Genomic DNA, 55,645 nt, shown 5'->3' with positions numbered 1-55,645 from the left:
CTTGCCCGCGCCGCTCGGTCCCACCACGGCGACGGCGGCTCCGCCGGGCAGATCCAGGTTCACCCGGTCCAGCAGCAGTCTGTCGCCGGCCCGGACGACGACGTCGTCGAAGGTCAGCCGGCCGGGACCGGCCGGCAGCGAAAGGGTGCCGTAAGCAACAGGCGCCACTCCGGTCACCTCCGCGGCCCGGTTGATTCCGGCCCGGGCCCTGGCCAGCTCGCCCAGTACGCCGGTGAGGCTGCCCAGGCCCGCGCCGATGACGGCGTACTGGGCGGCGGCGAAATACTCGCCCGGCGTGATCCGGCCGTTCACCAGCTGGATGCCGCCGACGGCCAGGACGGCGATCAGCACCAGCGGCCCCGCCACGGCGGCCTGCGCTCCGGAGCGGGCCAGGACGCGCCACGTCCGCAGGCCTTGGTCGTGCAGTTGTGGCAGCGGTCTCAGGATCCGGCGCTCCTCGCGCAGCACGGTCCCGGCGGACACGATGGTCCGGATACCGGCCAGTGCCTCGGTGAGTGCTGCGGCAATCCGGCCCTGGGTTTTCTGATAGGCGAGGCTGATCTCGGCGGTCCGCCGAGTGAACGCCCACAGCACCACGCCGACGAGCAGGACCCCGGCCAGAAAAGCAGCAGCCAGCCACGGGTCGATCACCGCCAGCAGGACCAGACTGCCGACCGGTGGGACGGCCGCGGCGACCGCAGTCACCGTGGCAGGACCGGCCAGCGCCGCGTCGTGGGCGTTGCTCGACACCCGGGTGACCAGGTCTCCGGTGTCGAACTTGCTCGTTCCCTCGGGTCCGGACGCCAGGACGTGGCGGACCAGCCGGTTCCGCAGCCACGCTGTGGTGCCGGCGACACAGGCCGTGCCGGCAACCACCTCGACCAGGTCGCAGGCGACACCGATCGCGATCAGGCAGCAGGCAACCACCACCCAACGGCCGGCCGGCCCTTCGGTGACGACGGCATCGACGGCCCTCCCCAGCACCGTCGGCAAGGCCAGCACGGTCAGACTGCCCAGCAGCGCGGCAGCCCCGATCAGCGGAAGCCAACCCCGTCCGTGGCGCAGTACGGCGCCGAAGGTGGTCATGGGCGCAACCCGGTGTGGCAGGCAAGGAATGCCAGCAGGTCCGCAGCCAACCCGATGCCGCGGCTGACGCCCGCCGGAAGGTGCCCCGCGTCGTGCTCGTACCTGAGCAGGATCGGTCGTGAACCGGTGGTCGCGTGCTGCAGAGCCGCACACATCTTCCGTGCGTGCAGCGGATCCACCCGCGTGTCCGCCCCGAAGATCGTCAGCAGCACGGCCGGATAGTCCATCGCTGCGACCCGGTGGTACGGCGAGTAGGCAAGCAATGTCGCCAGTTGCGCCGGGTCGTCCGCGGAGCCGTACTCGCTGACCCAGGCCTGGCCGAGACCGGACCGCTGGTAGCGAACCATGTCGAGCACCGGCGCCGAGCAGACCGCCGCGGCGAACAGGTCCGGGCGCTGGGTGAGTGCCGCCCCGACCAGCAGTCCGCCGTTGGACTCGCCGCAGATACCGAGCCGGTCGGGCGTCGTCCAGCCGCCGGCGACCAGGGACTCGGCCGCGGCGAGGAAGTCGTCGATGACCGACTGCTTCCCGTCCAGGACACCGGCCCGGTGCCACGCGTCGCCCTGTTCGCCTCCGCCGCGCAGGTTCGCCGTGACGAACAGGCCGCCGGCTTCCACCCAGGCCAGGGCGAACGCCGAGTAGGTGGGGGTGAGCGACAACCCGAAGCCGCCGTACCCGTAGAGGACCGTGGGACGGGGTCGGCCGGCGCCTGGCCGGCCGGCCACCAGCATGCGGAGCGGCGTACCGTCACGGGAGTGGTACGTGACCTGACGCGCCTCGACGTCGGTCACCACCCGGGAGTCCGAGGTCCATGGCGTCACCAGGCCGCTGCGGGCGTCGTACCGATGGACGCCGGGCGGCGTGACGCTGTCGGTGTAGCTGAACCACGCTTCCTGGCCACCCTCCGGGCGGGTGCTGAGCTCGCCGAGCGTGCCGAGACCGGGAAGCGGTACCTCACGCAGGCACTCACCAGTCGACGGATCGTGGGCGAACAGCTCGCTCGCCGCGTGCCGCGTCCGGCCGACGAGCAGCACCCCGTCGAGCAGCGCCAGGTGGCTCAGCGGCGCCCCCGGCTGCTCGCCGACAAGCTCGGTCCAGTGCTCATGACCAGGCCGGTGGGGATCGGCGACGCAGATCCGGCCGGACGGTGCGCCGAGGGTGGTCACGACGTAGAGCCGGCCGTCGGGGCCGACGGCGGGCGCGCTGCGGGCGTCGACACCTCGCTGCACCACCACTGGAACGAAGTCGGGCCGGCTGACGTCGACGAGCCACACATCGTTGCGGTCGGCAACTGCGGCGGAGATGGTCAGCCACCTGCCGTCCGCACTCATCTCCAGCCCGTACGCCGCTTCCTCCGGCAGCACCTGCACGTCGTCCGCCCGGCCGATCCGGTGCAGCCACAGCCGGCGCGAGCGAACGAAGTAGAAGGCCTTGCTGTCCGGGAGCCACCCCACCGGGGAGTACCGGCACCGGTCGATCGGCTCGTCGACGACCTCGCCCGTGCCGACGTCCAGTACGTGCAGTACGGACTGCTCGTCGCCGCGTGACAGCTGGAAGGCGACCAGCCGCCCGTCCGGCGAAGGCTGCCAGCGATCGAGCGTGGTGTGGCCGGAGGAGTCGTGGCGGGTCGGGTCGATCAGCGACCGCTCGGGCTTACCGGGGTCGGCGACGTACAGGGCCGGATGCTCCTGACCGGGACTCCGGCGGACGAAGAACTGCCGTGTGCCGCGCCAGGTCGGCGTACTGGTGGTGCCGACGGCGCTCAGTGCGGCGACCCGGGCCCGGAAACGGTAGCGGCCCGGTAGCCCTGCGGCCTGGGTGAGCCAGAGCTCGTCCTGTGCCGCTTGCCAGGCCTGCGTCCGGGCATCCGTGGCGTCTTCCAGCCAGCGGTACGGATCCGCCACCGCGTGGCCGTGCAGGAACTCGGCGCCGGCCAGCCGCTCGGCGTCGGGATAGCTCAGATCGGGTTTCCGCACGGGACTCCTGGTTCCCGGTGGCGGCCGCAGTTCCGGGCGAGCTCAGGGGGCCTCGCCCGGAACCTACGCGCCTCAGTGACAGAGCAGAAGGCTGAGGTTGCTCGGCTTGGCGGAGCCACAGCCGAGAACGGTCAGCGTGCTGCCCCCACCGCCACCCCCGCCGCCCCCAGTGGGGGCTTCGAGGCCCTGCAGGTCGAGAAGTGCCATTGTCTACACCTCCTCTCGGCGCTGGTAGGAACCGAACCCGGGACCGGGCTCGAGAAACGGGAGGGCCGCCGGCTGCTCGTGCAGCGCGGCACCCAGGGCCAGCAGAACGCCGGCCGAACCGGTGGCGACATCCATCGACAACCGGAGCAACTGGTTGCCGGGAAAGGCCAGTCCGTCGCCGTAGGGCAGCGAGTGCCAGCCCAGTCCGGCGATCAGCTGCTCCGACGCGCTCGGCTCGAGCTGGGCCGCCGCGAGCAGAACGCCGGCGCGACCCATGAACAGACCGGGCTGAACGAAGTAGCCGCAGCGAGTGACCTTCCGCAGCGGCTCGAGAGCCGTCGCGAGTTCGTCGTCCGGCCGGTGGCGCAGATAGCGGTCCAGCACCAGCGCGATACCCGCCGAGCCCTCTTCCAGGTAGGGCAGCGTGCGCCACCCCTGATTGACCTGGAGCATGCCGTACTGGTCGGCGGTGCAGCGGCGTAGATCCTGCTGGAGCGCAATCTTGGCCAGATCGAGCAGGCCGGTGTCGCCGGAGCGCTCGTAGGCGTGCAGGAACAGCAGGGCCGGACCGGACGAGCCGAACATCAGGCCCGCACGCGGACGCCCGTCGCCGCTGAGCTCCGCGACGTCCTCGGGTCCACCGAGCCGGTCTGCCACCTCGTCCACGATCCGGGTGGCGGCGGCGAGGGCAGCCGGCTCGGCCCCGAAGTGCAGCAGGCTGAGCCCGATGCCGGCGAGCCCGGAGTACAAGCCCAGCTCCAGCACTTCGGCGGGCTGGGTGCGGCCACGGTCCAGGGCATCCAGCCCGTCCTGGTGGTGACCCAACTCGTGCAGAACCAGAGCGACTCCGTGCAGCCCGTTGTAGAGACCGGGCACAGCGGCGGAGTCCCGGGTCTGCCTGCGCAGCCAGTCCTCGTACTCCGGGAAGCGGCCGGCACCGCAGCGGTCCAGGGCGTACAGCACGCCTGCTGCCCCGTACGCCAGGTTGATCCCGCCCCCAGGCTCGAACTGTGCGATGTCTCCCGGGAACAGCCGGTCGTCCCGCTGCGGTGTCGCGGACGCCGCGATCGCCTTGGTGATGGCCGAGCGCAGGTCCTGCCAAGGTGCCTTGCCGGGCAGCGGCGGGTCGGCCTGCAGCGCCGGCCGGTCGCCGAGCACCGTGCCGGCCGCCGGCGCGATCGTTGCCCTCGGCACCTGGAAGGTCTCGCTGATCAGGTCGGCCAGCTGGTTCACCTTGGCCGGGTGGAGCCCGAGCAGCATGGTGGCCTGCGGTGCGAACAGTCCGAGCGTGAGGCAGGCCAGCGCATAGCGGTCCACGTCGACGCCGTGGCGGTCCGGCGGGGCGGCGAAACCCGGGTGCGCGAGCGCCGACCGGGCCTGCTCGGTGGCCAGCGTGGCCACCTCGAAGTCGATGAGCACCAACCGGTCGTCGGCGTCGATCAGGATGTTGTCGGGATGCAGGTCGTTGAAGACCACGCCGCGCTCGTGCAAGGCTGCGACTGCCTGCTCGATCCGGGCCAGCGTGCCCAAAGCCCACTCGGCGTACGCCGTCCGCTGCTCGGCGGAGGCATCCGGCCGGGTCAGCGGGTAGCGCCCGACGATCAGCCGTTGCAGCGAGTTCGAGTCGATGAACTCCTGTACCAGGAAGTGGTGGTCGCCCAGCTGGAAGTAGTCGCGGACGGCCGGCACGACGTCCAGCCCGGCCAGGCGCTGGAGGATGTCGCGCTCGTGGCCGACCCGGGCCACCGCGTCCCGGCCGAGAGCGTCCAGCCCGGCCAGCGGGCGGCCCTCCTTGAGCACCACCTTCTCCGCGGTGTCGCGGTGGTGGCCGAGGTAGACGCCGCCGCCGTTGGAGAACTGGATGACGTTCTCGATCACGTACGCCAACTCGTTGGTGGTGACGGCGTTCCGGGCCTCGAGGTGCGGCTCCAGGAAGGAGGGCAGGGTCACCCACGGCGGGATCGAGAAGGTGGCTCCGCGAACGTCCGGAACCAGCCGGCCCTCGCCGTTGGTCAACGCGTAGACCCGCTCGCCGCTGTCCGACAGGCAGTACCGGGTGACGAAGGCGCCGTACCGGACGAACAGCGGGCCGTCGGCGTACCGCAGGTCGCTGAGGATGTAGGGGCCCTGGACACCTTCGAGCAGGCCGTCGAGCTCCTTCAGGACCAGCTCGAGCTGCGCCTCGTCCGCCGGGTAGATGGTGACCAGCTTGCCGCTGGAGCCACGGAAGGCCGACTTCGAGTTGAACATCATCAGGACGGGCTTGCTGCGCAGGAACTTGAACGCCAGCCCGCGACCGACGCAGTAGTCCCAGACCGCCGCGATCGTCCGGTCGGCGTCGTCCAGCCCGGCCGAGACATGGATCTTCCAGCCCTGGGCCGGCAGGTCGGCGTCGGCCGGCGCGTAGTGCATCCAGACGTCACCGGCATCGTGCTGCCAGCCTGCCGGCACCGGACGGGCACAGGCCGCGAAGTCCGGCTCCTGCTCGCCACGGTTGGTCGGGGTGTCGTAGAACAGCCGATCGGCCAAGCAGTACAGCTCGTACTGTTCCACTTCGGCCTCCCCATGATCCGGTCTCGTCGTCACATGGTGTCGCCGTCCCAGGCCGCTGCGTAGTGCCGGGCGTCACCACCGCCGTGTGAATAACTCAGGCGCTACGCCTGGGTATCTCCGAACCGGCCGGTCAGTAGACGATTCGGCGAGTTGCCGACGATGTGGGCAGTGGAGAGCGTGGGCGGCGAATGAAGTAAGCGTTGGAACTGCGCCGAAACAAACGAATGCATGGTGGCGATCGTCGGGCGAATCAGGCCGGCTCGACCCCGAACCGCCTGCACTAGAACGAAGCGGGCGACAGCACGCGCACGCACAATGGCCGGGCGGATGGGAGCAGGCACCGAGCGAGCGACAGCGAGCAAGGCGCCCGCGCGGACTGGAACCAGCCGAAGTCAGCCGAGCGCGGCGAGTTGTTTGCGCTGGCCGGCTCGGGTGCTCTGGATGCTGCCGGCCAGCTTCTTGACCGCCGGTTCCTGACCGGCCGTGGCGACGCTCCTGGCGACCAGCGCGGACTGGTCCACGTGCTCCCGGAGGTTTTTCACCAGCAGCCGGTCGAAGGCGGCGCCCTTTGTGTTGCTCAGGGCAAGGATCTCCGGACCGGTCATCATGCCGGGCATGTCGTGGCCCGCGTGCACGTTGGTGCTCGGCGCTCCGGAGCGGTCGCGCAGGGCGATCAGCTGGGCTAGCTCGGCCCGGTGGGTCACGGTGATGCTCGCGGCCAGCCGGCGTACGGCGGGATCAGCGGCCTGCTTGTCGGCGAGTGCAAGGACGCGGAGCAGTTGCTCGTCCATCGGCACCATCAGCTGCAGCCACGCGCGATCGGTGGTGTTGAAGGCGGAGGAGACCGACGGCTCCGGCCGAGGCGGCTCCGTGGCGGCCGACGCCCCACAGCCGGTGAGCAGTCCAGCCAGCAACAGCGCAGTACCGAGAGCTCTCATGCTCGAACTCCTTCGTGACAGGCAGGTGCGGGGGCAGGTCTGGGACGAGACCTGCCCCCGCGGTTCACAGGGTCACGGGCGCCCGTCGGCGCCGCACTTGATGATGGGGCGGATGCAGTCGTTGACGCGGCGCTCCATCTCGGCCTGCGGCCAGGCGTTGAAGAAGTCGCCGTGCATGGTGAACCCGCCACCGGACGCGAGCCGCAGCCCGGCCGTCGAGCCGTTCACCGGGTAGCGCAGTACCTGGCGCAGCTTCGGCACCGGCACCGGGTGGGTGGACGGGCAGTCGCCGTTCACCGGGTACGCCATGTGGCTCTTGTGGTCCGGTGAGTCCAGGTCCCGCCCGTTCCAGCACTGCGGGAAGTCCAGGTAGGACTCCAGCATCGACCCGGTCGGGCAGGTGATGAAGTCGTGCCCGGAGCCGGCGTCCCCGGCGTGCAGGCAGGACCAGCGGGAGATGGTGTTGTCGTTCGGCCCGGTCGCCCGTGCGTTACCGGCCACGATGCGCAGCCCGAACGGCAGCGGCTGGATGCGGGCGATGACGTCGTCGCGAACGCCCTCCCCCAGGTAGTAGAAGGTGGTCCCGGTCGGTTCGACCGGCTGGTTGTCCTTGTACAGCGTCGGCACCCAGTACGACGACTTGTCCGTGGCCGGGTTGCAGGACGTCGGCGAGTTCACCAGGTCCTCGACGGTGGTGTGCGCGTTCGTCACGGTGGCACCGAAGAAGCTGTGCATGTGCGAAGCGCCCGGCAGGTTCGGGAACACGATCGGGTCGTCGGGCAGCCGGTGCGTGAACGGGCAGTCCGCGAGGAACTCGGCCACCCGGACGATCGGCCCGCCACTCGGCGTCCCGGCGTACACCTGGAACTCGAACAGCGAGGCTCCCCACTGGGTGGCCCGCTGGGTGACCAGCACCCGCACGTACCGGCCGGTGCCGGTGACGGTCAGGTTCTGCTCACCGCCGGTGCCGTTGGTGGTGGTGTGGATCGTGGTCCAGGTGCTCGCGTTCGCGGACGTCTGCAGCTGGAAGCCGCGCGCGTACGCCGCCTCCCAGCGCAGCACGACCCGGTTGAAGGTCTGGCTGGAGCCGAGGTCGACCTGCAGCCACTGGTTGTCGGAGAAGCCGCTGGCCCAACGGGTCCCGGCGTTGCCGTCGACGGCGGCCGACGCCGGGAAGGCGCCGCTCTCCACCGACGAGGCAACGGCCGGACGGCCCTGGGACAGCAGGGTTTCGGCGGCCTGCGCGGGCCTGCTGGTGCTGACCAGGTAGGCCCCGAGCAGCGCCAGCAGGGCGACGGTGAGCGTGCCGAGCCGGATGACGGTACGAGATGGTGCGTTCATCGGAGCTCCTCGCTTCACCGGTAGACGCGCACGTAGTCGACGAGCATGCGGGCCGGGAACGGCGTACCGGCGTTCGGCGGGCCGGGCCAGTCACCGCCGACGGCGAGGTTGAGGATGATGTAGAACGGGTGGTCGAAGACCCACGGACCCCGGGTCGCCTCCACCTGGGCTTTGTCCAGCGTCACGACGGGCCGGCCGTCGAGGCTGAAGACGATGCCCTTGCTGTCCCAGGCGGCCGCCCAGGTGTGGAAGTCGTCCGACAGATCGGCCCCGTCCGGCAACGTGTACGAGCCGCCGACTCCGCCGGCGCCGTTGTAGGCCGGGGCGTGCACGGTGGAGTACGAGGTCTTCACGTCCTTGCCGAGCACCTCGAGGATGTCGATCTCACCGTTGTACGGCCACGGACGGCCGGTCAGGAAGTCCGCGCCCATCATCCAGAACGCCGGCCACAGCCCGGCGCCCTTCGGCACCTTCACCCGGGCCTCGATCTTGCCGTAGGTGGTGGTGAACTTGCCGCTGGTGTTCATCCGGTGCGAGGTGTACTGGCAGGTGCCGCTGCCGGTCAGCGGGTCGGTCGGGCAGGCCGAGCCGGGCGTCGCCTCCTTGCGAGCCTCCATCACCAGGCTGCCGTTGCCGTCCATCGCGGCGTTGTTGTTGTTCGTGTAGTACTCCAGCTCGTTGTTCGGGCCGGTGCCGGGATCGATCGTCCACTTCGCCGGGTCGGGCTTGGACCCGGCCGCGCCGTTGAACTCGTCGGACCAGATCAGCTGCGGCGGGTTCGCCGGGTCACTGGGCGGGGCCGGCGGCGTGGTCGGCGCACCTCCGGTGCCGTAGACCTGGAACTCCCACAGCGAGTACCCGTACGGCGTGTTCCGCTGCGTGCCGTACATCCGGACGTACCGGCCGGTCCCGCTGACGGTCAGCGTCTGCTTGAAACCGGGGCCGGTGGTCGTCGAGTAGATGGTGGTCCAGTTGGTCGCGTCGTTCGAGACCTGCAGCTGGTACGCCTTCGCCGAGGCCGGGTCCCACTGCAGCACGACCTTGTCGATCTGCGCGGTCGCGCCGAGGTCGACGTAGATCCAGCCCGGGTCGACCCAGCCGGAGTCGGTCGCGGTGGCCCAGCGGCTGGCGGGGTCGAGGTCGAACGCACGGGCCGGCGTGCACTCCCAGCAGTTGCTGTCGTGCTGCTGCGTCGAGGCGACGCCCGGCTTGTTGTACGAGAGCAGCCGGCTGCCCGGATCGGGGCCGGGGCCACCACCAGTGGTCCCGAACACCTTGAACTCCCACAGCGAGTAGCCCCACTGGGTCGCCCGCTGAGTACCGAGCACCCGCACGTAACGGCCTGAGCCGGTGACGTTGAGAGTCTGGTTGCCACCGGCACCGGCGGTCGTGCTGTAGATCGAGCTCCAGTTGCTGCCGTCGGCAGAGGTCTGGATCTGGAATGCGGTCGCGTACGCCGACTCCCAGCTGAGCGCGACCTGGCTGATGGTGACGGACTGACCGAGGTCGACCTGCAGCCACTGCGGGTCGGCGAAGGAGCTTGACCACCGGGTGCCGGGGTCACCGTCGACGGCCGCGGACGCAGGGAAGGCGACGCTCTCGGACGAGGACGCGGTCACCGGCTTGCCTTGGGACAGCAGCGGGTCGGCGGCGTCCGCGGGCGGGGCGACCAGGAGGGCGAGCACGAAGCTCGTCGCGAGCGCGACCAGGGTTGCTGCTCTGAGGCGCGCGGAAGGGCGGGATCTACGCATGGGCATCTCCAGGGGGCGGGCAGGAAGAGTGCGAGGGAACGTTCCCTGAGTCTGAGAGTTGCCTGCTCCGGGAACGGTGTCAAGGGCTCGCCCGGAACCCGTCGCCGGGGGTGCGCCCGGCCGCGCGGTGCTTGACAAGGTTCCGGAACCGCCGGGATGCTCGTGCGTGGGGAACGCTCCCCTGTCACCGCCGAGGGGGTGCCCGTGAGACGACCGACGCTGCACGCGGTCGCGGCCCGGGCCGGCGTCTCCAAGTCGAGCGTGTCCCGGGTGATCAACGGCGAGCCGACGGTCGCGCCGGAGATCCGGCAGATCGTGATGGCCGCGGTCACCGAGCTCGGCTACGTGCCGAACGGCGCGGCCCGCAACCTGGTCACCCAGAAGACGAACACGATCGCGATCATCGTCTCCGACCCGCCGGCCGGGCTGGCCTCCGACGACCCGATGTTCGCGATGGTGGTTCGCGCCGCCAGCCGGCAGCTCGAGGCGGCCGGCAAGCAGGTCTCTCTCGTGCTCGCCGGGTCCGACGAGAGCCGCAAGCGCGTCGAGCAGTACCTCGCCGCCGGCCACGTCGACGGCGCGATGCTGGTCTCGATGGACGGCGCCGACCCGTTGCCCGCGGTGCTGGCCCGGACCGGGCTGCCGATCGTGTCGCACGGACGGCTGTCCACGCCGGGGCTGATGCCGTGGGTCGACAACGACAACCTCGGCGGGGCCCGGCTGGCCGTGCGGCACCTGCTGGACCAGGGACGGCAGCGGATCGCGACGATCTCCGGGCCGCTCGACATGACCGCCGCGCAGGACCGGCTGACGGCGTACCGGGAGACGCTGAAGGACACCGGGCGGCGATCGATCGTTGCCCTCGGCGACTTCACCCGGATCTCCGGGGCGGAGGCGATGCGGCAGCTGCTGGACGACGATCCCCAGCTGGACGCGGTGTTCGCCGCCAACGACCTGATGGCGATCGGCGCGCTGCGCACGCTGCGCGAGGCCGGCCGCCGGGTGCCCGACGACGTCGCGGTGATCGGGTTCGACGACATCGAGGCCGCGCTCTACACCGCACCGGCGCTGACCACGATCCACAGCCCGATGGGCGAGCAGGCGGCCCGAACGACCCGGCTGCTGCTCGACCTGATCACCCACGGCAGCGCGGACTCGGTCACCCTGCCGACCGAGATCGTCGTGCGCGAATCGGCGTAGGCAGTTGCTGGTAGCAACAGGTCAGGTGAGCTCTTCCAGGCCGTGCGCGACGATCCGCTGCCTGAGCCAGCTCAGCTCCGCGGCGATGCCCTCGGCCAGCTCCTGCTGGTTCGTCGGACCGTCGGGCAGGATCGACCAGGCGTAGGTTTCCGACTCCAGGTGGTGCGTCAGTGGATGGGGACCGCCGACCAGGTGGTTCAGGCAGTCCTCGAGTACGCCGGTCGTGCTGGTCAACGGCGCTCTGGGCGGCGCGTGGACCGGGACGTGGAAGTGCACCCGCCAGGCGGCATGGCCGGAGAGCTGGTCGGCCTGGTCGAGGTTGTCGACGCCCGGGCCGCCCCACTCGCGGGTCTGGTGCAGGAACTTGGGCTCGGCGAACTCGTTCAGCAACCGTTGCGCATCCTCATCGCGGGGATCGGGGACGTGCAGGGCGGCTGACAGCTGGCTTCGCACGATCTCCACCCCGGCGGCCTGCGCGACGGCGAAGCTCGCGGCCGGGTCCTCGAACTGGACCGCCAGGTGACAGGTGTCCAGGCAGAGCCCGATCAGCGCCGAACCGGCGTACGGGGTGAGCCAGTGGGTGGCCTGCGGAACCATCTCGAGCACGCAGCCGGGCTCGGGTTCGAGGGCGATCCGGATCCGCCGGCCGGCGTTCGTCCCGACCTGGGCGAGCCGGACCTGGAGCCGGTCGAACGCCTGCCGCGCGACCGCGTCCCGCCGGCGCGACCACGGGAAACGCCAGGCCAGCGGCGGCGTCGAGATCGACCCGTACGCCGCGTCGGTGGGCATCAGCTTGGCCAGCACCTCGATCAGGTCGAGGGTGTAGCGCAGACGCTCGGGCTGGGTCCAGTCCGGGAGGTACACCTGCTGGCCGACCACCTTGGCCCGGAAGTCGGCGTACGGGAGGCCGTTCAGCATCACGACCTCCAGGGCGTTCCGGCCGAGCGCTCGACGTAGGCGGTTCAGAGCGGCCGGGGAGTTCGCGAGCTGGTCGGCCAGTTCGTGCGCGAGCCACAGACCGATGCCGAGAACCGGGACGTCGAGTGCTTTGCGGACCAGCGACGAGCACCCGTCGAGCTGGGCGATCACGCCGTCGAGATCCTCGGCGGGATGCACGTGGGTGGAGTACGCGAGGTGAACGGTCGATCCGTCGGGATGCCGGAACCTCATGACCGGGCGCCCCGCAGCGCCGAGCGACCGGCGGAACCCCTGCGTCGACGCATGCGCGACTCCTCACCGTCGTGCCACGGAAAGTAGTCTGGGGCGGACAGTCCGTGACAGAGCGGCTACTTTAGAGTGCATTCCGGCAGGAGGGAAGCACCTGTTGACGCGGAGTCAGCGCAGGGTCACGACTCGCGCGGCTCCGCCACCGGATCGGCGTTCTCCTCGCCCGAGGCCAGCCGCTCCGGTCCCGCGACCAGGTCCCGCGAGCGGTCCGCCACCGCCATCGCCGCCAAGGCCGTCGTCAACGGCACGGCCGCGATCAGCCCCAGGCTGCCGACCAGGCCGCGCACGACCTCGATGGCGACCATCTCGGTGGAGATCAGGTAACCAGCCTTCGTCCCACTGATCGCGAAGACCATCAGGATCGGCAGGGCTGCGCCGGCGTACGCGAGCACGAGGGTGTTCACCACCGAGGCGACGTGCGCCCGGCCGATCCGCAGGCCCGCGCCGAACAGGGCGGCCCGGCTCGCCGCCGGGTTGGCCGCGGACAGCTCCCAGACGGCACTGGCCTGGGTGACCGTGACGTCGTCGAGCACGCCGAGCGCGCCGATGACGATGCCGGCGACCAGCAGGCCGGCCAGGTCGAGGTCGGGCACGTAGGCCTTCACCACCGAGGCGCCCTCGGAGCCCAGGCCGGACAGATCGCTGAACTTCACGAACGCCCAGCCCAGGAACGCGGTGAGCCCGAGCGCGGCGATCGTGCCGGCCAGCGCCACCGAGGACTGCGCGTTGACGCCGTGGGTGAGGAAGAGCGCGATCACCATGATCACCGCGCCTCCGACCACCGCGACCAGCAGCGGGTTCGAGCCTTTGAGAATCGCCGGCATGATGAACTGCGTCAGCGTGACCCCGGTGACGCCCAAGGCGATCAGCGCCGCGAAACCCCGCCAGCGCGACAGCACCACCACCGCGACGGCGAAGATCCCGGCCAGCAGCAGCAGCGGCCGGCCGCGGTCGTGGTCGACGTACTGGTAGCGCTCGGTCAGCGGTGCACCGTCCTGAACGCCGAGCAGGACCTTGTCGCCGACCTCGATCGGAATCGCCGCCTGCTTGCCCTTCGGGACCTCGACCGGAACCTCCCGGCCCTTGTCGGCCTCCGGACCGGAGTCGATCCGGACCGTCGCCTGGTCGCAGTCGGCGGGCGTCTCCGGGCACGGCTCCAGCTTCTGCACCGTGCCACCGGCGCCGGTGGAGTGCGCCGACTGGACGACGAGGTCGCCGCCCGGCCACATCACCACCATCGCGATCACCGCGGCGGCGATCAGCGGCACCAGCAGCGCCGCCACCACGACCCGGACCCGGCGGGCGACCACCGCGTCGCGGTCCACCACCGAGGTGTCGAGCACGTGCTCCCCGCTGTCCGCCCAGCCGCCGTGGCCGTGGCCGTGCCCGTGACCGGTGGGAATGCTGATCCGGCGGCGCCGGTTCCCCTTGGTGTCGGCTCGCCTGCGCCCTGCCGCCCGCCTGGCCATCGGTTTCACTCCCTGTTTTGACAACCATCTCCGATTAAATGAAAATGATTGTCATGAGATCTGGTTTTCGTGCTGTCACCGCCGGCTTCGCCGCCTTGGCCGTACTCACTCTTGCAGGTTGCGGTGGCGACGCCACCGACAGCTCCGGCGGTAGCGGTGACAAGCTCGACGTGGTCGCTTCGTTCTATCCCCTCCAGTTCATCGCCCAGCAGGTGGGGGGTGACGCGGTCGAGGTGACCACGCTCACCGCGCCCGGCGTCGAGCCGCACGACCTCGAGCTCACTCCCAAGCAGGTCGGCAGCATCACCGACGCGAAGCTGGTGCTGTTCGAGAAGGGCCTGCAGCCGGCCGTCGACGAAGCCGTCGCGCAGAACGCCGAGCAGGCCGGCTTCGACGTCGCCCCGGCGGCCACCCTGGAGGCCACCGGCGCTCACTTCGAGCACGAGGAGGAGCACGCGGAAGAAGCCGGCACGGACAAGCACGAGGAAGAGGGCGGCGCGGAGGAGCTCGACCCGCACTTCTGGCTCGACCCGGTCCGGTACGCCGCGGTCGTGCAGGCCGTCACCGACAAGCTGGCCGAGGTCGACGCCGCGCACGCGGACGGTTACCAGGAGCGCGGCAAGGCCCTGGTCGACGAGGTCACCAAGCTCGACACCGAGTACAAGACCGGTCTGCAGTCGTGCAAACTGAAGACGTTCGTGACGAGTCACGAGGCGTTCGCCTACCTCGCGAAGCGGTACGGTCTGCAGATGGTCGGCATCGCCGGGTTCACGCCCGACGCCGAGCCGGCCCCGCAGCGGATCAAGGAGGTCCAGGACATCGTGCGCAAGCAGCAGATCACCACGATCTTCTACGAGGAGCTCGTCAGCCCGAAGGTGGCCCAGTCGATCGCCCGTGACCTGCGCGTGCAGACCGCGGTGCTGAGCCCGATCGAGGGCTTGTCGGACGCGAACTCGCAGGAGACCTACCTGACCCTGATGCGGGAGAACCTCTCCGAGCTCCGGAAGGCGAACAGCTGCGCGTGACGTCACCCGACCCCTCCACCGTCCGTGGCCCCGAGCGGGCCGCGGGCGGTGCCGCCGTACCGAAGGCCGTCCAGGTCGCCGATCTGTCGGTGGACCTGGGCGGCCGGCTCGTGCTGCGCGGCATCGACCTGCAGATCCGGCCGGGTGAGGTGGTCGCCGTGCTCGGTGCCAACGGCTCCGGCAAGTCCACCCTGGTCCGGACGATCGTCGGCCTGCTGCCGGCCGCCCGCGGCGAGGTCCGCCTGTTCGGCACGCCGGTCCCCCGGTTCCGCCAGTGGAGCCGGATCGGGTACGTGCCGCAGCGGATCACCGCGGCCGGCGGCGTACCGGCGACCGTGGCCGAGGTGGTCACGTCCGGCCTGCTGTCGAAGCGGCGCTGGTTCCGCCCGTTGACCGCTGCCGGCCGCGCTGCCGTCGACCGTTCGCTCGAGCTGGTCGACATGGCCGACCGGCGCAAGGACGCCGTCGCCGAGTTGTCCGGCGGGCAGCAGCAGCGGGTGCTGATCGCCCGCGCGCTCGTCTCCGACCCCGAGCTGCTCGTGCTCGACGAGCCGACCGCCGGGGTCGACCTGGCCAGCCAGGACATCTTCGCCGACGCGATCCGCGAACGCGTCGCCCGCGGCACGACCGTGATCATGGTCAGCCACGACCTCGGCCCGATGGACGCGCTGATCGACCGCTCGATCGTGCTGCGCCGCGGCCGGATCGTGTACGACGGCCCGCCGCACGCCTCGCAGACGCACGCCCACGTCCACCCCCACCCGGTGGAAGACGAACCGGGATGGCTGACATGACCCTTTTCGAACTCGAGTTCATGCAGCGGGCGTTGATCGCTGGGCTGCTGACCGGGTTGTCGGCGCCGGCGATCGGTACGTACCTGGTGCAGCGCCGGTTGTCGCTGATGGGGGACGGGATCGGCCACATCGCGATCACCGGGGTCGCGCTCGGGCTGCTCACCGGGACCGCCCCGGCCCTGACGGCGATCCTGGTGGCGATCGCCGGAGCGACGGCGATCGAGCTGATCCGGGCCCGCGGCAAGGCCAGCGGCGACGTCGCGCTCGCCCTGCTGTTCTACGGCGGCATCGCCGGCGGTGTCCTGCTCATCGGCCTGGCCGGCCAAGGCGCCGCCACGCTGAACACGTACCTGTTCGGCTCGCTGACCACCGTCTCGCCGTCCGATCTGTACGTCGTGGTCGGGCTCGCCGTCGTCGTCCTGGTGGTGGCGGTCGGCCTGGGCCCTCAGCTGTTCGCGGTCTGCCAGGACGAGGAGTTCGCCCGGGTCACCGGCCTGCGGGTCCAGCTGCTGAACCTGCTGATCGCGGTGATGGCCGCGGTCACCGTGACGGTGGCGATGCGAACCGTCGGGTTGCTGCTGGTCAGCGCGTTGATGGTGGTCCCGGTGGCGACGGCGCAGCAGCTGACCCGCTCGTTCCGGACCACGTTCATGACCGCGTGCGGCATCGGCGTCTTCGCCTGCCTGGCCGGCATCGTCACGTCGTACCACGCGGACGTCGCGCCCGGCGCGACCATCGTCGTGCTGGCCCTGGCGTGCTTCGTGGTCGCCGCGGTCACCGGCGCCCTGCTCCGCCGGCGCCGCAGCACCCGCGCCCCGCTGGCCGACGAGGAGCCCGAGGTCGGCGTGCCCGGCCCCGAGCCGCACGTCGTCACCGACGAGCACCCGCACGCGCACAGTCAGCGCTGCGGCCACCCCAAGGTCGAGCACGGCGACCATGTCGATTACGTGCACGACGGTCATCTGCACGCCGCGCACGGCGACCACTGGGACGAACACTGACGGCCGGTCCACGAGTTGGGGCGGTCTGAAACAATGGCGAGTTGCCGGGCAGAATCGGCGATCGGACGACAGGAGGAACGGTGGCCATCGGAACGAGGTCGACCCGTCAGCGCGCGGCGGTGGCGTCGGCGCTGGACAACCTTGACGACTTCCGGACGGCCCAGGAGATCCACCAGGAGCTCCGGTCCTCCGGCGAGGCCGTCGGCCTGACCACGGTCTACCGCACCCTGCAGGCGCTGGCCGACTCCCACGAGGTCGACGTCCTGCGCACGGCCGACGGCGAAACGGCGTACCGCCGCTGCTCCAAGGGGCACCACCACCACCTGGTCTGCCGCAACTGCGGCCGCACGGTGGAGGTGGAGGGCCCCGCCGTGGAGCGCTGGGCCGACAAGGTCGCCGCCGAGCACGGCTACGCCGACATCAGCCACACCCTCGAGATCTTCGGCACCTGCAAGGACTGCCGGACCACCACCGGTTAGGCGCGTTCCCCCTCGTCGAGGTTCAGGGTCTCGGCGGCGATGGTGGTGGTGTCGCCGTGGCCCGTGTGGACGACAGTGCCGGTGGGCAGGGTGAGCAGGCGTTCGCGGATGGACTTCAAGATGGTCGGCTTGTCGCTGTAGGAGCGGCCGGTGGCGCCGGGGCCGCCGTGGAACAGGGTGTCGCCGGTGAAGACGGCCTCCAGCTCCTCGGCGTACAGGCAGGTCGAGCCGGGGCTGTGGCCGGGGGTGTGGATCGCCGTGAGGACCGTGCCGGCGACCTCGAAGGTGGTGCCGTCGGTGAGGTCGTGGTCGGGCGACTCGGCGTACAGGGTGGACCACAGCATCTGGTCGGCGGAATGGAGCCAGACCGGGCACTCGAGGGCGGCCTGGACGTCGCCGACGGCGTTGATGTGGTCGTTGTGGCCGTGGGTGCAGACCAGCGCGACCACCCGCCGGTCGCCGACCGCGTGCAGGATGCGTTCCGCGTCGTGAGCGGCGTCGATCACCAGCACCTCGTGGTCGTCGCCGACCAGCCAGACGTTGTTGTCGACGTCCCAGGTGCCGCCGTCCAGGCTGAACGTGCCGGACGTGACCAGGCGCTCGATCCGGGCCGGCATCAGAACACCACCACCGAACGGAGGACGTCGCCGTGGTGCATCTTGGTGAACGCCGCCTCGACCTCGTCCAGCGCGATCGTCTCCGACACGAAGCGGTCCAGCGGCAGCCGGCCCTGCAGGTGCAGGTCGATCAGCATCGGGAAGTCGCGGCTCGGCAGGCAGTCGCCGTACCAGCTGGACTTGAGTGAGCCGCCGCGGCCGAAGAAGTCCAGCAGCGGCATGTCGAGGCGCATGTCCGGCGTCGGCACACCGACCAGGACGACGGTGCCGGCCAGGTCGCGGGCGTAGAACGCCTGCTTCCAGGTCTCCGGGCGGCCGACCGCGTCGATCACCACGTCCGCGCCGAAGCCGCCGGTCAGTTCCTGCACCGCCTCGACCACACCGTCGTGGTCCAGACCGGTGGAGTTGACGGTGTGGGTCGCGCCGAGCTCCTGGGCGACGTCGAGCTTGCGCTGATCCAGATCCAGCGCGATGATCCGGGCGGCCCCGGCCAGCCGGGCGCCGACGACGGCCGCCGTACCGACGCCGCCGCAGCCGATCACCGCGACGGTGTCGCCGCGGCCGACGTTGCCGGTGTTCACCGCCGCACCCAAACCCGCCATCACGCCGCAGCCGAGCAGGCCGGCCACCTCGGGCTTCGCGGCCGGGTCCACCTTGGTGCACTGCCCGGCGGCGACCAGCGTCTTCTCGGCGAACGCGCCGATGCCGAGCGCCGGCGACAGCTCGGTGCCGTCGGCAAGCGTCATCTTCTGCTCGGCGTTGTGGGTGTTGAAGCAGTACCACGGCCGGCCGCGTTGGCAGGCGCGGCAGGTGCCGCAGACGGCACGCCAGTTCAGGACGACGAAGTCCCCGGGCTGGACCTCGGTGACACCGTCGCCGACGCTCTCCACGATGCCGGCCGCCTCGTGGCCGAGCAGGAACGGGTACTCGTCGTTGATCCCGCCCTCCCGGTAGTGCAGGTCGGTGTGGCAGACGCCGCACGCCTGGACCTGGACCACCGCCTCCCCCGGGCCGGGATCCGGAATCGTGAGCTGCTCGATCGTGACCGGGGCACCTTTGCTCAGGGCGACGACTCCACGCACTGTCTGGCTCATGGTCCCGACGCTAGCCAACCCGGCCAGCTCCCGTCTGCCCCCTGCCGCGCGTCGCGACGGGGAAATTCCGTTCCCCCGCGCCGCCCGTACGCCGGTCCGCGGCGCCCGGCGGACCTGGGCGGACGCGACCGGTGGACGCGGCCGTGTCCACCGGTCGGGGGACAGCCGGTCCGTCGTCCGGGGCTCATGCTCGACGGCCCGCCGGAGCGAGGCTGGAGCCATGACCGACAACGACTTCGCAGTACAGGTGCGTGGCCTCGTGAAGCGCTACCCCGGCAAGGTCGCCGTCGCGGGCGTCGACCTCGACATCCGGCCAGGCGAGGTGTTCACGCTGCTCGGCCCGAACGGCGCCGGCAAGACCACGGCCGTCGAGATCCTGGAGGGCTTCCGCCGGGCCGACGAGGGCGAGATCCGGGTGCTCGGGGTCGATCCGGCCCGCGGTGACCGGCACTGGCGGGCCCGGCTCGGCATCGTCGCCCAGAGCTCCCGCGAGGAGGCCGAGCTGTCGGTCGCCGAGCTGCTGCACCACTTCGCCGGCTACTACCCGAGCCCGCGCGATCCCGACGAGGTGATCGCCGCGGTCGGCCTGGAGGACAAGCGCCGGACCCGGACCCGCAACTTGTCCGGCGGTCAGCGCCGCCGGCTCGACGTCGCACTCGGCGTGGTCGGCGACCCGGACCTGCTGTTCCTGGACGAGCCGACGACCGGCTTCGACCCCGAGGCGCGGCGGCAGTTCTGGACCCTGATCGAGAACCTGCGGACCCAGGGCACCACGATCGTGCTCACCACCCACTACCTGGACGAGGCCGAGTACCTGGCCGACCGGGTCGGCGTGATCGCCGACGGGCGGATGCTCGAGGTCGCGACGCCCGGCACGCTCGGCGGTCGCGGCGCCCGCACCGCGCGAGTCTCCTGGCTGGACGCCGACGGAGCGCACGAAGTACGGACCGACGAGCCGGCCGCGGAGGTCGCGCGGCTGATGCGCCGGTTCGGTGGCGAGGTCCCGGAGCTGCAGGTACGCCGGCCGAGCCTGGAAGACATCTACCTGGACCTGATCGGCGCCGCCGAGGCCGCGCCGGCACCCCTCGAAGGAGCAGTTCGATGAGCACCCTGACGCCCACCCGCCCGCTGCCGTCGCCGCTGCGGGTCGGGATGTCCAGGATCGGGCTCGAGGTGAAGCAGTTCTTCCGGGAGAAGGAGCAGCTGCTGTTCACGTTCTTCTTCCCGATCATCTTTCTCGGCATCTTCTCCGCCGTCTTCAGCGACAACGGCTTCGCCGAGGGCGTCGACGCCGCCACCTACTTCACCCCGGGCATGATCGCGTCCGGCATCTTCCTGAGCAGCTTCCAGTCGCTCGCGATGACGATCGCGATGGAGCGCGACGAGGACCTGCTGAAACGGCTGCGCGGTACGCCGATGTCGCCGCAGTCCTACTTCATCGGCAAGATCGGGCTGGTGCTGGTGACGTCGGTCGCGCAGTTCGGGCTGCTGCTCGTGATCGCCGGTCTGCTGCTCGGCGTCGACATCCCGTCCGAGCCGGTCAAGTGGCTGCACTTCCTGTGGATCTTCGTGCTCGGTGCGGCGTCCGGATCGGTGCTCGGCATCGCGTTCTCGGCGGTGCCGAAGTCGGGCAAGGCCGCGTCGGCCGTGGTCACCCCGGTCGTCCTGCTGCTGCAGTTCATCTCCGGCGTCTACTTCGTCTACAGCAGCCTGCCGCAGTGGATGCGGACGGTGGCCGAGGTGTTCCCGCTGAAGTGGCTGGCGCAGGGTATGCGGTCGGTGTTCCTGCCGGACGGCTTCAAGGCCACCGAGCCGGGCGGGTCCTGGCAGCTCGGCACCGGCGCCATCGTGCTGTCGCTCTGGCTGGTCGTCGGCCTCGTCGTTGCCCAGCGCGCGTTCCGCTGGACTCGCCGGGACGCGGGCTGATGCTCGCGGCCTCCGCCCTCGGAGCCGTGCGTCGGGCGGTCGGTGACCGCCTGACGCGGTCGTGGCGGAAGATGGGAACCATGCAGGTATCTCCGCGGGCGGACCAGTCGGTCTGGATCCGGACGCTCCTCGGCTGGCACGTGGTGTTCTACACGCTGCTGGCCGTGGTCGCGCTGGCCGCGGCGACCTCGGACCTCAGCTCCCAGCGAAAGACCGCGTACCTGATCCTCGTGGCCGTGCTGGCGCTGGCGTACCGGTTCATCGCCATGCCCGCGATGACGTCGCGCAACGTGCTGCGGTCCAACCTGTACCGGTTGCTGATGATCGGCTGCATCGCCGCCGCGGTGGCGATCTACCCGCAGTCCGTCTTCATCCTGTTCATCGTCTCGCCGCAGATCTGGCTGCTGAGCCAGCGCACGCTGGACGCGATCGTCCTGAGCCTGCTCCTGCTCGTCGCCGTCGGCACCGCGCAGCTCTGGGCGGCCGGCTGGACGACCGACGCCTTCTGGAACATCCTGCCCTGGATGCTGATCAGCCTGGCGGTCAGCTCGCTGATGGGGACTTGGATCGATCGGGTGATCAGCCAGAGCGAGCAGCGCGCCGAGCTGATCGAGCAGCTGGAGGCCGCCCGGGACGAGCTCGCCGAGGCGCACCACACGGCCGGCGTGATGGCCGAGCGGGAGCGGATGGCGCGCGAGATCCACGACACGCTCGCCCAGGGCATGACGAGCATCGTGATGCTGGCGCAGACCGCCGCCGTGGAGCTGCAGCGCGGCGGTACGGCGTCCGCGGCGACCCGACTGGCCGCGATCGAGGACACCGCGCGGGAGAACCTCGCCGAGGCCCGCGCCCTGGTCGCCGCGTTCACCCCGGTCGCGTTGGCGGAGGCACCGTTGGCCGACGTGCTGCGGCGGCAGGCCGAACGATTCGCCGCGGAGACCGGCGTCGACGTCCAGGTCGCGCTCGACATGCCCGACGAGGAGGTCGCCGCGTTGCCGCAGGGCCAGCAGGTGGTGCTGCTCCGGGCCGCCCAGGAGGCGCTGGCGAACGTCCGCAAGCACGCCGGCGCGACCTCGGTGCTGATCACCCTGACGATGGCACCCGACGGCGTCCGGATCGAGATCAGCGACGACGGCAGCGGCTTCGTCACCGCCGCGCCGGTCACCGGGTACGGTCTGGCCGCGATGCGCGGACGGGTCGAGGAGTCCGGCGGCACCGTGCAGGTCGACAGCGCACCCGGGCGTGGGACGCGGGTGCAGGTCCTCATTCCCTCGACTCAGGAGAAACCGTGACGGCCACCGTGCGCGTCCTGGTGGTCGACGACCACCCCGTCGTTCGTTCCGGGCTGATCGGCATGCTCGCCGTCACCGACGACATCGAGGTGGTCGGCGAGGCCGGCGACGGCGAGGAAGCCGTCGCGCTGGTGGCGTCGACCCGGCCGGACGTCGTCCTGATGGACCTGCGGATGCCGCGCCGCGACGGCGTTTCCGCGACCGGCGCGATCGTGTCGGGCCATCCGGCGACGAAGGTGCTGGTGCTGACGACGTACGACACGGACTCCGACATCCTGCACGCGGTCGAGGCCGGGGCGGCGGGCTACCTGCTCAAGGACACGCCGCACGCCGAGCTGCTCGACGGGATCCGGGCCGCGTCCCGCGGCGAGACCGTGCTCGCGCCGCCGGTCGCGGCCCGGTTGATGTCCCGGCTGCGGACGCCGGCGGCACCGGCCGCGGTCCAGCCGTCGCCGCGGGAGCTGGAGGTGCTGGCCGCGGTCGCGCGCGGGCTGAGCAACGCGGAGATCGGGCGGGAGCTGTTCATCGGCGAGGCGACGGTGAAGACGCATCTGCAGCGCCTGTTCAGCAAGCTCGACGTGGACGACCGCACGCGTGCGGTGACGGTCGCGATCGAGCGGGGATTGTTGCCTTCGCCAAGGAACCGCTGACGCTTTCGTCGCCGCGTCGCGCGTCGCCGTGCAGCAGCGCGTCGTTGGATTTTTCCAGGCAGCGCTGGACCTCTGGCCCGACCTGCGGGGTGGCCCGTGCCCGCCTCGGCGTCTCGGCCTGGTTCGCTCGACCCGGTTGGTCGTCGCCGGCGGCGTTCACCGTCGGGTCAGCGGGTGACCTCGTTGGGCACCGCGCCGCCGTAGCGCCGGTCGCGCTGCGCGTAGATCTCGATCGCCCGCCACAGGTCGCGCCGGTCGAAGTCGGGCCAGAGCGTGTCCAGGAACACCATCTCGGCGTACGCGAGCTGCCAGACCAGGAAGTTCGACGTCCGCTGCTCCCCCGACGACCGGACGAACAGGTCGACCTCGGGGATGCCGGGGGCGTACAGGTTGCGCGCGACCGTCGCCTCGGTGATCCGGTCCGGCTTGATCCGGCCCGCCGCGACGTCGTGCGCGATCGCCTTCATCGCGTCGGCGATCTCGGCCCGGCCGCCGTAGTTCACGCAGAACTGCAGGGTGATCGTGGTGTTGTCCTTGGTCCGCTCCTGGGCGTACTCCAGCTCGTCGATCACGCTCTTCCACAACCGCGGCCGCCGCCCGGACCAGACCACCCGGACCCCCATCGCGTCCAGCTCGTCGCGGCGCCGGTGGATCACGTCGCGGTTGAACCCCATCAGGAACCGGACCTCCTCCGGCGACCGGGCCCAGTTCTCGGTCGAGAACGCGTACGCCGAGATGTACTTCACCCCGATCTCGATACCGCCCTTGATCACGTCCAGCAGCGACGCCTCCCCGGCCTTGTGCCCCTCGGTCCGCGCCAGCCCGCGCGCCTTGGCCCACCGCCCGTTGCCGTCCATCACGATCGCCACGTGCTGCGGCACCAGCTCCGCCGGCAGCACCGGCGGCCGAGCCCCCGACGGATGCGGCTCCGGCGCGACCACCTCCCCCCGACGCTTCGACTCCTGCACCCGACGACGACCCAGTGGCGACATACCCCGAAGTTTCTCTCATCCTCACCGGGCTCACCGCACCCACCCTCACCATGCCGTGCCCAGCCCCACCCCCCCGCTGCAGCAACCTGCACCCTGTGGACAACCGCCCCACCCGACCACCCTCCGTATGCCACGCTTGTACCGCCTGCAACACCCACCGAACTGGAGCCCACCCGCATGACGCCCCGACCGGCCTTCATCGCAGCCACCGCCCTGCTCACACTGGCGTCCTGCACCCAAACCCGAAAGCCGGCCAACCAGACGCCACGCCCGCTCCCACCAGCCAGTCCCCCAGCCCTTCCGCGCCGTCGACTGCAGCCTGGGCGCCGGCGGAGCAGGAGGCGATCAACAAGGCGAAGGCCGCCTACGCGACCGCCCGGGCCGCAGCCGGTGCCGCGCTGCGGGATCCGAGCAAGGCCACTCGGGGCGGCTTGGAGAAGGCAGGCAACGGTGGGACGTGGGTGATCGCGCTCGCCGGCCAGGTGGACTTCCAGCTGAGCCACGGGTGGTACCAGACCGGCGACGCCAAGATCGTCGAGACCAAGGTCCAGTCGGTGAACCTGGACCTCGAACAACCAGAGGTACGCCTCACCAGCTGCATCGACAGTTCGACCCTGATCACGCGCTACGTGTCGAACGGCAAGCCGATCCCGGAAGCGGGGAGCGACGGCAAGCGGCGGCAGTTCCAGTCGAAGCTGGTGTTCGCGCCGCCGGCCGGCAGCCAGGTGAAGCGGTGGTTCTTGGTGGAGGAGAAAGCGGTCGGGTCATGCTGATACGGCCGCTTACTGCGTGGCCACGCTTCCTGTTGCTCTGCACTTGTGCGGCCGTGTTCTTGGCAACGCTCTGGGCATCGCCGGCCGGGGCGACGCCGCCCAAGCCGCCAGGTGACTACGAACTCCGGTGCAACCCGTACAGCGGTGTCTGCATCTGGGTCCTTCGCTCGGCTGTTGACGACCCGGGCAAGAAGACGACTGCTCCCGCTGAACCGGTCCGCAAGAAGGCCAAGCCGACCTGCCAGCTCAACGGCGCCCCGCAGGCCTGCACCTCACAGCACGGCAACTGGTCGAACAGCCAACAGTGCTACATGCAGCGGGTGACCCCACCGCCCCCTGCCTCTGATCCCATTTGGCAGGGCCGAACGGACGGCTCCGTGTGGGCATGCGTTCGCGAACAGGGCTATGACGAGGGCCGGCACCTGGTCACACGATTCATCTGGCTCCCGGGCGAGCCCGACACCGTCGTCGTCGACCCACTCACGCTGGTCTACCGGGCAGTTGCGTCGATGCAGCTCAGCAAGCCGCAGGTGCGGACTGCGCCGGGGGCTGGGCAAGTCGGGCTGGTGAACATGCCTGTTTGGTTGTGGGTGGAGAAGTCGGAGCGCACCTGGGGGCCGATCACGCGGCAGGCGAGTGTGCCGGGGTTGACAGTGGCGGCTACGGCGCAGGTGAAGGCGGTGAACTGGTCCCTGGGCGACGGGAAGACGCTGCGCTGCGAGGGCGCTGGTACGGCGTACGACAAATCGTTCGGGATCAAGGACTCGCCGGACTGTGGGCATCGGTATGTGAAGACGTCGCGGCAGCAGGCGGACTGTCGGTACACGGTGAGCGCGACGGCTCAGTGGGACATCCGGTGGCAGAGCAGTTCAGGTGACACCGGACAGATCTCCATGACGCAGCAGGCGGCGACGCAGCTGCGGATCGGTGAGGCCGTGCCGGTGCTGGTCGATCCGGATGCGGCCGAGGTGGCGGGCGCCGCAGGGCAGGGCCGGAGCTGTTGAAAGAGGGACGAGGCTCGGCTCGGAGCGCCGGGTGAGCGAGGGACTGCTGATTAGACTCCCAGGTATGGCCGGACCTACGACCGATGCGCGGATCTACCTGCTGGCTGCGGGCGAGCGGCAGGTCGCGCCCGGTGGGCCCGCTGTGGTGGGGCCGGACGGGGTGCGCGAAGAGATTCCCGTGGCGGTGTTCGAGGCGGTTCGGCAGGTGGTCGAGGTGCTGCGGGCGGGCATGGCGGTGAAGGTTTCGCCGTTGCGGCCGGAGTTGCCGATCGACGAGGCGGCGGACGCGATCGGAATGGCACCGGACGACCTGCGGGCGTACGCGGCCGAAGGCGCGATCCCGTTCCGGTCCTCGGAGTCTGTCCACTGGGTACGCCTGGCGGAACTGGTCGCCTGGGACAACGATCGTCGGGCGAGGCGAGCCGAGGGTATCCAGGCCATGCTGGACGAAGACCCGTGGGACGCCCCGGACGAGGACCGCCCGCGCCCATGACCGCCTCCGAGCCGCTCCCCCCTGGGCGGCCGGAACGGGCGTTCCTGGACGCCAACGTTATCCGTGGGCAGCTGACCAACGACATCCTGCTGTCGATGGCGGCCCGCGACGTCTTCGAGCCTCGCTGGTCGCAGCAGGTTCTGGACGAGATGCGGCGCAACCGGCCGCCGGGCGTGCCGGGGGACAGGATCGACAAGCGCATCACCGCGATGAACAGGTATTTCCCGCGAGCCATGACGAGCGGTCACGAAGGTCTGGCGCTGCGGATGCAGGCCGACGACAAGGACAAGCACGTGCTCGCCGGCGCTGTGCACAGCGGTTCGGAAGTGCTCGTGACCGACAACGTCAAGGACTTCCATCCGCCTTCGACCGGGCCGGACAAGATGCGGGTCGAGAAACTGTCGCGGTTCCTCAACCGCAAGCTGGAGGAGAACCCTGGGCGGGTGCAGTCGGCCCTGCAGGACCTCGTTCGGCGCAACCAGCGTGATCCGCGGACCATGTCGGCGCTGATCGACAAGATGGCCGGACAGCCCGAACTCCGCGCCTTCGCGCAGAAGCTCAACTCGGTCGTGCCACCGGATCAGCGGGGTACCGCCGAGGTCCTCACTGCGAACCAGCGCCGGTCCGCTCAGTCGATCGCGCTGGACGGCATGGCCGACGCCCGGGGAGCTGTCGCCTCGCGGCCCATTGCGGCGACCGGCCAGCAGAAGAACTCACCGTCGATTCCTCAGCGCGACCCGTACCACGACCGCTGATCCGATCGAAGCATTTCGAGACCAACGCACGGGCTGTAGGCGCACGCCGCCGGCGGTGCTCCAGTCGGACGAGCGGTGCAGACGGCAAGCCCGCGCGGGGAGGTCAGTTGGTTTCGGCGAGGGGGAGGGTGGTGGGTGGGGCGGTGGTGAGGTCCAGGTGGGGTAGGGAGCGGAGCTGGCGGTCGAGGTGCCAGGCGACGAAGGCGGCGACCAGGGTGTCGGCTTCGCGGCGGGTCCGGGGGTCGGTGCGTTCGGCGGTGGGCCAGTCGCCGGTGAGCAGGGCGGCCAGCAGGGTGATGGTGGCGGGGGCCGGCATCGCGGAGGCGGGTGGGCGGCAGGTGGTGCAGACCATGCCGCCGGCGGCGGGGTTGAAGGCCCGGTGCGGGCCTGGTTCGCCGCACTTCGCGCAGTCGCCGAAGGACGGGGCGTAGCCGGAGATGGCGAGCGAACGCAGCAGGAACGAGTCGAGCACCAAGCGGGGTTCGCGCTCCCCCGTGGACAGGACCCGAAGCGCGCCGGCCAGCAGCAGGTGCTGCTGGGTGGCGGGTTCCTTCTCCTCCACCACCAGACGGTCAACGGTCTCCAGCAAGACGGTGCCGGTGGTGTAGCGGGCGTAGTCGCTGACGATGCCCTCGCCGTACGCCGCGATGGAGACGGCCTGGGTGACCACGTCCAGCGAGCGACCAGTGGCGAGCTGCAGGTCCACGTGGCTGAACGGCTCGAGCCGGGCACCGAAGCGTGACGACGTCCGGCGCACGCCCTTCACGACCGCGCGGAGCTTGCCGTGGGTGCGGGTGAGCAGCGTGGCGATGCGATCGGCTTCGCCCAGTTTCTGGGTTCGCAGCACGATGGCTTCGTCACGGTAGAGCGGCACCCCGTCAGTCTCTCAAATGATCGACGGAGACGACGGGGGGCCGGGCTACCACGCGCCGCGTCACGGTCGGCCCACCGCGGTACGACGGTTCAGCCGGCGGCACAGGCCGGCGGTCGTGCGATGGCCGCTGCCTTGCTCTTGACCGGCGGCCGGTTGTAGGCGCAGTGCAACAGACGGCTGCCGTCGGCGGCGTACGCGTCCAGCCCGACGGCCAGGTTCTCGACGAGGCCTTGCTTGCTGACCGGTCCCGGCGCGCCGTACTCCGCGTGGGCGAGGGTCCACCCGGGCATCGCCGCGAGCCGGTAGACGCGTGCCTCGTGCTTGAAGGTCCCGTGGTCGCCCTTGACGGTGTAGACCGCCCGCTGGACCTCGCCCCGGATGAGCATGCTCGACTCGAGATTCCTGCCCACGCCCGAGGTCGCCGGTCCGACCCAGCCACGGCTCCGCTCGGCCGCCTTGACGACCGCGGCGTGCACCCAAGTTTCCGAAGCCGGCGCCCCCGTGGCCTGCCACCTGGTCCGGTCGTGGCGGAACCACCGGTGCGCAGACACCTTGAACCACTGGTTCGCGGCGATCACCGGTACGGGCGCCGCCTCGACCGCGTCGACAGTGACGGGTTGCTGAGCGATCGCAGGTTCGGTACCGCGGTCGGACGGCACGATCGCCACCGTCCCGGCGACGACCGCGACGGTGGCGGCCGCCGCGGCTCCGCCCACGGCGATCCGGTGGCGGACGCGGCGCCGGCGGCCACCGGCGACCACGGTCGCGGAGTCCAGGCTCACCGACTCCGCCTCGAGCCGCCGGAAGGCCTGCTCGAGCTCGGCATCGTCGAAGTCGCTCGGGCGCTGATCAAGACTCATGCCAATTCTCCTGACGTGATGGTGGAGGAGAGTGCTCCAGAACGCCGCAGCTTGTCGCGTCCACGCGCGAGGGTGCTCTTCACGGTGCCGGGCGCGATCCCGACGATGCGGGCGGTTTCGGCCTCACTGAGGTTCTCGACGTACCGCAGCACCACGACGGTGCGTTCGCGCCGGGTCAGACCGGCCAGGGCCGCCAGCAGATCCAGCCGCTGGGTGACGGCCACCGCCGGGTCCGCGACGGACGAGACCGAGCGCACGCCGAAGTCGGCCTCGCCGACGGTCGCGAGCGGTACCTCGCCACCCGACCTGCGGCGCCAACCCATCCGGCACTCGTTCACGACGGCCTGCCGCACGTACGCGAACGGATCGGCCAGCCGGATCCGGCCCCACCGCACGTACGCCTTCTCGAGCGCGGTCTGCGCGATGTCCCGGGCCAGCTCGCGGTCCCCGCAGAGCATGTGCGCGATGTGCATCAGCCGGGCGGACCGTGCCGCCACGAAGGCCGCGAAGTCCTCGTCCTGATCGACTCGCTGGGGCATTCGACCTCCCGGTTGCTGAACAGTGCAGGCTCAAGATGCACCAACCGGCCGATCGGTTCTGTCGACCAGCGAGATTTCCGCCGGCGCGACGACCGCCTACCCGGACAGGCCCGCCAGGTAGTCGTGCAGTCCGGTCGGGGGCCGCCCGGTGAGGTCTTCGACCGCCGTCGAGACGGTGGCCAGCTCGCCGCCGGCGATCGCGGCGTACGACGTGACCCAGCCGGCCACCTCCCACGCGGGAGCGCCGTAGCGTTCACGGGAGCGGTAGGCCTCGTCGAGAGTCTCCGGTTCGTACCGGATCGTGCGGCCCCATACCTCGCTCAGCGCGGCGGCGGCCTCGGTCAGGGTGAAGGCGGTCGGGCCGGTCAGGTCGTACGTCGCGCCGGCGTGGGCGGTGGGTTCGCGCAGGACCCGGGCGGCGGCCGCGGCGACGTCGTCGCGCAGCACCGCGGCGACCCGGCCGTCACCGGCGGGACCGCGGATCGCGTCGTCCTCGCCGACGAAGCCGGGCACGAAGTCGAGGTACAGGTTGTCGCGCAGGAAGGTGAAGTCGACGCCGGCGGCGCGCAGGTGCTGCTCGGTGTGCCAGTGGTCGCGGGCGAAGGTGAAGGTCGCGTTCGGCGCGGCGCCGGCGAACGAGGTGTAGACGATGTGCCGCACCCCGGCCGCGACCGCGGCGTCGATGGTTGCCGTGTGCAAGGAGACGCGGTCGGCGGACTCGGTGGCGCTGAGCAGCAGCAGGGTGTGCACGCCGTCAAGGGCGTCCAGCAGCGCCGCGTGATCGCCGTACGCCGCCTGGGCGACCTCGGCGTCCGGCAGTTCCGGGGCGCGCGCCGGGTCGCGGACGACCAGCCGCTGCCGAACACCACCGTCGGCCAGCAGCCGCGCCACCCGGCCGCCGAGCTGCCCGGTCGCTCCGGTCACGCCGATCAGCCCGGCCGCCGCGCCCCCGGACGTCATCGGCCGACCATCTTCATGCCGCCCTCGTTGTAGCGGTCGCCGGCGACAGCGTCCGGCGGGAAGGCCTCGTCGAGCGCGGTCAGCTCCTCGGGGGTCAGGGTGATGTCGGCGGCGCCCAGGTTCTCGGCCAGGTAGCTGCGCCGCTTGGTGCCCGGGATCGGCGCGACGTCATTGCCCTGGGCAAGCAGCCAGGCGAGCGCGAGCTGGCCGGGGGTGACGCCGCGGGCGGCGGCGAGCTCCTTGACCTTCGCGACCAGGTCGAGGTTCTTCTGGAAGTTGTCGCCGGTGAAGCGCGGCATCGAGGCGCGCATGTCGTCCGGCCCGAAGTCGGCCGGCGAGGTGATCTGGCCGGTCAGGAAACCGCGGCCGAGCGGGCTGAACGGCACGAAGCCGATGCCGAGCTCGCGCAGCGTCGGCAGTACGCCGGTCTCCGGGTCGCGGGTCCACAGCGACCACTCGCTCTGCACCGCGGCGATCGGGTGCACCGCGTGCGCGGCCCGCACGGTCTCCCCCGAGACCTCCGACAGCCCGAGGTGGCGGACCTTGCCGGCCTGCACCGCCTCGGCCATCGCGCCGACCGACTCCTCGATCGGCACCTGCGGGTCGCGCCGGTGCAGGTACCACAGGTCGATGTGCTCGACGCCGAGCCGGCGCAGCGAGGCGTCGAGCGCCTTCCGGGCGTACTCCGGGCTGCCGTCGACGATGGTCGGCATCGTGTCGCCGGCCTGGTCGCGGCGGAAGCCGAACTTGGTCGCCAGCACCACCTGGTCGCGGCGGCCGGCCAGCGCGCGGCCGACCAGCTCCTCGTTCGCGCCGTCGCCGTACACGTCGGCGGTGTCGAGGAAGGTGCAGCCGGCATCGATCGCGGCGTGCACGGTCGCGATCGACTCGGCGTCGTCGTCGCGCACGCCGTAGGCCTGGGACATCCCCATGCAGCCGAGGCCGAGGCTGGAAACGGTCAGAGCTCCGAGCTGGGATTCACGCATGGCTCCGAACCTACCCCTGCCGGCGGCGGCCCCGGCCCGGGGGCACCGTCCGCGAGACGATCCTGGCTCACCCGTCCAGCGAGGTCCGGATCTGGACCTCCGAGTGCAGGGTGCGGTGCACCGGGCACTTGCCGGCGATGGCCAGCAACCGGTCGCGCTGCTCGTCGGTGAGGTCGCCGTCCAGCTGGATCCGGACGTCGATCCGGTCCAGCAGCCCGACGGCGGTCTCGCAGTTCTCGCAGTCGGTGGCGTGGATCCGGGCGTGCCGCAGCTGCACCGAGACCTGGCGCAGCGGGAGCTGCTTGCGTTCGGCGTACATCCGCAGCGTCATCGACGTGCAGGCACCGAGCGCGGCCAGCAGCAGGTCGTACGGCGTGGGGCCGGTGTCCTTGCCGAGCGGGACGGGCTCGTCCGCGGTGAGCTGGTGGCGTCCCGCGGTGATGCGTTGCCCGTACGGCGCGTCGGCGCTCTCGGTGACCACGACGCGGTGTGCCAGCTCGGCGGCCGACGGAGCCGGCGTCCCGGCGGCCGGCAGGTGCCGGGCGACCCACGCGGCCAGCACGGCCGCCGCGTACGCCGCGTCGGCCGGGTCGCTGAGCAGGTGGTCGGCGCCGTCCAGCGCGATGAACGACTTCGGGTGCCGCGCGGCGACGAACAGGTGCCCGGCGTGCTGGATCCCGACCACCTGGTCGGTCGGGGCGTGCATCACCAGCAGGGCGGTGTGGGCGGGTGGGATCTCGCCGGACGGCGCGTTGACCGTGACGACCGCGCGGGTCTCGGCGATCCGCCGGGACGCCGCGAGCACGGCGACACCGCCGGCCGAGTGGCCGATCAGCACGCTCGGCGCCTCGAAGTTCGCTCGCAGGTGGTCGGCGGCCCGCACGACGTCCTCGACGTCGGTGCTCTCGAAAAGCAGCACCGCGAGCCCGGATCCGGCCAGGGTCTCGGCGATGACGGCCGCCGCGGCTGCGGACCGGTGCGCGAGTACGGCGTACGCCCGCACCTCACCGCTGGGCAGCGCGAGCAGCGCCTCCAGTGATCCACCCCGCGACCTGTCGAGCTCCACTGCGACCATCGAATCCGTCATGCGCACAGCATTGCTCACCGACGCAACAGGTGCACTCGCCGTGAGCGGTGATGCTCGCTGGGTACCGATCGACCGCAGCCGAGGCAACAAAAGCGCATCGGTGCCCGCCGACGCGGTGACGCCGAGACCTGCCGGTCCGTAGGTTCGCCTGAAATGAAACGGCGGCTGGGGGTGCCTGCGAGATGTTCCTAGGGCGAGCGTTGCGGTACCGGCGTTCCCAAGCGGTGGTGCTGGCCGGGGTCAGCCTGCTGATCGGCACCTGCGCGACCTTCGCGCCCTGGTTCGCCCGGGCCGTCGAGCAGACCGTGACGACCGAGACGCTGACTGACCGGCCACTCGTCGCCGCCTGGCAGCTGGAGGCCCTGCCGCCGCCGAGCAGTGCCGGCGCCAGCAAACCGACGGCGCCCGAGGAGCTGAAGAACCTCGTCCCGCCCGACCTGAGACCGCTGTTCGGCCCGCCGGTGTACGGCGCGCACGTCGACGTCACCTGGCTCACCGGCCCCGAGATCACCGCCCCGAAACCAGAAGGGCGGCTGCTCTGGCGCGACGGCTACTGCGAACGCCTGACGCTGACCGCCGGCCGCTGCCCGGACGCGCCCAACGAGGTGGCGGCGTCCACCGCGGACGTCGAGAACCACGGCATCAAGCTCGGGCAACGGCTGAACGTCAATCCGACCCAGTACGTCGGCAGCGGCACGCTGACCGTCGTCGGCCTGTACTTGCCCCAGGACGCGCAGGACCTGTACTGGTTCGGCCGGCCTCCGACCGGCCACTCGCACACCGGGCCTACCGACTCCGACCCCGGCGGGCTGGACTACCTGCTCACCGGGCGCAGCACCTTCGACCAGGCGGCGTGGGGTCACCGCAACACCGTCGACACCCGGCCGTTGCCCAGCATCACCCGCCTCGACGACCTGCAGCGCCTCAAGGACGCAACCACCACGGTTGAAGGCAATGCGAAGCAACTGGGCTACAACGCCGTCAACACGTCCGGTCTGATCGGTCTGGTCGATGCGGTGGCCGCCGAGCGACGGCAGGCGACCACGATCATCCCGCTGGTGATGGTGCAGGTCGCCCTGTTCGGAGTCGTCGTCCTGGCCCTCGCCCTGGCCGCGGTGGTCGACCAGCGTCGGCCCGAGCTCGCCGTGGCCCGGCTGCGCGGCTCCAGTACACGCCGAGCCGGACGCACACTGACGCTGGAGCTCGCGACGCCGGTTCTGGCGGGCACGCTGGCCGGTCTGCTGAGCGGTTTCGCCCTGCTGCTCGTCGTACGGGCGACCTGGCTGGACGGCGGTTCTCCGCTGGAGCTCCCCTGGACAGTGCCGGCTGCGCTGGCCGTCGCGCTTCTGGTCGGGGCCGGTGTAGTCGCGTGGACCGTGCGATCGGTGGTCCGGTTGCCCATCTCCACGCTGCTGCGCCGGGTGGTACCGCGGCGGCGCGGCCGGGCGGTGGCCATCGGGGATGTCGCGATCGTCGTGCTCGCGACGGCCGCACTGGTCGCCGCACTCACCGGCGGCGGACGTGGACCGCTACCCGTGCTCACCCCGACCCTGCTCGCGCTGGCGGTCGGTCTCACCTTCGCGCACCTGCTACTCCCGACGGCGGCGCTGGTCAGCCGACGGGCACTCCGGGCCGGTCGGCTGGGCCTCGCACTCGGTGCCCTGCAGGTCTCGCGGCGCCCGGCGGTGACCCGCATCGTGGCCGTTGTCGCGGTGGCGACCGCCCTGGTGTCGTTCGCCGGTCAGGCGGCATCGGTGGCCGGCAGCAACCGGGAGACCCGAGCCGGCTATGAGGTCGGCGCGGCCGGCGTGATCGAGGCGAACGCCACCGGCCTGGGCCCGATGCTGCGCGCGCTCGACGCCGTGGACCCCGACCGTCGCTGGTCGACACCAGTCCTGGTCGGTACGACGGCGTCGCCGGACGCGCTGCGCACGATGATGATCGAGCCGGACAGCTTCCGTCGGGTCGCCTTCCGCGGCGAACAGCTGACCGACGAGCAGGGGTTCCAGGCGCTGCGCGCACCGGCCGCACCGGCGCCGATCGAGCTGCGCGGGACCGAGCTCGAGGTCACCGCGAGCACCGGCCCGATGCGCGTGCTGCTGCCCAAGACGCTCGACGGGCAGGAGCCGCCATCGCAACCGCCACCGAAGGCCGTGATCCTGGAGGCCACCGTCGTGAGCCTGCGCGACGACAGCCGCTTCTCGGTGCGGTTCCCGGCGTTGCCGCTCGTCCCCGGCCGCAGCCGCACCCTGACCGCCGATCTCGCCTGTGAGGGCGGTTGCCGGCTGGTGCGCCTCGGGGTCACCCGGCCGATCGACGACGTCACCGGCGTCGAGGGCGACGTGGTGATCAGCGAGCTGGGGATTCCCGGCCGGCCCGGGATCGAGCTCGGCGGTCCGTCGGTCTGGCAGCCGACCGCGCAACTCGGCGGTCAGACCGGCGCACTGACGGCCACCGGTGGCTCCGGCAGCGCCCTGACGCTGCACCTGGCGAGCGTCGCCGTCGAGCAGTCGGTGCAGCACGCTTCGATACCGCCGGTGCTTCCCGCCCTGATCAGCTCCGGTCACCCGGTCGGCGAAGGGACGACCGTGCCCGGCCTCGACGGCATCGCCGCCCAGGTCCGCAAGCTGGACCTGCTGGACGGACCGATCAACCGGTACCCCGAGCGCACGGCCGTGGTGGACCTGGAGACGATGCGGCGGCTCGGCGGTGGCGTCGACCCGCTGCGGATCGCGTTCGAGATCTGGCTGACGCCCGAGGGCCTGGCGAACGCCGACCGGGTGCTCGCGGCGCTGGAGAAGGAACGGATCGACGCGAAGGTCGCCGACCGCAGCGACGACGTCGCCGCGACGTACGGGCGGTCGGCGAGCGCGCTGGCGTTGCAGCTGACGCCGGTGGTCGGGATCGCGGGCTGGTCGCTGGCGATCATCGTGCTGCTGCTGATGGTGGTCACCTCGTGGCGTTCCCGGGCCCAGGACTACGCGAGCCTCAAGATCACCGGCGTACCGGCGGCGACGACCGGGCGGGCGGCGCGCTGGGAGCAGACCGGTCCGGTCGCGCTGGCCGTGCTGCTCGGTTCGGCCTGCGGGGTCGTCGGGGCGCAGATCGCGCTGCCGCTGATCCCGCTGTTCGCCGACACCGGGCAGCCGTCGGCGATCCCGCTCGACCTCGGGACGAACTGGGTCGTCGCGGCCGTGCTCTGGCTGATCGGGACCGTCGTCCTGACCACCACCACCGTTCTGCTCGGAGCGGGCGTCAACCGCCGCGCCGGGTACCAGCGGATCCGGGAGGACCTGTCATGACTGTACTGATGCCTCGCCTCCGGCTCGGCGGGTCATGGGGCTGGAACTCCCGGCCTTCCCTCGTCACTCCAGTCGCTTCGCTCCCTCCGCTCCTCAGTCCAGGCCGGGAGGCCCCATGACCGCACTGATGCCTCGCGTCCGGCGGGGCGGGCTGGCGATCAGTACCAGCGGGCTGGTGCACATCTACCGCAGCCAGGGGCACGACGTGGCCGCGCTCTCCGGAATCGGGATCACCGTTCAGGCCGGGGAACTGGTCGGGCTGCTCGGCCCGTCCGGTGCCGGCAAGTCGACCTTGCTGCAGCTGTGCGGCGGTCTGCTCACGCCGAGCGCGGGCCGGCTCCGGATCGGCGACCACAACCTGGCCACGATGACCGAGGCCGAGCTGGACCGGATGCGAGCAGCCGACGTCGGCATCGTGCTCCAGGGCGCCGGACGCAACCTCATCCCCTACCTCGACGCGATCGACAACGTCCGTTACGCCCAGCGCGCGGCTCCGGCGGACCGGCACCTGCCCGAGCCGGCGGAGGTGCTCGAACTCGTTGGCCTCGGCAACCACGCGCGGACGCCGCTCGGCTCGCTGACGCCCGGTCAGATCCAGCTCTGCGCGGTCGCGGTGGGCATCGCGACCTTCCCCGGGCTGCTGCTCGCCGACGAGCCGACCAGCCAGCTCGACCACCAGGCCCGCGACGAGGTGCTCGCGGCCATCTCCACGATCAACCGGACCACCGGGATGACCGTGCTGCTGATCACCCACGACCCCGACGTCGCCGCGGTGCTGCCCCGGACGATCACCATCCGGGACGGCCGGATCGCCTCCGAAGGCCGCTCCGGCGAGGAGTTCGCGGTGGTCGCCACGGACGGCTCGCTGCCGCTGCCGCCGCACGTCGCCGACCTGCTGCCGCCCGGCACGTTGCTGCGCGTCACCACCACCGAGGACGGCGAGATCCGGCTCAGTCCGGTCGAGCAGGAGGACGACTGATGAGCACCGAGCTGGGAATCACCGCCGCCGGCCTCACCGTCGCGTACGACGGACTGGTGGCCGTCGCGGACGTGTCGTTCCGGGTGCCGCCCGGGTTCGTGCTGGCGGTCAGCGGCCCGTCGGGCGCCGGCAAGAGCTCGTTGCTGTGGGCCCTCGCCGGTGCGGTCGCGCCGAAGTCCGGCACCGTCGCGCTGGACGGCGTACCGATCACCGACCGGCCCGGAGCGGCCGGCCAGGGCGTCGTCCTGATTCCGCAGGGCAACGGGCTCGCCCGGGTGCTCACCGCCCGGGAGAACCTGGCCCTGCCGTTGATTGCCGAAGGCAAGGACGACGTGGAGGGGGTGATCGCGAAGGCGCTCACCGCGGTCGGCCTGGCCGACAGCGGCGACCACCTGGTCGAGGAGCTGTCCGGCGGTGAGCAGCAACGCGTCGCCGTCGCCCGCGGGCTGGCCCAGCAGGGCCGGGTGGTCCTCGCCGACGAGTCGACCAGCGAGCTGGACAGCACGAACCGCGAGCGCGTGCTCGACCTGCTCCGGGCCGAGGCCGACCGCGGCGCCGCGGTGATCATCGCCACCCACGACCCGAACGTCGCCGCCGGCGCCGACGGCCACGCGACCATGGACGAGGGCCACCTCAGCTGGGAGCGCCGGCTGTAGAGGCTGGGGCGTGTTGATCAATTCCTTGCAGTCGCGCAGCACGCACGGAATTGATCAACACGCCTTACAGGCCCAGCAGGTGCGGGCTCGCGGGCGGTCCGCTGGTGAGCAGGTCGGCGAGCAGCGCCGGAAGGGCCCGCGGCGAGAAGTACGCCGGACCGTCGTACGCCTGGAGCTCGGCCGGGGTCCACCAGCGGTGGCCGTGCACGTTCTCCGCGGCGAGCTCGGCGGTGCTCAAGCTGCCGGCCGGGTGGTGGCTGTCGACCCTGACCAGGAAGTAGTCGTTGGTGACGCCGTCGTAGCCCTTCGCGTGGCCGTCGGCAACCACCTCCTGGTGCCAGACGAGCGGCGCGTCGGCGGGTGCCTCGAGGCCGATCTCCTCGGCCAGCTCCCGGGTCAGTGCTTCGCGCAACGACTCTCCCGGCTCGACGCCGCCACCCGGCGCGGCCCAGGCCCGATGGCCGTCGGCGAACTCGAACCGCAGCAGCAGGATGCGGTCGTCGCGGTCCACCACCAGCGCCCGCGCCGCCGGACGCAGCTTCGGAGCGACGCGCTGGAGCTCGTGCAGCACCTCGACCGGCTCGAACCCGAAGCGGGCGTTGATCTTCTGCATCGCGCCGTTCGACTGCGCGGTCCAGGTGTGCAGCAAGCGTTGGGTCGTGCGCTGCTCGGCGAGCTGGTCCAGGTTCGCCAGCTTCAACTGGGTGCCGAGGTTGTGCCCGCGGTGCTCGCGCAGGACCAGGGTGTCGTCCTGCAGCGCGTGCTCGGGATCGCCGTTCAGCAGGTACATCAGCGTGTAGCCCGCCGGGGTGCCGTCGAGCGTGTGCGCCAGCGTGACCAGGGCGAGGTAGTTGCGCGCGGTGCGCTGCTCGTTCTCGACGATCCGCTCGGCGGTCCAGGGCGCCGGGTTCCGGATCATGCCGCCGGACGGCACGTCCCGGTCCATCGCCGTGTGCAGGTCGGCGTACGCCTGCCGGTGCTCGGGCGGGCAGAGGCCGACCCAGGACGTCAGCCGGTACGCCGTCAGCTCGCCCGCCTCGGCGCGGAGCCGTTCCCGCCGCGCCTCGTCGTACGGCAGCCGGACGACGAGATGGTCCTCCACGTTCTCCACGGTGAACCCGAGGCCGGCGGCGAACAGGCTTCCCGGCCACGGCTGACCGGGAATGCCCAGCTCGGCCTGGAAGATCGTCCGGCCCAGCTCGGCGGCGCGGGCCGACGCCCAGCGCCACAGCGCGGTGCCGGCACCGCGACGGCGTTCGGCCGGCGGCACGTTGATCTCGACGGCGACCGTGTCGGGGTTGTCCAGCAGCCAGTACTCGAACAGCATCGCGCCGACCATCCGGTCACCGTCGAACGCCGCGACCGGGATCCGGACCTTGCGGGGACCGCGGTTGCGCAGGGACGAGGCCAGCGCCTCCTGGGTGACCAGCAGTGCGTCCGGGCGGCCCTCAGCGGCTCCCGCCCGGAACGCAGCGTCCCACCGGTCGTACGTCGGCCGGTCGAACGGGTCCACCTCGCGCACGGTGATCATCCGCCGAGCCAACCAGCTCTTGCGCGCGCTCGCACGCCGATTTCGGGCACGGGCGGAACTGCACCACTCAGCAAGCGACCCGAGCCGGGCCGCGGAAGGCGGAGTCCTCCGCCGTCCGCGGCGGACGGCGGAGGTTGCTGAGTGGTGGCGATTCGCTCAGCGGGTGGCGCGGTTGATCGCGGAGACGACCGCCTTCAGCGACGCGGTGAGGATGTTGGCGTCCCGGCCGACGCCCCAGTACACCTCGTCGCCGACCTCGCACTCGACGTACGCCGCGGCCAGGGCGTCGCCGCCGGCCGAGAGCGCGTGCTCGTGGTAGTCCAGCACCCGGACGTCGTACTTCAGCGGCTTGATCGCGTCCACGAACGCCGACACCGGGCCGTTGCCCTCGCCGGTCAGCTCGTGCGGCACGCCGTTGGAGTAGACCTGCACGCCGACCGTCTCGTTGCCCTCGCCCCCGGACGTCGAGGTGACGGTCAGCAGCGACAGCTTGCCCGGGGCCAGGTACTCGGCCGCGAAGATGTCCCACATGCGGTCCGGGCCGACCTCGCCGCCCTCGGCGTCGGTGTGCTGCTGGATCACCCGGCTGAACTCGATCTGCAGCCGGCGCGGCAGGTCGAGCCGGTGCTCGGACTTCATGATGTACGCGACGCCGCCCTTGCCGGACTGCGAGTTGACCCGGATCACCGCTTCGTACGACCGGCCGACGTCCTTGGGGTCGATCGGCAGGTACGGGGCCTCCCAGGCGATCTCCGACACCGGCTTGCCCTCGGCCGCGGCCTGCTTGTCCAGCGCCTCCAGGCCCTTCTTGATCGCGTCCTGGTGCGAGCCCGAGAACGCGGTGTAGACCAGGTCGCCGGCGTACGGCTGGCGCTCCGGGACCCGCATCTGGGTGCAGTACTCGACCGTGCGGCGGATCTCGTCGATGTCGGAGAAGTCGATCTGCGGGTCGATGCCCTGGCTGAACAGGTTCATGCCCAGCGTGACCAGGTCGACGTTGCCGGTCCGCTCGCCGTGGCCGAACAGGCAGCCCTCGACCCGGTCGGCGCCGGCCATCAGGCCCAGCTCGGTGGCGGCGACGGCGGTGCCGCGGTCGTTGTGCGGGTGCAGGCTGATCGTGCTGTGCTCACGCCGGGTCAGGTTGCGGCCGAACCACTCGATCTGGTCGGCGTACACGTTCGGCGTGGACATCTCGACGGTGGCCGGCAGGTTCAGGATGATCTCGCGGCCCTCGGCGGGCTGCCAGACGTCGCTGACCGCCTCGCACACCTCGAGCGCGAACTCCAGCTCGGTGCCGGTGAAGATCTCCGGGCTGTACTGGTAGCCGAACTCGCAGTCGGCCAGCATCTCGTCGGCGTACTTCATCACGGTCTCGGTGCCCCGGACCGCGATCGCGCGGCACTCGGCCTTGTCGACGGCGAACACGACCCGGCGGAACAGCGGCGCCGTCGCGTTGTAGAGGTGGATCGTTGCCTTCGGCGACCCCTGCAGCGACTGCACGGTCCGCTCGATCAGCTCCTCGCGCGCCTGGGTCAGCACCGAGATGGTGACGTCCTCGGGAATCGCGTCGCCCTCGATCAGGCTGCGGACGAAGTCGAAGTCGTACTGGCTGGCGCTGGGGAAACCGACCTCGATCTCCTTGTAGCCCATCGTCACCAGCAGGTCGAACATCCGTCGCTTGCGGGCCGGCGACATCGGTTCGACCAGCGCCTGGTTGCCGTCGCGCAGGTCGGTGGACAGCCAGCGCGGGGTCCGGTCGACGGACTTGGCCGGCCAGGTCCGGTCCGGCAGGTCGATCGGCGGGAACGCGCGGTAGCGCTGCACCGGCATACCGGACGGCTGCTGGACGGGCTGGGGCTGGTTCTTGGGTGCCACGGGGGTTCTCCTCGGGATCGCTGCACTACGGGGTCGTGGGACGACCGGCGTACGACAGAACTCCGCGGCGAGGGAACCGGCCTGGTCAGGCCTCGCCGCGGCAGCGAAGGAGGAGAAGGCTGTGCCGCATGATGACGGTGAGTCTATGCACACCGGCCGCCACCCGTCGAACCAGGAGTCTCGATCAGCGAGACACGGAGCGTGACGAGACGGCGTCCCGGCTCGGCGGTACGCCGTACTGGCGGCGGTACTCGCGGCTGAACTGGGACGGGCTGTCGTAGCCGACGCGGTGCGCCACGGCGGTGATGTCGTGAGGCTGCGCGGCCAGCAGCAACCGCGCTTCCTGCAGCCGGACCTGCTTCTGGAACTGGATGGGGCTCAGCGCGGTGACGGTCTGGAACTGGCGGTAGAACCCCGACGCGCTCATGCCGGATCGCCGGGCCAGGTCCTCGACGCGGAAGGACTCGGCGTAGTGCTCCCGGATCCACCGGACCGCCCGGCTGATGTGGCTGAGGTGGCTGTCCGCGAGGCCGAGCTGGCGAACGGCACCGCCCGCGTCGCCGGTTATCAGCAGCCACAGGACCTCGCGTTTCACCAGTGGCGCCAGGACCGTGCGGTCCCGGGGCCGCTCCAGCAGACGCACCAGGCGGATCAGGGCGTCGACGAGCCCGTCGGTCAGGTCGGCGACGGCGACGCCGGGAAGCGCCCCGGCCCGCGGGCGGGGCAGATCGCCGGGACCCGCGTGCACCAGCAGGTCGGCGATCGTGGCCGGGTCCAGGACGAGCGCCAGACCGAGAGCCGGTCGATCGGGGCCGATCTCGAAGAAGTGACCGCTGACCGGTACGTCGACCGACGTGACCAGGTAGCTGCCCGGCCGGTAGGTGTAGATCCGGTCGCCGACCGCGAGGCGCTTCGCTCCCTGCACGAGCACGGCCAGCACCACCCCGGACATCGTCAGCTCCGGCGATCCGGCCCCGTCGATCCGCGCGATGTGCAGACCGTCGATCGCCGTCGTCTCGTCAGGCCGGACGTGCCGAGACAGCAGTGCCCGGAGCTCGTCGAGTCTCATGCCGCCATTTCACCACCCGGGCGGCCGGACGCTTCCCTTCAAGCCGGCTTGAGCTCCTAGGGTGACGTCATGACTGAATCTCTCGCCGCCCGGCTCGGCACCCACGGCCTCGGGGTGCTGGTCACCCTCAAGCGCGACGGCCGGCCGCAGCTGTCCAACGTGACGTACGTGTACGACGCCGGCAGCAACCAGGTCCGGGTGTCGCTGACCGACGACCGGGCGAAAACCAAGAACCTGCGCCGCGACCCGCGCGCCAGCCTGTACGCCGACGGGCCGGGCAGCCGCTCGTACGTCGTCGTGGAGGGCAAGGCGGAACTGAGCCCGGTCGCGGCCGACCCGCACGACGCGACGGTCGAGGCGCTGGTCGACTACTACCGCACCGCGTCCGGCGAGCACCCCGACTGGGACGACTACCGCCGCGCGATGATCGAGGAGGGCCGGCTGATGTTCACGATGGCCGTCGAGCACGCGTACGGGATGCCGTCGCCGTCCTGACCACGCAACGGCCGGACCGGCGCCCGCGAGGGAACCGGCCCGGCCGTCGTTCGTTCAGACCTCGCGGTGCAGGTCGAACCGGTCGAGCTCCATCACCTTCACCCACGCGGCGACGAAGTCCTTGACGAACTTCTGCTCCGCGTCGGCGGCGGCGTACACCTCGGCCAGCGCGCGCAGCTGCGAGTTCGCGCCGAAGACCAGGTCGACGGCGGTCGCCGTCCACTTGACCTCGTCGCTGCCCAGCTCCCGGATCTCGAACACGTTCTCGTCCGAGGCCGAGGCCTTCCACTCCGTGCCCGCGGCCAGCAGGTTCACGAAGAAGTCGGTGCTCAGCGTCTCCGGCCGGTCGGTGAACACGCCGTGCTTGGCGCCCTGGACGTTCGCGCCGAGCGCCCGCAGACCGCCGATCAGCACGGTCAGCTCGGGCGCGGTCAGGCTCAGCATGTACGCCCGGTCGAGCAGCAGCGTCTCCGGCGAGAGCTTCTCCCCCGCCCGCAGGTAGTTGCGGAACCCGTCGGCCCGCGGCTCGAGCACCGCGAACGTGTCGGTGTCGGTCTCCTCCTGCGAGGCGTCCGTGCGGCCCGGGTGGAACGGCACGGTGACGTCCTGGCCGGCGTTGCGCGCCGCCTGCTCGACCGCCGCGTTGCCGCCGAGCACGATCAGGTCGGCCAGCGAGACCCGCTTGGCACCGGTCTGCGCGCTGTTGAACTCCTGCTGGACCTGCTCGAGCTTGGCCAGCACAGTCGCCAGCTCGGCCGGCTCGTTGACCTCCCAGTTGCGCTGCGGCTCGAGCCGGATCCGGGCCCCGTTCGCGCCACCGCGCTTGTCGGTGCTGCGGAAGGACGCCGCCGACGCCCACGCCGTCCGGACCAGCTGGCCGACGGACAGACCGGAGTCGAGCAGCTTCTGCTTCAGCGCCGCGGCGTCGGCGTCGTCGATCAGCTCGTGGTCGACGGCCGGGACCGGGTCCTGCCACAGCTGCGGCTCCGGCACCCACGGGCCCAGGTAGCGCGAGACCGGCCCCATGTCACGGTGCAGCAGCTTGTACCAGGCCTTGGCGAACGCGAGCTGGAACTCCTCAGGGTGCTCCAGGAACCGCCGCGAGATCTTCTCGTACGCCGGGTCGAAGCGCAGCGCGAGGTCGGTGGTGAGCATCGTCGGGCGGTGCTTCCTGGCCGGGTCGTGCGCGTCCGGCACGGTCTCCTCGGCGTCCTTCGCAACCCACTGGTACGCGCCGGCCGGGCTCTTGGTGAGCTCCCACTCGTAGCCGAACAGGTTCTGGAAAAAGCCGTGGCCCCAGCGGGTCGGCGTACTGGTCCAGGTCACCTCGAGACCGCTGGTGATGGTGTCCGGGCCCTTGCCGGAACCGTAGGTGCTCTTCCAGCCCAGGCCCTGCGCCTCGATCGGAGCGGCCTCCGGCTCGGGGCCGACGTGGTCGGCCGGTCCGGCGCCGTGGGTCTTGCCGAACGAGTGGCCACCGGCGATCAGCGCGATGGTCTCCTCGTCGTTCATCGCCATCCGGCCGAAGGTGTCGCGGATGTCGCGGGCCGCGGCCAGCGGGTCCGGCTTGCCGTTCGGGCCTTCGGGGTTGACGTAGATCAGGCCCATCTGGACCGCGCCGAGCGGGTTGGCGAGCTGCCGGTCCTCGCTGTAGCGCTGGTCGCCCAGCCAGGTGTCCTCCGGGCCCCAGAAGATCTCCTCGGGCTCCCAGACGTCCTCGCGGCCGAAGCCGAAGCCGAAGGTCCGGAACCCCATGTCCTCCAGCGCCACGTTGCCGGCCAGCACCAGCAGGTCGGCCCAGGAGATCTTCCGGCCGTACTTCTGCTTGACCGGCCAGAGCAGCCGGCGTGCCTTGTCCAGGTTCGCGTTGTCCGGCCAGCTGTTCAGCGGGGCGAACCGCTGCGCGCCGTCGCCGGCGCCGCCGCGGCCGTCCTCGATCCGGTAGGTACCGGCGCTGTGCCAGCTCATCCGGATGAACAGCGGGCCGTAGTGCCCGAAGTCCGACGGCCACCAGTCCTGCGAGGTCCGCATCACCTCGACGATGTCGCGCTTCAGCGCGTCGACGTCGAGCTTCTTGAACTCCTCGGCGTAGTCGAAGTCCTGCTCCAGCGGGCTGGCCTGCGGGGCGTGCCGGCGCAGGACCGAGAGGTCCAGCTGGTTCGGCCACCAGTCCCGGTTCGTCCGCGGGTTCGGCACCGCGGGCGTCGGGGAGTCGATGGCGGGGTTCTCGCTCTCGCTGCCGTGGGAGGCCACGTCAGGCGTCTCGGTCATGCTCTACCTCTCGATGTGGTGGCTGGTTCGGTGCTGGCTGCGGAACACTCCGGGCACAGCCCCCAGTACACGACCTCGGCCTCGTCGACGGCGAAGCCGTGATGGTCGGAGGGGTGCAGGCACGGGGCTGGACCGACGGCGCAGTCCACGTCTTCGATGGCGCCGCACGACCGGCAGACCACGTGGTGGTGGTTGTCCCCCACCCGGGCCTCGTAGCGCGCGACCGACCCCGCGGGCTGGATCCGGCGCAGCAGCCCGGCCTCGGTCAGCGCGCGCAGCACGTCGTACACCGCCTGGTGCGAGACGTCCGGCAACTGCTCGCGGGTGGCCCGGATGATCGCGTCGGTGTCGGCGTGCGGGTTCCCGTGCACGGCCGTCAGCACGGCCAGCCGCGGCCGGGTGACGCGCAACGCGGCCGCGCGCAGCAGGCGGGGGAAATCGGTGGTGCCCATCGCCGGAAAGTTTCTCGCGCATTCTGGAACGAGTCAAGAATGCTTGCCAAGACATCGAGCAGGCGTCGGCGGTGCTTTCCCACCGCGGTAAACCGGTCGCGGTGGGCGGCGCCGAGGGTCACTCTGGGTGGGTGGACATCACCAGGCTCTCCCCCGACGACGAGGTCGGGTGCGCGGATTTCGTGGCACTGCACCAGGCCACGCACAAGCTCGACTGCCCGGACGCGTTGCTGCCGACCGCCCGCGGCGTCGCGGCCCACCTGAAGTACGGCTGGGACGGCGATCCGGGCAACGCCTACCTGGCCCGCGACGCGGCCGGCACGCTGATCGGCGCGGTGACCGTCCAGACCCCGACGTACGACAACACCAACCTGGCCTGGTTCGAGGTGCACGTGCACCCCGATCACCGCGGCCGCGGTCTCGGCGGCGAACTGCTCGGGTACGGCGAACGCCTGGCCGCCGAGGCCGGTCGCAGCTCGTTCGGCCTGAGCGAGTGGGACCTGCCGAAGGCCGACGCGTTCGCCCGGCGGCAAGGGTACGAGCGCAAGACGATCGAGGTCAACCGGCGCCAGGACGTCGCCGCCCTGGACTGGACCAGCGTGCAGCGCCTGTACGACGAGGCGGCCCGCGCGGCGTCGGAGTACGAGCTGGTGCGGGTGTCGGGGACACTGCCGAACGAGCTGCTCGACGGCATGGTCGCGGTGACCGCCTCGATCAACGACGCCCCGAAGGACGACCTCGACATCGAGGACGACGAGTTCACCCCGGAGCGGTTGCGGGCCTACGAACACGCCCAGCTCATGCACGACCGGAGCCTGTACCGGGTGATCGCCCGGCACCGCGGCACCGGAGAGCTCGCCGGGCACTCGACGATCACGGTCGAGCGGGAGCGCCCGCACATCGGCGAGCAGGCCGACACCGCGGTCTCCCGGAACCATCGCGGGCACCGGCTCGGCGCGCTGGTGAAGACCGGCATGCTGCTGTGGATGCGGGAGGCGGAGCCGGCGCTCAGCCAGCTGGACACCTGGAACGCGGAGTCGAACGACCACATGATCGGCATCAACGAGCAACTCGGTTACCGGGTGGTCGCCCGCGCGATGGCCTACCAGAAGACGCTCTGACCCGGTCGTTCGCAGGTCTGCTCGCCCCGTCGGTCAGCTGGGTGGCCAGTTGCGCAGTGCGGTGTCGGCGACGTCCCGAAGCTCGTCGCGGCTCATGCCACTGGCCGCCTGCACCGCGAGACCGAACGACACCGTCATGACGTACCGGGCGAGCACCGCCGGATCGGCGTCGGGCGGCAGGTCCCCCTCGTCCACCGCCCGCTGGAAGCGCTCCTGCAAGCGCACCACGGCCTCGTTCCGCCACCCGATCAGCGCGTCGCGGGCGGGCTTGCCCGGCTCGCCGGCAGCCAGGGCACCCTGCACTCCCAGGCATCCGGAGGGGCAGTCGGGCCGGGTGGTGGCGTTGACCGTGCCCCGGAGGAACGCCGTCACCACCGCCTCGGCGGTCGGCTCGTTCAAGGCCCGGAAGCCGTAGGCCGCGGGGCCTTCGGTGTAGCGCTCCAGCGCCTTGGCGAACAGTTGCTCCTTGTTGCCGAAGGCGGCGTACATGCTGGTCCGGCTGATGCCCATGGCGTTGGTCAGGTCGGTGAGGCTGGCGCCCTCGAAGCCCTGCTCCCAGAACACCAGCAGAGCGCGTTCCAGCGCCTCGTCGGCGTCGAAACCGCGCGGCCGGCCGACGGCGGCGTTCCGGGGAGTGTCCACGCGGCCAGCCATACCTGTTCGGTACCGATCGATCCGGAAGTGCTATGGTCGAGTTCGGTACCGATTGGTACCGAACTCTGAGGAGGCAGCGCAGTGGGACATCTCGAGGGCAGGACCGCGGTCGTCACCGGCGGCAGCAGCGGCATCGGCTTGGCCGCGGCCGGGCGGCTCGCGGCCGAAGGAGCACACGTTTTTGTCACCGGCCGGCGGGAGAGCGAACTGAAGGCAGCCGTCGGCACGATCGGCTCGGCCACCGCGGTGCCGGGCGACATCTCCGACCCGGCCGACCTGGACCGTCTGTACGACGCGGTCCGCGCGCGGGGCCAGGGACTGGACGTGCTGTTCGCCAACGCCGCGACGGCATCGTTCGCGACGCTGGAGCAGGTCACCGAGCAACACTTCGACGAGACCTTCCGCGTCAACGTCCGGGGCACGCTGTTCACCGTGCAGAAGGCGCTGCCGCTGCTGAACGAGGGCGCGTCGGTGATCATCAACTTGTCCGTGCGGGCCGACGACGGCGTCGAGTCGTTCGGCACCTACGCGGCCTCCAAGGCCGCTCTTCGCTCCTTCACCCGGACCTGGGCCAACGAGCTCAAGGGCCGCGGCATCCGGGTGAACGCGATCTCGCCGGGCACGATCGACACCCCCGCGATCGTCGGCATCGTCGGGGCGGAGAACGCGGACGCGGTCAAGGCCCGCTTCGCGGCGCAGGTGCCGCTCGGCCGAATCGGAACGGCGGACGAGGTCGCCGACGCGGTGGCCTTCCTGGCCTCGGACCAGAGCAGCTTCGTGCTCGGTGCGAACCTCTACGTCGACGGCGGCGAGAAGCAGTTCTGACCGGTACCTAGGCCGGCTGGAGCAGCGTGACCTTCGACTGGTGACTGACCGAGAAGCCCAGCGACTCGTACAGCCGGATGGCGGTCAGGTTGCTCCCGCCGGTGTGCAGGAACGCCTGGTCGCCCCGGCGCTCGATGCCCGCCACGACGGCGCGGATCAGCCGGGTCGCGAGGCCGCGACCGCGGTGGCCGGGGTGGGTGCAGACGGCGCTGATCTCGACGAAGCCCGGCAGCCGGAACCGCTCGCCGGCCATCGCGATCAGCTCGCCGCCCTGCCGGATGCCGAGATAGCTGCCGAGCTCGATGGTCCGGGCGCGGAACGGTCCGGGGTCGGTGAGCGCGACCAGGCCGAGCATCTCCGGTACGTCGTCGGGGCCGAGCACCACGGCCTCCGGCTCGTCGGCGCCGAAGTCCGCCGGCGCGAGGAACTGGACGAGGTCGAACTGCCGGTCAGGCTCGAACACGTCCGGCACCGGCAGGTCCGGCCGCATCGTCGCGACCAGCCGTCCGGCGCCGACCAGCTTCGCGGCGTCGTGCCAGTCCTGCTCGGTCACGGCGTCCGGCAGGCCCAGGAACGGGGCCACGTCCGACGGGTAGACCCGAGCTCTCCCCCGGACCTGCGCGATGGCGGCATGCGGCCCGGAGAGGGCGGCGTACACCGGGTTCCGCAGCGCGGCCGGCGCGGCACCCTCGGCCGCGGGCGAGCCCGGCGTGGCCATCAGAAGCCGAGTTTCCTCAGGTGCTTGGCGTCGGTCTGCCAGTTCTTGGCGATCTTCACGTGCAGGTCGAGGTAGACCGGCGTCCCGAGCAGGGCCTCGATCTGGCGGCGGGCGTTGGCGCCGACCTCGCGCAGCCGGGCGCCCTTGTGGCCGATGATGATGCCCTTCTGGCTGTCCCGCTCCAGGTAGATGTTGGCGTAGATGTCCACCAGCGGCTTGTCGGCCGGGCGGTCCTCGCGCAGGCCCATCTCGTCGATGGTGACGGCGATGGAGTGCGGCAGCTCGTCGCGCACCCCTTCCAGCGCCGCCTCGCGGATCAGCTCGCCGACCAGGATCTCCTCGGGCTCGTCGGTGACGTCGCCGTCGGGGTAGAGCGGCCGGCCCGCGGGCAGCTGCTTGACCAGCTCGTCCGCGACCAGCTCGGTCTGGAACCCGTCGGTGGCCGACACCGGGATGACCGCGGTCCACTCGATGCCGACCGACGCCCCGAGCTCGGCGATCTCGCTCAGGTGCTCGGCCATCCGGTCCGGCCCGACCAGGTCCGACTTGGTCGCCAGCGCGATCTTCGGCGTCTTGGCCACCTTGGCGGCCTCGGTGACCAGGAACCGGTCACCCGGGCCGATGCGCTCGTTCGACGGCAGGCAGATCGCGATCACGTCGACCTCGGCCCAGGTGGTCTTCACCACGTCGTTGAGCCGCTCCCCGAGCAGCGTGCGCGGCTTGTGCAGCCCCGGCGTGTCGACCAGGATCAGCTGGGCGTCGGGGCGGTGCACGATGCCGCGGACCGCGTGCCGGGTGGTCTGCGGCTTCGACGAGGTGATGACGATCTTCTGGCCGACCAGCGCGTTGGTCAGCGTCGACTTGCCCGCGTTCGGCCGGCCGACGAAGCAGGCAAAACCGGAGCGGAACTCCGGGGTGGACTCAGGTGTGGACGACATCACGAACCTCTCCGTTGCCATCAGCAACGACTACGGGCAGCGCGGCGCCACCGAAGTACCGGACCACCTCGACGTCGACGGACTCGGCGCCGGCGTCGGTGACGACGGCGGCCGCCTCGATCCCCTTCACGCCGGACGAGACCGCCATCGCGACCGCGAGCTGCAGCGCGGACAGCAGCACCGTGTCGAGCTGGACGGTACACGCAGCGTACGTCCGGCCGTCGGTGTCCCGTACGGCGGCACCCTCCGCGGCCCGGGTACGGGCCCGGGCGGCGCGGGCCAGGGTGACCAGTTTGGCGTCCTCGGCGCAGAGGTCAGCGGGCAACGAAAACTCCAGGTGTCTTGGGGGCGATCAGGCCGTCAGGTGACTGCTGTCCTGCGGTAACTCGGCGAGCTCGTCGGTGCGCCGGACCAGGACCGTACCGACCTGGTTGCGGCGGCCGGACGGGCGCTCCGCGGTCAGCGACAGCCCGAGGCCCTCGATCTCCACCTCGGCGCCGGGAATCGGCACCTTGCCGAGCAGCTTGGCCATCAGCCCGCCGACGGTGTCCACGTCGTCGTCGTCCAGCGGAACGCCGAACAGCTGGCCGAGCTCGTCGATCGGGTACCGGCTGGAGACCCGGAAGGCGCCGTCGGACAACGCCTGCACCGACTCCGGCGCCTCGTCGTACTCGTCGGTGATCTCGCCGACGATCTCCTCGAGAATATCCTCGATGGTGACCAGGCCGGCCGTGCCGCCGTACTCGTCGACGACGATCGCGACGTGCATCCGGGCCGCCTGCATCTCGCGCAGCAGGTGGTCGACCGGCTTGGAGTCCGGCACGTACATGCACGGCCGCATCACCGACTCGACCCGCTCGGTCGACTCCGCCTGGGCGTTGTCGTAGACCCGCCGCATCACGTCCTTGAGGTAGACGACACCGAGGATGTCGTCCAGCGAGTCGCCGATCACCGGGATCCGCGAGTAGCCCGAGCGCAGCGCCAGCGAGGTGAGCTGACGCAGCTTCTTGTGCCGCTCGATGTAGACCATGTCGGTGCGCGGCACCATCACCTCGCGCACGATCGTGTCGCCGAGCTCGAAGACCGAGTGGATCATCTGGCGCTCGTCCGCCTCGATCACCGCGGACTTCTCGGCCAGGTCGACCAGCGCGCGCAGCTCGGACTCGGTGGCGAACGGGCCGGCCGCGAAGCCCTTGCCCGGGGTGAGCGCGTTGCCGAGCAGGATCAGCAGCTTCGGGATCGGGCCGAGCACCGTGGTGAGCGCCATGATCGGGCCGGCCGAGATCATCGCGAACCGGTCCGAGTGCTGCCGGCCGAGCGTGCGCGGGGCGACGCCGATGATCACGTAGGAGACCACCACCATCACCACCGCGGTGACCAGGATGTGCTCCCAGGTGACGCCGAAGACGTTCGACAGCGCCTGGGTGACCAGCACGATCGCGGTGATCTCGCAGATCAGCCGGACCAGCAGCAGCGTGTTCAGGTACCGCGGGGCGTCGGCCAGCAGGTCCCGCAGCCGGACCGCGCGGGTGTTGCCCTGCTCGACCTGCTCGTCGGCCCGCACCTTCGAGTACGCCGAGATCGCCGCCTCGGCGCCGGCGAACACCCCGGCGAGCAGTACGAGCACCGCAGCCACAACCAGCAGAACGCCGTCGTGGTAGCTCACAGCTGTGTCACTCCTCGCCGAGCCGGTTTCCGGGCGCGCGCCACGCTTCCAGCAGGCGGCCCTGGACGTCCCACATCTCCGCCTTCTCGGCCGGTTCCGCGTGGTCGTAGCCGAGCAGGTGCAGGATGCCGTGCACGGTCAGCAGCTCGAGCTCGGCCCAGGTGCCGTGACCGGCCTTGGCGCCTTGCGCGGCAGCGACGGTCGGGCACAGCGCGATGTCACCGAGGTGCCCGAGCGGCGGTTCGGCGTCGTCGTTGTCGCTGCCCGGCCGCAGTTCGTCCATCGGCCACGACATCACGTCGGTCGGACCGGGCAGGTCCAGGAACTCGACGTGGTACCGCGCCATCGTGTCCTCGTCGACCAGCTTGATCGACAGCTCGCACTCCGGGTGCAGGCGCAGGCTCGACATCACGAAGCGGCTCAGCCGCATCAGTCCGTGGGCGTCGATCTCCACGCCGGACTCGTTGTTGACCTCGACGTTCATCGGTTCGGCTCAGCCCTGGATCCGTCGCTGCCTTCGTAGTCCTCGTAGGCCGACACGATCCGGCCGACCAGCTTGTGCCGGACCACGTCGTGCGAGGTGAGCCGGCAGAACGTCAGGTCCTGGACGCCTTCCAGGATGTCCTGCACGACCCGCAGGCCCGAGTTGGTGCCGGTCGGCAGGTCGACCTGGGTGACGTCGCCGGTGACCACCATCTTGGAACCGAAGCCGAGCCGGGTGAGGAACATCTTCATCTGCTCCGGCGAGGTGTTCTGCGCCTCGTCCAGGATGATGTAGGCGTCGTTCAGGGTCCGGCCGCGCATGTAGGCCAGCGGCGCGATCTCGATCGTGCCGGCCGTCATCAGCCGCGGGATCGACTCCGGGTCGAGCATGTCGTGCAGCGCGTCGTACAGCGGGCGCAGGTACGGGTCGATCTTCTCCGACAGCGTGCCGGGCAGGAAGCCCAGCCGCTCGCCGGCCTCGACGGCCGGCCGGGTCAGGATGATCCGGTTGACCTCCTTGGCCTGCAGCGCCTGCACCGCCTTGGCGACCGCCAGGTAGGTCTTGCCGGTACCGGCCGGGCCGATGCCGAAGACGATCGTGTTCTTGTCGATGGCGTCGACGTAGCGCTTCTGGTTCAGCGTCTTGGGCCGGATGGTGCGGCCGCGGCTGGACAGGATGTTCTGGGTCAGCACGTCGCGCGGGCTCTCGACGGTCTCGGCCTTGATCATCGCGATGCTGCGCTCGACCGAGTCGGCGGTCAGCCCGTGACCGGTCCGCACGACCGCGATCAGCTCGTCCACCAGACGCTCGGCCAGGGCCAGGTCGGCGGGCTCACCGGTGAAGGTGATCTCGTTGCCGCGGACCATGATGTCGGCCGCGAACTCCCGCTCGACGATCCGGAGGAACTCGTCCCGGGCTCCGAGCAGCGCCACCATGTCGATGCTGTTCGGCACGACGATCTTGTGGGACGCCTTGGGCGGGACTCCGCCTGCGCTGCGGTCAGCGCTCGTCGCATCCGGGTGCGACGGCTCGATACTGCGTGGCCTGGACAGCCTTTCCTCCTGGTGCCTGGTGATGTGACCCTGCCCATGCTAGCCGCCTCACCGGACAGCCTCACCCGATAAAGCCGCGCTCAGCCCCGCGCAAGCCCCTGACCAGGACTTTTACCCCGTACGCCGGTGTCCCGCGCGGCGGTGTCCGCTCGCGCGCCGGTGTCCGCACGCGCCGCGGCCGCCCGCCCGCCCGCGTGCGGAGCGAGCACCTTGGCCAGCGCGGCCTTCTCCGACTCGGAGACCCGGCCGCTCTCGGCGCCGTAGTGCTGCACGCCGGGCTCCGGCAACGGGATCGTGCCCTGCTCCACACCCATCCGGTAGTCGCGCTCGGCCTGCCACGCGGCGTCCGGCGTCAGGCTGACCTCGACCCCGCGCGCCGACGGCTGCAGCAGCGGCTCCATCGTCTCCCGCAGCAGCTCCTCGGCCCGGTCCGGGTCCCGCAGCCCGCGCTCGTGCGCCGACAGCATCCGGTAGGTCGCCTCGATCGCGGCCTCGGTCGACCCGGACGCCGCCGGCGGCTTGTCGAACTCGTCGGCGTGGGTGTTCTTGCCGTCGTCGATGCCGACGGCGTGCAACGGGGTGAACACGTGCAGCTTGCTGACTCCGGCCGTCGGGTCGCCGCGGTACACCGACAGGTCGCGCCACGCGTGGGCGCCGCTGTAGCTGTCCTGCAGCGCGTGGGCCGCCGCGCCGAGATGCTGGATCATGTCGCCGCCGAGCGACTGACGCGCCTGCCGCAGCCGGTCGACGACGTACCCGGTGTCGACCGCGAGCTCGCGCGCCCCGTGCTGCTTGCCGCCCGGTTCCAGGCCGTTCGGGTACGGGTTGGCCATGAAGTGCTCGGCCTGCGCGTTCGGGTTCGCGTACGCCGAGTGCGCGGTCGGCCCGGGCCCGGCGTACGGGAACCGGCGGCCGGAGTTCGCGAAGTTGTCGATCAGCCCGGCGCCGACCGGCCGGTCCATGTAGGCCTGCGCCTTGTCCAGCGCCGCGGCGTACTGCTCCTGGGTGGCACCGCGGACCGTACCGTCCGGCCCGGCCAGCTCGGAGAACATCCGGCCGACCGCGGCGTAGGTGATCTCGCGGTGCCCGCACCACTCGTGGTCGCCGTGCTGCTTCACTGGGCCTCCTGTCGCCTCGGGCACCACATTCTGTCCCGGCGCGGGGTCGGCGACGTCAACCTGGGACACGACCTCCGCGTCAACGTCACGTGGCACAACCAGCCGTGGTGTATGACTCGTGCGTGGCTCAGGAGACCTCGTGGGATGCCGACGAGGCGCTGACGGCTGTCTACACGGCGCACTACACGTCGTTGGTCCGCCTCGGCGCCCTGCTGTTGCGGGACACCGGCGCGGCGGAGGAGATCGTGCAGGACGCCTTCGTGGCGATGCACGCCCGCTGGCACCGGCTGCGCGACCCGCACAAGGCGCTGGCGTACCTGCGGACGGCCGTGGTGAACCGCTGCCGCTCCCGGCAGCGGCACCTGGTGGTGGTCGACAAGCACCTGCCGCGTTCGCTGCCGGACGAGCCGAGCGCCGAGCAGGCCGTCCTGCGGACCGTCGAGACCGACCGGGTGATCGAGGCGATGCGCACCCTGCCGGAGAGACAACGCACCGTGATGGTGCTCCGGTACTACGGTGACCTGTCGGAGGCGGAGATCGCCGACACGATGGGAATCAGCCGGGGATCGGTGAAGAGCCACGCCGCGCGGGCGAGCAAGTCGCTGCGCCAGGTCCTGGAGCGGAACGTATGAACGAGCGACCGAACGACCCGTTCGACGAGCTGATGCGGCGGTCCCTGCACGAGGAGGCCGACCGGATCGAGCCCGCCGACGGCCTGCCCGAGATCCAGGCCAGGGTCCGTGCCCAGCGCACGCCGGTCCGTCGCCGGCCGTGGCTGGTCACCCGCCGGCGCCGCCGTGGTCGGCACCGCCGCGGCCGTCGGCGCCTTCACCTTGCTCGACGGCAGCAGCGAGCGACCCGGCGAGAGCGAAGTGGCCGGTCCGCCCGCGACCACGGTGACCGCCCCGCAGTCGGCCCCGACGCCGGCCCCCAGCGCGTCGCCCGTCCCCTCGCCGTCGTCCGTGCCGACCGAACCGCCGTCCGCGCAGCCGTCGACGTCCGGCAAGCTGGAGCCGCCGAGCAGCCGGGCCGTACCGGTGTACTGGCTGGGCAAGACCGCCGGCGTCGACGCCGGGGCGGGCGTCCGGCTCTACCGCACCTTCACCCAGATCAAGGGCCGGCCGGCGTACGAGGCGGTGCAGCTGATGACGGCGGGCAAGGTCGCCGACCCGGACTACTCCTCGCCCTGGCTGGGTGCCGTGGTGGGCTCGGTGCAGCAGTCGGAGCGCCTGATCACCGTGGACTTCAAGCAACTGCCGCGGGAGACCCTCAAGCCGGACCTGGCCCGGATGGCGGTGCAGCAGCTCGTCTACACGGTGCAGGCGGCCACCGGCACGACCACGCCGGTCGAGGTGACCTTCGCGGGCCGCCCGGTGGCGCAGCTGTTCGGGCTCGCCGTCGAGCAGCCGCTCGGCCGGGCGCCGGCGGCCGACGTGCAGGCCTTCGTCTGGGTCACCGCCCCGGAGAACGACGCGGTGGTCGGCATGCCGTTCAAGGTCTCCGGCATCGCCGCGGCCAACGAGGCGCAGCTGAACTGGCGGGTCATCTCCGACACCACCCGCAAGGTCGTCGCCGAGGGCAACACGATGACCACCGAGGCGTTCAAGTTCACGCCGTACTCGTTCACGGTGAGCAAGCTGCCGGCCGGTCGCTACACGGTCGAGGTGTTCGAGCTGTCCGCCGCGGACGGCCGCCAGACCTCCACCGAGACCAAGACGGTCATCGTCAAGTAGCCGGCGACCACGCGAAGCTGAACAGCTGCCGGCCCGGTTCGAGCGGCTCCGGTCCTCCGGTCAGCCGCTGGACGCCAACGGTCCACTCGACGTCGTCCGGCGCGTCGAACCACACCTCCTCGAACCCGCTCCCGGCGAACCATCGGCGGATCGCCGGCGTCAGGTCAGGCGCTCTGCGGACCCGGGTCCAGACCACCCGCGCGCCAGCAGCACAGAACTGCGGCAGCGCACGGATCGTCGCCTCGACGTCGGTGTCGCTGATGTTGCCGAACACGCCGCAGAACAGGACCAGATCGGCCGGTACCGCACCGGCGTACGCGTCGGTGCGGCCGGCGTCGGCTTCGACGACTTCGACGCCGGTCAGGCCGTTGCTGATCGCAGCTGCCCGGGCGATCGCGACATTGCGGGGGTCGAGCTCGACCAGGCGGGCGGCGACTCGGTCGCGAGCGGGATGCGTGGCGAGCACCTCCAGCAGGTCCCGGCCCTGGCCGGCACACGCGCTGACCACCCGGATCGGGCCGTCGGGCCGCGCGTCGAGGTGCTCGCGGATCGCCCGCTGCACCGCTCGCAGGCGCCGGCTCAGCGGCGACGTCTCGTCACCGTAGGCCTCGTGCCACTCCACCCAGTTCATCGAGCTCATACCGCGGTCCTTTGGTCGATGACGTGATGCAGGGGTCAGGTCCAGCGGGTGCGCGCGAGCAGGACCGCGGCCGCGGCAACGCCGGCGGTCGAGGTGCGCAGGACCGTGTCGCCGAGC

54 protein-coding genes (2 of these 54 running past the window's edge) are annotated in these 55,645 nt (G+C 71.1%); 21 read left to right on the top strand and 33 right to left on the bottom strand.

From position 1 onward, the window contains the following. From KFLA_RS12215 to KFLA_RS12190, 7 genes are all read right to left on the bottom strand, one after another. Positions 1–1,086 carry the 5' portion of an ABC transporter ATP-binding protein gene (locus KFLA_RS12215; RefSeq protein WP_012920099.1) on the bottom strand. It extends 567 nt beyond the left edge of the window, so only the first 1,086 of its 1,653 coding nucleotides appear in the window; its start codon is at positions 1,084–1,086; the stop codon falls past the left edge of the window. After that, on the bottom strand, positions 1,083–3,062 hold the full coding sequence (locus KFLA_RS12210) for a prolyl oligopeptidase family serine peptidase (RefSeq protein ID WP_012920098.1): 1,980 nt from the start codon (positions 3,060–3,062) through the stop codon (positions 1,083–1,085). Before KFLA_RS12210 ends, KFLA_RS12215 begins: the two co-directional genes overlap by 4 nt. Positions 3,063–3,134: 72 nt before the next feature. Next, positions 3,135–3,269 carry a SapB/AmfS family lanthipeptide gene (locus tag KFLA_RS37060; RefSeq protein ID WP_012920097.1) on the bottom strand — a complete coding sequence of 45 codons (135 nt, stop codon included), beginning with the start codon at positions 3,267–3,269 and terminating at the stop codon, positions 3,135–3,137. A 3-nt stretch (positions 3,270–3,272) separates the two neighbouring features. Continuing rightward, entirely contained in the window at positions 3,273–5,822 is a 2,550-nt protein-coding gene (lanKC, locus tag KFLA_RS12205) for a class III lanthionine synthetase LanKC (protein ID WP_012920096.1), read from the bottom strand. A gap of 392 nt (positions 5,823–6,214) precedes the next feature. Further along, entirely contained in the window at positions 6,215–6,760 is a 546-nt protein-coding gene (locus tag KFLA_RS12200) for a DUF305 domain-containing protein (RefSeq protein ID WP_012920095.1), read from the bottom strand. 72 nt (positions 6,761–6,832) lie between these two features. Next, positions 6,833–8,101, bottom strand: coding sequence for a DUF1996 domain-containing protein (locus KFLA_RS12195; RefSeq protein WP_012920094.1), 1,269 nt, complete (start codon positions 8,099–8,101; stop codon positions 6,833–6,835). Between the two features lie 14 nt (positions 8,102–8,115). After that, on the bottom strand, positions 8,116–9,852 hold the full coding sequence (locus KFLA_RS12190; protein WP_012920093.1) for a discoidin domain-containing protein: 1,737 nt from the start codon (positions 9,850–9,852) through the stop codon (positions 8,116–8,118). Between the two features lie 204 nt (positions 9,853–10,056). Here KFLA_RS12190 and KFLA_RS12185 point away from each other — a divergent pair, with 204 nt between their 5' ends. Further along, entirely contained in the window at positions 10,057–11,052 is a 996-nt protein-coding gene (locus KFLA_RS12185) for a LacI family DNA-binding transcriptional regulator (RefSeq protein ID WP_041289288.1), read from the top strand. Positions 11,053–11,073: 21 nt separating this feature from the next. Here the strand turns inward: KFLA_RS12185 and eboE are convergent, their stop codons facing one another. Beyond that, positions 11,074–12,222: a metabolite traffic protein EboE gene (gene eboE, locus KFLA_RS12180; RefSeq protein ID WP_012920091.1), complete on the bottom strand. Its 1,149-nt coding sequence runs from the start codon at positions 12,220–12,222 to the stop codon at positions 11,074–11,076. Between the two features lie 176 nt (positions 12,223–12,398). Then, positions 12,399–13,748 carry a YibE/F family protein gene (locus KFLA_RS12175; RefSeq protein ID WP_012920090.1) on the bottom strand — a complete coding sequence of 450 codons (1,350 nt, stop codon included), beginning with the start codon at positions 13,746–13,748 and terminating at the stop codon, positions 12,399–12,401. Positions 13,749–13,801: 53 nt separating this feature from the next. Here KFLA_RS12175 and KFLA_RS12170 point away from each other — a divergent pair, with 53 nt between their 5' ends. From KFLA_RS12170 to KFLA_RS12155, 4 genes are all read left to right on the top strand, one after another. After that, on the top strand, positions 13,802–14,773 hold the full coding sequence (locus KFLA_RS12170) for a metal ABC transporter substrate-binding protein (RefSeq protein ID WP_041289287.1): 972 nt from the start codon (positions 13,802–13,804) through the stop codon (positions 14,771–14,773). Next, positions 14,770–15,567 carry a metal ABC transporter ATP-binding protein gene (locus KFLA_RS12165; RefSeq protein WP_012920088.1) on the top strand — a complete coding sequence of 266 codons (798 nt, stop codon included), beginning with the start codon at positions 14,770–14,772 and terminating at the stop codon, positions 15,565–15,567. Before KFLA_RS12170 ends, KFLA_RS12165 begins: the two co-directional genes overlap by 4 nt. Next, a complete protein-coding gene (locus KFLA_RS12160; RefSeq protein WP_012920087.1) occupies positions 15,564–16,568 on the top strand; it encodes a metal ABC transporter permease in 1,005 nt (334 codons plus the stop codon). The genes KFLA_RS12165 and KFLA_RS12160 overlap by 4 nt, the downstream gene beginning before the upstream one ends. A gap of 80 nt (positions 16,569–16,648) precedes the next feature. Continuing rightward, positions 16,649–17,047, top strand: coding sequence for a Fur family transcriptional regulator (locus tag KFLA_RS12155; RefSeq protein WP_012920086.1), 399 nt, complete (start codon positions 16,649–16,651; stop codon positions 17,045–17,047). Here KFLA_RS12155 and KFLA_RS12150 read toward each other — a convergent pair. Continuing rightward, positions 17,044–17,664 (bottom strand): MBL fold metallo-hydrolase, encoded by a 621-nt coding sequence (locus tag KFLA_RS12150; protein ID WP_012920085.1) that lies wholly within the window; start codon positions 17,662–17,664, stop codon positions 17,044–17,046. The two genes, KFLA_RS12155 and KFLA_RS12150, sit on opposite strands and share 4 nt — an antisense overlap. Continuing rightward, a complete protein-coding gene (locus KFLA_RS12145; protein ID WP_012920084.1) occupies positions 17,664–18,758 on the bottom strand; it encodes an S-(hydroxymethyl)mycothiol dehydrogenase in 1,095 nt (364 codons plus the stop codon). The genes KFLA_RS12150 and KFLA_RS12145 overlap by 1 nt, the downstream gene beginning before the upstream one ends. A gap of 220 nt (positions 18,759–18,978) precedes the next feature. Here KFLA_RS12145 and KFLA_RS12140 point away from each other — a divergent pair, with 220 nt between their 5' ends. The 4 genes from KFLA_RS12140 to KFLA_RS12125 all read left to right on the top strand — a co-directional run bounded on the left by KFLA_RS12140 (position 18,979) and on the right by KFLA_RS12125 (position 22,626). Then, on the top strand, positions 18,979–19,863 hold the full coding sequence (locus tag KFLA_RS12140) for an ABC transporter ATP-binding protein (protein ID WP_012920083.1): 885 nt from the start codon (positions 18,979–18,981) through the stop codon (positions 19,861–19,863). After that, positions 19,860–20,684, top strand: a complete 825-nt coding sequence (locus KFLA_RS12135; RefSeq protein WP_012920082.1) for an ABC transporter permease — start codon at positions 19,860–19,862, stop codon at positions 20,682–20,684. The genes KFLA_RS12140 and KFLA_RS12135 overlap by 4 nt, the downstream gene beginning before the upstream one ends. A gap of 80 nt (positions 20,685–20,764) precedes the next feature. Beyond that, on the top strand, positions 20,765–21,976 hold the full coding sequence (locus KFLA_RS12130; protein WP_237706783.1) for a sensor histidine kinase: 1,212 nt from the start codon (positions 20,765–20,767) through the stop codon (positions 21,974–21,976). Then, positions 21,973–22,626, top strand: coding sequence for a response regulator (locus KFLA_RS12125; protein WP_012920080.1), 654 nt, complete (start codon positions 21,973–21,975; stop codon positions 22,624–22,626). The genes KFLA_RS12130 and KFLA_RS12125 overlap by 4 nt, the downstream gene beginning before the upstream one ends. A gap of 167 nt (positions 22,627–22,793) precedes the next feature. On the opposite strand, the gene KFLA_RS12120 is transcribed toward KFLA_RS12125, so the two are convergent. Next, positions 22,794–23,618 carry an isoprenyl transferase gene (locus tag KFLA_RS12120; RefSeq protein ID WP_012920079.1) on the bottom strand — a complete coding sequence of 275 codons (825 nt, stop codon included), beginning with the start codon at positions 23,616–23,618 and terminating at the stop codon, positions 22,794–22,796. A gap of 461 nt (positions 23,619–24,079) precedes the next feature. Here KFLA_RS12120 and KFLA_RS12115 point away from each other — a divergent pair, with 461 nt between their 5' ends. The 4 genes from KFLA_RS12115 to KFLA_RS35510 all read left to right on the top strand — a co-directional run bounded on the left by KFLA_RS12115 (position 24,080) and on the right by KFLA_RS35510 (position 26,643). Next, positions 24,080–24,391 carry a hypothetical protein gene (locus KFLA_RS12115; protein ID WP_012920078.1) on the top strand — a complete coding sequence of 104 codons (312 nt, stop codon included), beginning with the start codon at positions 24,080–24,082 and terminating at the stop codon, positions 24,389–24,391. 59 nt (positions 24,392–24,450) lie between these two features. Further along, the gene (locus KFLA_RS12110) at positions 24,451–25,395 is read left to right on the top strand and encodes a hypothetical protein (protein WP_148256614.1); all 945 of its coding nucleotides are present in this window, start codon (positions 24,451–24,453) and stop codon (positions 25,393–25,395) included. Positions 25,396–25,459: 64 nt separating this feature from the next. After that, positions 25,460–25,888: a hypothetical protein gene (locus KFLA_RS35515; RefSeq protein WP_049797319.1), complete on the top strand. Its 429-nt coding sequence runs from the start codon at positions 25,460–25,462 to the stop codon at positions 25,886–25,888. Then, positions 25,885–26,643, top strand: coding sequence for a PIN domain-containing protein (locus KFLA_RS35510; RefSeq protein WP_012920075.1), 759 nt, complete (start codon positions 25,885–25,887; stop codon positions 26,641–26,643). Before KFLA_RS35515 ends, KFLA_RS35510 begins: the two co-directional genes overlap by 4 nt. Positions 26,644–26,746: 103 nt before the next feature. Here the strand turns inward: KFLA_RS35510 and recO are convergent, their stop codons facing one another. The 6 genes from recO to KFLA_RS12070 all read right to left on the bottom strand — a co-directional run bounded on the left by recO (position 26,747) and on the right by KFLA_RS12070 (position 31,949). After that, a complete protein-coding gene (gene recO / locus KFLA_RS12095) occupies positions 26,747–27,517 on the bottom strand; it encodes a DNA repair protein RecO (RefSeq protein WP_012920074.1) in 771 nt (256 codons plus the stop codon). 89 nt (positions 27,518–27,606) lie between these two features. Continuing rightward, the gene (locus KFLA_RS12090) at positions 27,607–28,377 is read right to left on the bottom strand and encodes a hypothetical protein (RefSeq protein ID WP_012920073.1); all 771 of its coding nucleotides are present in this window, start codon (positions 28,375–28,377) and stop codon (positions 27,607–27,609) included. Beyond that, positions 28,374–28,916, bottom strand: a complete 543-nt coding sequence (locus tag KFLA_RS12085; RefSeq protein ID WP_012920072.1) for a SigE family RNA polymerase sigma factor — start codon at positions 28,914–28,916, stop codon at positions 28,374–28,376. Before KFLA_RS12085 ends, KFLA_RS12090 begins: the two co-directional genes overlap by 4 nt. Positions 28,917–29,012: 96 nt before the next feature. After that, on the bottom strand, positions 29,013–29,876 hold the full coding sequence (locus tag KFLA_RS12080) for an SDR family oxidoreductase (protein ID WP_012920071.1): 864 nt from the start codon (positions 29,874–29,876) through the stop codon (positions 29,013–29,015). After that, positions 29,873–30,862 (bottom strand): aldo/keto reductase, encoded by a 990-nt coding sequence (locus KFLA_RS12075; protein WP_012920070.1) that lies wholly within the window; start codon positions 30,860–30,862, stop codon positions 29,873–29,875. Before KFLA_RS12075 ends, KFLA_RS12080 begins: the two co-directional genes overlap by 4 nt. Positions 30,863–30,929: 67 nt before the next feature. Further along, complete coding sequence (locus KFLA_RS12070; RefSeq protein ID WP_012920069.1) at positions 30,930–31,949, bottom strand: bifunctional alpha/beta hydrolase/OsmC family protein; 1,020 nt, start codon at positions 31,947–31,949, stop codon at positions 30,930–30,932. 182 nt (positions 31,950–32,131) lie between these two features. Here KFLA_RS12070 and KFLA_RS12065 point away from each other — a divergent pair, with 182 nt between their 5' ends. The 3 genes from KFLA_RS12065 (at position 32,132) to KFLA_RS12055 (ending at position 36,886) form a co-directional block, all read left to right on the top strand. Then, on the top strand, positions 32,132–35,251 hold the full coding sequence (locus KFLA_RS12065) for an FtsX-like permease family protein (RefSeq protein ID WP_012920068.1): 3,120 nt from the start codon (positions 32,132–32,134) through the stop codon (positions 35,249–35,251). A gap of 115 nt (positions 35,252–35,366) precedes the next feature. Beyond that, complete coding sequence (locus tag KFLA_RS12060; protein WP_012920067.1) at positions 35,367–36,230, top strand: ABC transporter ATP-binding protein; 864 nt, start codon at positions 35,367–35,369, stop codon at positions 36,228–36,230. Beyond that, positions 36,230–36,886, top strand: a complete 657-nt coding sequence (locus tag KFLA_RS12055; RefSeq protein WP_012920066.1) for an ATP-binding cassette domain-containing protein — start codon at positions 36,230–36,232, stop codon at positions 36,884–36,886. Before KFLA_RS12060 ends, KFLA_RS12055 begins: the two co-directional genes overlap by 1 nt. Positions 36,887–36,950: 64 nt before the next feature. Here the strand turns inward: KFLA_RS12055 and KFLA_RS12050 are convergent, their stop codons facing one another. The 3 genes from KFLA_RS12050 to KFLA_RS12040 form a co-directional block, all read right to left on the bottom strand. Further along, positions 36,951–38,417: a GNAT family N-acetyltransferase gene (locus KFLA_RS12050; RefSeq protein WP_012920065.1), complete on the bottom strand. Its 1,467-nt coding sequence runs from the start codon at positions 38,415–38,417 to the stop codon at positions 36,951–36,953. Between the two features lie 156 nt (positions 38,418–38,573). Then, complete coding sequence (leuA, locus tag KFLA_RS12045) at positions 38,574–40,247, bottom strand: 2-isopropylmalate synthase (RefSeq protein WP_202797198.1); 1,674 nt, start codon at positions 40,245–40,247, stop codon at positions 38,574–38,576. A 229-nt stretch (positions 40,248–40,476) separates the two neighbouring features. Then, positions 40,477–41,361, bottom strand: coding sequence for an AraC family transcriptional regulator (locus KFLA_RS12040; RefSeq protein WP_012920063.1), 885 nt, complete (start codon positions 41,359–41,361; stop codon positions 40,477–40,479). 69 nt (positions 41,362–41,430) lie between these two features. Between KFLA_RS12040 and KFLA_RS12035 the strand changes: the two genes are divergently transcribed. After that, the gene (locus KFLA_RS12035; protein ID WP_012920062.1) at positions 41,431–41,856 is read left to right on the top strand and encodes a PPOX class F420-dependent oxidoreductase; all 426 of its coding nucleotides are present in this window, start codon (positions 41,431–41,433) and stop codon (positions 41,854–41,856) included. 54 nt (positions 41,857–41,910) lie between these two features. Here the strand turns inward: KFLA_RS12035 and katG are convergent, their stop codons facing one another. Together katG and KFLA_RS12025 are read right to left on the bottom strand one after the other, a co-directional pair. Then, positions 41,911–44,127 carry a catalase/peroxidase HPI gene (gene katG, locus KFLA_RS12030; RefSeq protein ID WP_012920061.1) on the bottom strand — a complete coding sequence of 739 codons (2,217 nt, stop codon included), beginning with the start codon at positions 44,125–44,127 and terminating at the stop codon, positions 41,911–41,913. Further along, entirely contained in the window at positions 44,124–44,579 is a 456-nt protein-coding gene (locus KFLA_RS12025; protein ID WP_012920060.1) for a Fur family transcriptional regulator, read from the bottom strand. The genes katG and KFLA_RS12025 overlap by 4 nt, the downstream gene beginning before the upstream one ends. 131 nt (positions 44,580–44,710) lie before the next feature. Here KFLA_RS12025 and KFLA_RS12020 point away from each other — a divergent pair, with 131 nt between their 5' ends. Further along, a complete protein-coding gene (locus KFLA_RS12020) occupies positions 44,711–45,700 on the top strand; it encodes a GNAT family N-acetyltransferase (RefSeq protein ID WP_237706782.1) in 990 nt (329 codons plus the stop codon). Positions 45,701–45,733: 33 nt separating this feature from the next. Here KFLA_RS12020 and KFLA_RS12015 read toward each other — a convergent pair whose 3' ends face one another. Next, positions 45,734–46,354, bottom strand: coding sequence for a TetR/AcrR family transcriptional regulator (locus tag KFLA_RS12015; protein ID WP_012920058.1), 621 nt, complete (start codon positions 46,352–46,354; stop codon positions 45,734–45,736). 81 nt (positions 46,355–46,435) lie between these two features. On the opposite strand from KFLA_RS12015, the gene KFLA_RS12010 reads away from it, so the two are divergent. Then, the gene (locus KFLA_RS12010; protein ID WP_012920057.1) at positions 46,436–47,179 is read left to right on the top strand and encodes an SDR family NAD(P)-dependent oxidoreductase; all 744 of its coding nucleotides are present in this window, start codon (positions 46,436–46,438) and stop codon (positions 47,177–47,179) included. 7 nt (positions 47,180–47,186) lie between these two features. Here the strand turns inward: KFLA_RS12010 and KFLA_RS12005 are convergent, their stop codons facing one another. The 7 genes from KFLA_RS12005 to KFLA_RS37915 all read right to left on the bottom strand — a co-directional run bounded on the left by KFLA_RS12005 (position 47,187) and on the right by KFLA_RS37915 (position 53,155). Beyond that, complete coding sequence (locus tag KFLA_RS12005; RefSeq protein ID WP_012920056.1) at positions 47,187–47,897, bottom strand: GNAT family N-acetyltransferase; 711 nt, start codon at positions 47,895–47,897, stop codon at positions 47,187–47,189. Continuing rightward, the gene (gene era, locus KFLA_RS12000) at positions 47,897–48,835 is read right to left on the bottom strand and encodes a GTPase Era (RefSeq protein WP_012920055.1); all 939 of its coding nucleotides are present in this window, start codon (positions 48,833–48,835) and stop codon (positions 47,897–47,899) included. Before era ends, KFLA_RS12005 begins: the two co-directional genes overlap by 1 nt. Then, a complete protein-coding gene (locus KFLA_RS11995; RefSeq protein WP_012920054.1) occupies positions 48,819–49,160 on the bottom strand; it encodes a cytidine deaminase in 342 nt (113 codons plus the stop codon). The genes era and KFLA_RS11995 overlap by 17 nt, the downstream gene beginning before the upstream one ends. Before the next feature lie 27 nt (positions 49,161–49,187). Next, entirely contained in the window at positions 49,188–50,501 is a 1,314-nt protein-coding gene (locus KFLA_RS11990) for a hemolysin family protein (RefSeq protein WP_012920053.1), read from the bottom strand. Positions 50,502–50,508: 7 nt separating this feature from the next. Continuing rightward, positions 50,509–50,985, bottom strand: a complete 477-nt coding sequence (gene ybeY / locus KFLA_RS11985) for an rRNA maturation RNase YbeY (RefSeq protein ID WP_012920052.1) — start codon at positions 50,983–50,985, stop codon at positions 50,509–50,511. Next, positions 50,982–51,920: a PhoH family protein gene (locus tag KFLA_RS11980; RefSeq protein WP_041289284.1), complete on the bottom strand. Its 939-nt coding sequence runs from the start codon at positions 51,918–51,920 to the stop codon at positions 50,982–50,984. Before KFLA_RS11980 ends, ybeY begins: the two co-directional genes overlap by 4 nt. Positions 51,921–52,117: 197 nt before the next feature. After that, positions 52,118–53,155, bottom strand: coding sequence for a hypothetical protein (locus tag KFLA_RS37915; protein ID WP_012920050.1), 1,038 nt, complete (start codon positions 53,153–53,155; stop codon positions 52,118–52,120). A 122-nt stretch (positions 53,156–53,277) separates the two neighbouring features. Here KFLA_RS37915 and KFLA_RS11970 point away from each other — a divergent pair, with 122 nt between their 5' ends. Both KFLA_RS11970 and KFLA_RS37910 read left to right on the top strand, forming a co-directional pair. Next, on the top strand, positions 53,278–53,787 hold the full coding sequence (locus KFLA_RS11970; RefSeq protein WP_148256613.1) for a SigE family RNA polymerase sigma factor: 510 nt from the start codon (positions 53,278–53,280) through the stop codon (positions 53,785–53,787). 108 nt (positions 53,788–53,895) lie between these two features. Beyond that, positions 53,896–54,888, top strand: coding sequence for a Gmad2 immunoglobulin-like domain-containing protein (locus tag KFLA_RS37910; RefSeq protein WP_012920048.1), 993 nt, complete (start codon positions 53,896–53,898; stop codon positions 54,886–54,888). Here the strand turns inward: KFLA_RS37910 and KFLA_RS11960 are convergent. Beyond that, complete coding sequence (locus KFLA_RS11960; protein WP_012920047.1) at positions 54,881–55,528, bottom strand: class I SAM-dependent methyltransferase family protein; 648 nt, start codon at positions 55,526–55,528, stop codon at positions 54,881–54,883. The genes KFLA_RS37910 and KFLA_RS11960 overlap by 8 nt on opposite strands. A 35-nt stretch (positions 55,529–55,563) precedes the next feature. Further along, on the bottom strand, positions 55,564–55,645 hold the end of the coding sequence (locus KFLA_RS11955) for a 16S rRNA (uracil(1498)-N(3))-methyltransferase (RefSeq protein WP_012920046.1). 656 nt of this gene lie beyond the right edge of the window; 82 of the gene's 738 nt are visible here — the last part of the coding sequence; the start codon falls outside the window, past its right edge; the stop codon is at positions 55,564–55,566.

Origin of the sequence: Kribbella flavida DSM 17836, assembly GCF_000024345.1 — a bacterium.
Lineage (GTDB): Bacteria > Actinomycetota > Actinomycetes > Propionibacteriales > Kribbellaceae > Kribbella > Kribbella flavida.
This window is presented reverse-complemented; position numbering and strand designations above follow the sequence as displayed.

Excerpts from the sequence above, each read along its gene's own strand:
- KFLA_RS37060 (WP_012920097.1), bottom strand. The coding sequence starts at position 3,269 with ATGGCACTTCTCGACCTGCAGGGCCTCGAAGCCCCCACTGGGGGCGGC.
- KFLA_RS12200 (WP_012920095.1), bottom strand. The coding sequence starts at position 6,760 with ATGAGAGCTCTCGGTACTGCGCTGTTGCTGGCTGGACTGCTCACCGGC.
- KFLA_RS12195 (WP_012920094.1), bottom strand. The coding sequence starts at position 8,101 with ATGAACGCACCATCTCGTACCGTCATCCGGCTCGGCACGCTCACCGTC.
- KFLA_RS12190 (WP_012920093.1), bottom strand. The coding sequence starts at position 9,852 with ATGCGTAGATCCCGCCCTTCCGCGCGCCTCAGAGCAGCAACCCTGGTC.
- eboE (WP_012920091.1), bottom strand. The coding sequence starts at position 12,222 with ATGAGGTTCCGGCATCCCGACGGATCGACCGTTCACCTCGCGTACTCC.
- KFLA_RS12175 (WP_012920090.1), bottom strand. The coding sequence starts at position 13,748 with ATGGCCAGGCGGGCGGCAGGGCGCAGGCGAGCCGACACCAAGGGGAAC.
- KFLA_RS12170 (WP_041289287.1), top strand. The coding sequence starts at position 13,802 with ATGAGATCTGGTTTTCGTGCTGTCACCGCCGGCTTCGCCGCCTTGGCC.
- KFLA_RS12160 (WP_012920087.1), top strand. The coding sequence starts at position 15,564 with ATGACCCTTTTCGAACTCGAGTTCATGCAGCGGGCGTTGATCGCTGGG.
- KFLA_RS12150 (WP_012920085.1), bottom strand. The coding sequence starts at position 17,664 with ATGCCGGCCCGGATCGAGCGCCTGGTCACGTCCGGCACGTTCAGCCTG.
- KFLA_RS12145 (WP_012920084.1), bottom strand. The coding sequence starts at position 18,758 with ATGAGCCAGACAGTGCGTGGAGTCGTCGCCCTGAGCAAAGGTGCCCCG.
- KFLA_RS12140 (WP_012920083.1), top strand. The coding sequence starts at position 18,979 with ATGACCGACAACGACTTCGCAGTACAGGTGCGTGGCCTCGTGAAGCGC.
- KFLA_RS12135 (WP_012920082.1), top strand. The coding sequence starts at position 19,860 with ATGAGCACCCTGACGCCCACCCGCCCGCTGCCGTCGCCGCTGCGGGTC.
- KFLA_RS12130 (WP_237706783.1), top strand. The coding sequence starts at position 20,765 with ATGCAGGTATCTCCGCGGGCGGACCAGTCGGTCTGGATCCGGACGCTC.
- KFLA_RS12120 (WP_012920079.1), bottom strand. The coding sequence starts at position 23,618 with ATGTCGCCACTGGGTCGTCGTCGGGTGCAGGAGTCGAAGCGTCGGGGG.
- KFLA_RS35515 (WP_049797319.1), top strand. The coding sequence starts at position 25,460 with ATGGCCGGACCTACGACCGATGCGCGGATCTACCTGCTGGCTGCGGGC.
- KFLA_RS35510 (WP_012920075.1), top strand. The coding sequence starts at position 25,885 with ATGACCGCCTCCGAGCCGCTCCCCCCTGGGCGGCCGGAACGGGCGTTC.
- KFLA_RS12090 (WP_012920073.1), bottom strand. The coding sequence starts at position 28,377 with ATGAGTCTTGATCAGCGCCCGAGCGACTTCGACGATGCCGAGCTCGAG.
- KFLA_RS12085 (WP_012920072.1), bottom strand. The coding sequence starts at position 28,916 with ATGCCCCAGCGAGTCGATCAGGACGAGGACTTCGCGGCCTTCGTGGCG.
- KFLA_RS12080 (WP_012920071.1), bottom strand. The coding sequence starts at position 29,876 with ATGACGTCCGGGGGCGCGGCGGCCGGGCTGATCGGCGTGACCGGAGCG.
- KFLA_RS12075 (WP_012920070.1), bottom strand. The coding sequence starts at position 30,862 with ATGCGTGAATCCCAGCTCGGAGCTCTGACCGTTTCCAGCCTCGGCCTC.
- KFLA_RS12070 (WP_012920069.1), bottom strand. The coding sequence starts at position 31,949 with ATGACGGATTCGATGGTCGCAGTGGAGCTCGACAGGTCGCGGGGTGGA.
- KFLA_RS12065 (WP_012920068.1), top strand. The coding sequence starts at position 32,132 with ATGTTCCTAGGGCGAGCGTTGCGGTACCGGCGTTCCCAAGCGGTGGTG.
- KFLA_RS12060 (WP_012920067.1), top strand. The coding sequence starts at position 35,367 with ATGACCGCACTGATGCCTCGCGTCCGGCGGGGCGGGCTGGCGATCAGT.
- KFLA_RS12055 (WP_012920066.1), top strand. The coding sequence starts at position 36,230 with ATGAGCACCGAGCTGGGAATCACCGCCGCCGGCCTCACCGTCGCGTAC.
- KFLA_RS12050 (WP_012920065.1), bottom strand. The coding sequence starts at position 38,417 with ATGATCACCGTGCGCGAGGTGGACCCGTTCGACCGGCCGACGTACGAC.
- leuA (WP_202797198.1), bottom strand. The coding sequence starts at position 40,247 with ATGCCGGTGCAGCGCTACCGCGCGTTCCCGCCGATCGACCTGCCGGAC.
- KFLA_RS12040 (WP_012920063.1), bottom strand. The coding sequence starts at position 41,361 with ATGAGACTCGACGAGCTCCGGGCACTGCTGTCTCGGCACGTCCGGCCT.
- KFLA_RS12035 (WP_012920062.1), top strand. The coding sequence starts at position 41,431 with ATGACTGAATCTCTCGCCGCCCGGCTCGGCACCCACGGCCTCGGGGTG.
- katG (WP_012920061.1), bottom strand. The coding sequence starts at position 44,127 with ATGACCGAGACGCCTGACGTGGCCTCCCACGGCAGCGAGAGCGAGAAC.
- KFLA_RS12025 (WP_012920060.1), bottom strand. The coding sequence starts at position 44,579 with ATGGGCACCACCGATTTCCCCCGCCTGCTGCGCGCGGCCGCGTTGCGC.
- KFLA_RS12015 (WP_012920058.1), bottom strand. The coding sequence starts at position 46,354 with ATGGCTGGCCGCGTGGACACTCCCCGGAACGCCGCCGTCGGCCGGCCG.
- KFLA_RS12005 (WP_012920056.1), bottom strand. The coding sequence starts at position 47,897 with ATGGCCACGCCGGGCTCGCCCGCGGCCGAGGGTGCCGCGCCGGCCGCG.
- era (WP_012920055.1), bottom strand. The coding sequence starts at position 48,835 with ATGTCGTCCACACCTGAGTCCACCCCGGAGTTCCGCTCCGGTTTTGCC.
- ybeY (WP_012920052.1), bottom strand. The coding sequence starts at position 50,985 with ATGAACGTCGAGGTCAACAACGAGTCCGGCGTGGAGATCGACGCCCAC.
- KFLA_RS11980 (WP_041289284.1), bottom strand. The coding sequence starts at position 51,920 with ATGGTGGCGCTGCTCGGAGCCCGGGACGAGTTCCTCCGGATCGTCGAG.
- KFLA_RS11960 (WP_012920047.1), bottom strand. The coding sequence starts at position 55,528 with ATGAGCTCGATGAACTGGGTGGAGTGGCACGAGGCCTACGGTGACGAG.